The sequence below is a fragment of the Anaerorhabdus furcosa genome (genome assembly GCF_900167375.1).
Taxonomy (GTDB): Bacteria; Bacillota_I; Bacilli_A; order Erysipelotrichales; family Erysipelotrichaceae; genus Anaerorhabdus; species Anaerorhabdus furcosa.
This window is the reverse complement of the sequence record NZ_FUWY01000002.1, coordinates 1-57,671: the sequence shown is the minus strand read 5'-3', so window position 1 is coordinate 57,671 and position 57,671 is coordinate 1. Positions and strand designations below refer to the sequence as shown.

General features: G+C 33.0%; 46 protein-coding genes, 2 tRNA genes, 3 rRNA genes, 1 other RNA gene and 1 riboswitch (1 of these 53 running past the window's edge). Of the genes, 13 read left to right on the top strand and 39 right to left on the bottom strand.

What is annotated here, in order from left to right:
- Positions 1 to 513, top strand: partial view of a hypothetical protein gene (locus tag B5D14_RS03375; RefSeq protein WP_078711186.1) — the 3' portion only. 120 nt of this gene lie to the left of the window's left edge; the window shows 513 of its 633 coding nt (coding positions 121-633); its start codon lies beyond the left edge, outside the window; the stop codon is at positions 511 to 513.
- Positions 510 to 1,157 (top strand): transposase, encoded by a 648-nt coding sequence (locus B5D14_RS03370; protein WP_245289553.1) that lies wholly within the window; start codon positions 510 to 512, stop codon positions 1,155 to 1,157. The genes B5D14_RS03375 and B5D14_RS03370 overlap by 4 nt, the downstream gene beginning before the upstream one ends.
- A gap of 217 nt (positions 1,158 to 1,374) precedes the next feature.
- Here B5D14_RS03370 and B5D14_RS03365 read toward each other — a convergent pair whose 3' ends face one another.
- From B5D14_RS03365 to B5D14_RS03320, 10 genes are all read right to left on the bottom strand, one after another.
- Entirely contained in the window at positions 1,375 to 2,808 is a 1,434-nt protein-coding gene (locus B5D14_RS03365; protein ID WP_078711184.1) for a glycoside hydrolase family 1 protein, read from the bottom strand.
- Positions 2,808 to 4,175 carry a PTS transporter subunit EIIC gene (locus tag B5D14_RS03360; protein WP_078711183.1) on the bottom strand — a complete coding sequence of 456 codons (1,368 nt, stop codon included), beginning with the start codon at positions 4,173 to 4,175 and terminating at the stop codon, positions 2,808 to 2,810. The genes B5D14_RS03365 and B5D14_RS03360 overlap by 1 nt, the downstream gene beginning before the upstream one ends.
- A gap of 116 nt (positions 4,176 to 4,291) precedes the next feature.
- Positions 4,292 to 5,122: a PRD domain-containing protein gene (locus tag B5D14_RS03355; RefSeq protein WP_078711182.1), complete on the bottom strand. Its 831-nt coding sequence runs from the start codon at positions 5,120 to 5,122 to the stop codon at positions 4,292 to 4,294.
- 15 nt (positions 5,123 to 5,137) lie between these two features.
- Positions 5,138 to 5,620, bottom strand: coding sequence for a PTS sugar transporter subunit IIA (locus B5D14_RS03350; RefSeq protein ID WP_200804750.1), 483 nt, complete (start codon positions 5,618 to 5,620; stop codon positions 5,138 to 5,140).
- Positions 5,621 to 5,750: 130 nt separating this feature from the next.
- Entirely contained in the window at positions 5,751 to 6,980 is a 1,230-nt protein-coding gene (locus tag B5D14_RS03345) for an MFS transporter (RefSeq protein WP_078711180.1), read from the bottom strand.
- Between the two features lie 230 nt (positions 6,981 to 7,210).
- A complete protein-coding gene (locus B5D14_RS03340) occupies positions 7,211 to 8,563 on the bottom strand; it encodes an MATE family efflux transporter (RefSeq protein WP_245289552.1) in 1,353 nt (450 codons plus the stop codon).
- Entirely contained in the window at positions 8,556 to 9,416 is an 861-nt protein-coding gene (locus B5D14_RS03335; RefSeq protein WP_078711178.1) for a GNAT family N-acetyltransferase, read from the bottom strand. The genes B5D14_RS03340 and B5D14_RS03335 overlap by 8 nt, the downstream gene beginning before the upstream one ends.
- A gap of 221 nt (positions 9,417 to 9,637) precedes the next feature.
- Complete coding sequence (locus tag B5D14_RS03330) at positions 9,638 to 10,714, bottom strand: PDDEXK nuclease domain-containing protein (protein ID WP_078711177.1); 1,077 nt, start codon at positions 10,712 to 10,714, stop codon at positions 9,638 to 9,640.
- A gap of 187 nt (positions 10,715 to 10,901) precedes the next feature.
- Positions 10,902 to 12,203 (bottom strand): glutamine-hydrolyzing GMP synthase, encoded by a 1,302-nt coding sequence (gene guaA / locus B5D14_RS03325; protein ID WP_078711176.1) that lies wholly within the window; start codon positions 12,201 to 12,203, stop codon positions 10,902 to 10,904.
- A gap of 21 nt (positions 12,204 to 12,224) precedes the next feature.
- Complete coding sequence (locus B5D14_RS03320; protein WP_078711175.1) at positions 12,225 to 13,415, bottom strand: coenzyme F420-0:L-glutamate ligase; 1,191 nt, start codon at positions 13,413 to 13,415, stop codon at positions 12,225 to 12,227.
- A gap of 108 nt (positions 13,416 to 13,523) precedes the next feature.
- On the opposite strand from B5D14_RS03320, the gene B5D14_RS03315 reads away from it, so the two are divergent.
- Together B5D14_RS03315 and B5D14_RS03310 are read left to right on the top strand one after the other, a co-directional pair.
- Positions 13,524 to 14,390 (top strand): LysR family transcriptional regulator, encoded by an 867-nt coding sequence (locus tag B5D14_RS03315; protein WP_078711174.1) that lies wholly within the window; start codon positions 13,524 to 13,526, stop codon positions 14,388 to 14,390.
- Between the two features lie 61 nt (positions 14,391 to 14,451).
- Positions 14,452 to 14,934 (top strand): flavodoxin family protein, encoded by a 483-nt coding sequence (locus B5D14_RS03310; RefSeq protein WP_159443708.1) that lies wholly within the window; start codon positions 14,452 to 14,454, stop codon positions 14,932 to 14,934.
- A gap of 7 nt (positions 14,935 to 14,941) precedes the next feature.
- Here B5D14_RS03310 and B5D14_RS03305 read toward each other — a convergent pair whose 3' ends face one another.
- The 5 genes from B5D14_RS03305 to B5D14_RS03285 all read right to left on the bottom strand — a co-directional run bounded on the left by B5D14_RS03305 (position 14,942) and on the right by B5D14_RS03285 (position 22,683).
- On the bottom strand, positions 14,942 to 15,535 hold the full coding sequence (locus B5D14_RS03305) for a TetR/AcrR family transcriptional regulator (RefSeq protein ID WP_078711172.1): 594 nt from the start codon (positions 15,533 to 15,535) through the stop codon (positions 14,942 to 14,944).
- On the bottom strand, positions 15,532 to 19,467 hold the full coding sequence (locus tag B5D14_RS03300) for an efflux RND transporter permease subunit (protein ID WP_078711171.1): 3,936 nt from the start codon (positions 19,465 to 19,467) through the stop codon (positions 15,532 to 15,534). Before B5D14_RS03300 ends, B5D14_RS03305 begins: the two co-directional genes overlap by 4 nt.
- A gap of 97 nt (positions 19,468 to 19,564) precedes the next feature.
- Entirely contained in the window at positions 19,565 to 20,380 is an 816-nt protein-coding gene (locus tag B5D14_RS03295; RefSeq protein ID WP_078711170.1) for a Cof-type HAD-IIB family hydrolase, read from the bottom strand.
- 112 nt (positions 20,381 to 20,492) lie between these two features.
- Complete coding sequence (locus B5D14_RS03290) at positions 20,493 to 21,821, bottom strand: NCS2 family permease (protein WP_078711169.1); 1,329 nt, start codon at positions 21,819 to 21,821, stop codon at positions 20,493 to 20,495.
- A gap of 54 nt (positions 21,822 to 21,875) precedes the next feature.
- A riboswitch (purine riboswitch) is annotated at positions 21,876 to 21,977 on the bottom strand.
- Positions 21,978 to 22,011: 34 nt separating this feature from the next.
- Complete coding sequence (locus B5D14_RS03285; protein ID WP_078711168.1) at positions 22,012 to 22,683, bottom strand: VanZ family protein; 672 nt, start codon at positions 22,681 to 22,683, stop codon at positions 22,012 to 22,014.
- Between the two features lie 97 nt (positions 22,684 to 22,780).
- Between B5D14_RS03285 and B5D14_RS03280 the strand changes: the two genes are divergently transcribed.
- A complete protein-coding gene (locus tag B5D14_RS03280) occupies positions 22,781 to 23,620 on the top strand; it encodes a choline kinase family protein (protein ID WP_159443707.1) in 840 nt (279 codons plus the stop codon).
- On the opposite strand, the gene B5D14_RS03275 is transcribed toward B5D14_RS03280, so the two are convergent.
- From B5D14_RS03275 to hflX, 4 genes are all read right to left on the bottom strand, one after another.
- Positions 23,613 to 24,818 carry a cytochrome c biogenesis protein/redoxin gene (locus tag B5D14_RS03275; protein ID WP_078711166.1) on the bottom strand — a complete coding sequence of 402 codons (1,206 nt, stop codon included), beginning with the start codon at positions 24,816 to 24,818 and terminating at the stop codon, positions 23,613 to 23,615. The two genes, B5D14_RS03280 and B5D14_RS03275, sit on opposite strands and share 8 nt — an antisense overlap.
- A gap of 18 nt (positions 24,819 to 24,836) precedes the next feature.
- Positions 24,837 to 25,676 carry an undecaprenyl-diphosphate phosphatase gene (locus tag B5D14_RS03270; RefSeq protein WP_078711165.1) on the bottom strand — a complete coding sequence of 280 codons (840 nt, stop codon included), beginning with the start codon at positions 25,674 to 25,676 and terminating at the stop codon, positions 24,837 to 24,839.
- 70 nt (positions 25,677 to 25,746) lie between these two features.
- Positions 25,747 to 26,241: an ECF transporter S component gene (locus B5D14_RS03265; protein WP_078711164.1), complete on the bottom strand. Its 495-nt coding sequence runs from the start codon at positions 26,239 to 26,241 to the stop codon at positions 25,747 to 25,749.
- A 10-nt stretch (positions 26,242 to 26,251) separates the two neighbouring features.
- Entirely contained in the window at positions 26,252 to 27,493 is a 1,242-nt protein-coding gene (gene hflX / locus B5D14_RS03260; protein WP_078711163.1) for a GTPase HflX, read from the bottom strand.
- A 180-nt stretch (positions 27,494 to 27,673) separates the two neighbouring features.
- On the opposite strand from hflX, the gene B5D14_RS03255 reads away from it, so the two are divergent.
- A complete protein-coding gene (locus B5D14_RS03255) occupies positions 27,674 to 27,958 on the top strand; it encodes an HU family DNA-binding protein (protein WP_078711162.1) in 285 nt (94 codons plus the stop codon).
- Positions 27,959 to 27,977: 19 nt separating this feature from the next.
- On the opposite strand, the gene B5D14_RS03250 is transcribed toward B5D14_RS03255, so the two are convergent.
- Genes B5D14_RS03250 through B5D14_RS03240 form a run of 3 tightly spaced genes read right to left on the bottom strand, consistent with a single transcriptional unit; the run spans position 27,978 to position 32,799 of the window.
- Positions 27,978 to 30,257, bottom strand: coding sequence for a putative bifunctional diguanylate cyclase/phosphodiesterase (locus B5D14_RS03250; protein WP_078711161.1), 2,280 nt, complete (start codon positions 30,255 to 30,257; stop codon positions 27,978 to 27,980).
- A 39-nt stretch (positions 30,258 to 30,296) separates the two neighbouring features.
- Entirely contained in the window at positions 30,297 to 32,210 is a 1,914-nt protein-coding gene (locus tag B5D14_RS03245) for a DUF2207 domain-containing protein (protein WP_078711160.1), read from the bottom strand.
- A gap of 37 nt (positions 32,211 to 32,247) precedes the next feature.
- On the bottom strand, positions 32,248 to 32,799 hold the full coding sequence (locus B5D14_RS03240; RefSeq protein WP_078711159.1) for a LemA family protein: 552 nt from the start codon (positions 32,797 to 32,799) through the stop codon (positions 32,248 to 32,250).
- A 135-nt stretch (positions 32,800 to 32,934) separates the two neighbouring features.
- Between B5D14_RS03240 and ssrA the strand changes: the two genes are divergently transcribed.
- The 7 genes from ssrA to B5D14_RS03205 all read left to right on the top strand — a co-directional run bounded on the left by ssrA (position 32,935) and on the right by B5D14_RS03205 (position 39,146).
- Positions 32,935 to 33,282, top strand: a transfer-messenger RNA (tmRNA) gene (gene ssrA, locus B5D14_RS03235).
- A 218-nt stretch (positions 33,283 to 33,500) separates the two neighbouring features.
- Positions 33,501 to 34,424 (top strand): helix-turn-helix transcriptional regulator, encoded by a 924-nt coding sequence (locus B5D14_RS03230; RefSeq protein WP_078711158.1) that lies wholly within the window; start codon positions 33,501 to 33,503, stop codon positions 34,422 to 34,424.
- A gap of 49 nt (positions 34,425 to 34,473) precedes the next feature.
- Positions 34,474 to 34,980 carry a hypothetical protein gene (locus B5D14_RS03225; protein WP_078711157.1) on the top strand — a complete coding sequence of 169 codons (507 nt, stop codon included), beginning with the start codon at positions 34,474 to 34,476 and terminating at the stop codon, positions 34,978 to 34,980.
- A 376-nt stretch (positions 34,981 to 35,356) separates the two neighbouring features.
- Positions 35,357 to 36,661 carry an MATE family efflux transporter gene (locus B5D14_RS03220; RefSeq protein WP_078711156.1) on the top strand — a complete coding sequence of 435 codons (1,305 nt, stop codon included), beginning with the start codon at positions 35,357 to 35,359 and terminating at the stop codon, positions 36,659 to 36,661.
- 149 nt (positions 36,662 to 36,810) lie between these two features.
- Positions 36,811 to 37,611: a MerR family transcriptional regulator gene (locus B5D14_RS03215; protein ID WP_078711155.1), complete on the top strand. Its 801-nt coding sequence runs from the start codon at positions 36,811 to 36,813 to the stop codon at positions 37,609 to 37,611.
- A 10-nt stretch (positions 37,612 to 37,621) separates the two neighbouring features.
- Positions 37,622 to 38,665 carry a BtrH N-terminal domain-containing protein gene (locus tag B5D14_RS03210; protein WP_078711154.1) on the top strand — a complete coding sequence of 348 codons (1,044 nt, stop codon included), beginning with the start codon at positions 37,622 to 37,624 and terminating at the stop codon, positions 38,663 to 38,665.
- A 76-nt stretch (positions 38,666 to 38,741) separates the two neighbouring features.
- Entirely contained in the window at positions 38,742 to 39,146 is a 405-nt protein-coding gene (locus B5D14_RS03205; protein ID WP_078711153.1) for a DUF1801 domain-containing protein, read from the top strand.
- Positions 39,147 to 39,177: 31 nt separating this feature from the next.
- Here B5D14_RS03205 and B5D14_RS03200 read toward each other — a convergent pair whose 3' ends face one another.
- From B5D14_RS03200 to B5D14_RS03120, 17 genes are all read right to left on the bottom strand, one after another.
- On the bottom strand, positions 39,178 to 40,470 hold the full coding sequence (locus B5D14_RS03200; RefSeq protein ID WP_159443706.1) for an APC family permease: 1,293 nt from the start codon (positions 40,468 to 40,470) through the stop codon (positions 39,178 to 39,180).
- Between the two features lie 202 nt (positions 40,471 to 40,672).
- Positions 40,673 to 42,958, bottom strand: coding sequence for an InlB B-repeat-containing protein (locus B5D14_RS03195; RefSeq protein ID WP_159443705.1), 2,286 nt, complete (start codon positions 42,956 to 42,958; stop codon positions 40,673 to 40,675).
- A gap of 242 nt (positions 42,959 to 43,200) precedes the next feature.
- Positions 43,201 to 43,674, bottom strand: a complete 474-nt coding sequence (locus tag B5D14_RS03190) for a hypothetical protein (protein ID WP_078711150.1) — start codon at positions 43,672 to 43,674, stop codon at positions 43,201 to 43,203.
- 805 nt (positions 43,675 to 44,479) lie between these two features.
- Positions 44,480 to 45,319, bottom strand: a complete 840-nt coding sequence (locus B5D14_RS03185) for a YjjW family glycine radical enzyme activase (RefSeq protein ID WP_078711149.1) — start codon at positions 45,317 to 45,319, stop codon at positions 44,480 to 44,482.
- Positions 45,320 to 45,423: 104 nt separating this feature from the next.
- Positions 45,424 to 45,499, bottom strand: a tRNA-Ala gene (locus B5D14_RS03180).
- Positions 45,500 to 45,518: 19 nt separating this feature from the next.
- Positions 45,519 to 45,595 (bottom strand) — tRNA-Ile (locus B5D14_RS03175).
- A 175-nt stretch (positions 45,596 to 45,770) separates the two neighbouring features.
- Entirely contained in the window at positions 45,771 to 46,178 is a 408-nt protein-coding gene (gene rpsI / locus B5D14_RS03170; protein ID WP_078711148.1) for a 30S ribosomal protein S9, read from the bottom strand.
- A gap of 14 nt (positions 46,179 to 46,192) precedes the next feature.
- Positions 46,193 to 46,630 (bottom strand): 50S ribosomal protein L13, encoded by a 438-nt coding sequence (gene rplM, locus B5D14_RS03165; RefSeq protein ID WP_078711147.1) that lies wholly within the window; start codon positions 46,628 to 46,630, stop codon positions 46,193 to 46,195.
- A gap of 89 nt (positions 46,631 to 46,719) precedes the next feature.
- Positions 46,720 to 47,496: a tRNA pseudouridine(38-40) synthase TruA gene (gene truA / locus B5D14_RS03160; protein ID WP_078711146.1), complete on the bottom strand. Its 777-nt coding sequence runs from the start codon at positions 47,494 to 47,496 to the stop codon at positions 46,720 to 46,722.
- Positions 47,493 to 48,293, bottom strand: a complete 801-nt coding sequence (locus tag B5D14_RS03155) for an energy-coupling factor transporter transmembrane component T family protein (RefSeq protein WP_078711145.1) — start codon at positions 48,291 to 48,293, stop codon at positions 47,493 to 47,495. Before B5D14_RS03155 ends, truA begins: the two co-directional genes overlap by 4 nt.
- Complete coding sequence (locus tag B5D14_RS03150; protein ID WP_078711144.1) at positions 48,286 to 49,146, bottom strand: energy-coupling factor transporter ATPase; 861 nt, start codon at positions 49,144 to 49,146, stop codon at positions 48,286 to 48,288. The genes B5D14_RS03155 and B5D14_RS03150 overlap by 8 nt, the downstream gene beginning before the upstream one ends.
- Positions 49,122 to 49,952 (bottom strand): energy-coupling factor transporter ATPase, encoded by an 831-nt coding sequence (locus B5D14_RS03145; RefSeq protein WP_078711143.1) that lies wholly within the window; start codon positions 49,950 to 49,952, stop codon positions 49,122 to 49,124. The genes B5D14_RS03150 and B5D14_RS03145 overlap by 25 nt, the downstream gene beginning before the upstream one ends.
- An 86-nt stretch (positions 49,953 to 50,038) precedes the next feature.
- The gene (locus B5D14_RS03140) at positions 50,039 to 51,949 is read right to left on the bottom strand and encodes a hypothetical protein (protein WP_078711142.1); all 1,911 of its coding nucleotides are present in this window, start codon (positions 51,947 to 51,949) and stop codon (positions 50,039 to 50,041) included.
- A 62-nt stretch (positions 51,950 to 52,011) separates the two neighbouring features.
- On the bottom strand, positions 52,012 to 52,593 hold the full coding sequence (locus B5D14_RS03135) for an O-methyltransferase (protein WP_078711141.1): 582 nt from the start codon (positions 52,591 to 52,593) through the stop codon (positions 52,012 to 52,014).
- Positions 52,594 to 52,675: 82 nt separating this feature from the next.
- Positions 52,676 to 52,789 (bottom strand): 5S ribosomal RNA (rrf, locus tag B5D14_RS03130).
- 91 nt (positions 52,790 to 52,880) lie between these two features.
- Positions 52,881 to 55,783 (bottom strand): 23S ribosomal RNA (locus B5D14_RS03125).
- A gap of 254 nt (positions 55,784 to 56,037) precedes the next feature.
- Positions 56,038 to 57,562 (bottom strand): 16S ribosomal RNA (locus B5D14_RS03120).
- Together the 16S, 23S and 5S rRNA genes form the textbook arrangement of a ribosomal RNA operon.
- Between the last annotated feature and the right edge of the window lie 109 nt (positions 57,563 to 57,671).

Sequence of the window (57,671 nt, the reverse complement as noted above, 5' to 3'; positions counted from 1 at the left end):
CCAAGTCACTGTGAATGTCCCTATTGTAGTTCTACTAAACTATTATCGAAGGGATATATTGAAACAAAGATAAATCATTCAACGGATTATCTTCAACCCTCAGTTATTTACTGTAAAAAACCAAGATATCGTTGTACTCAATGCCATAAGACATTTACTTCAAATTTCTATTTAAATCCACAATACACTCAAATTACTTATGCTACAATTCAAAAAATCATGTATTGTCTTAAAAGTCATACCCTGACATTTACTCAAACTGTCAAAATAGTTGGATGCTCCATCCCTACTGTGATTCGAACATTTGATAAGTATTGCCATTTAGCTCCACTTTCATTTCCTGAAGTATTGTGCATTGATGAAGTCTATACCAAAAATTCAGATTACGATTCAAAATATAATTGCATCTTCTATGATTTTTTTCAGAAAACTGTTATCGATGTCACTCCCTGTAGGAAGAAACATTACTTAACTATCTTGATTTATTCTCTCAGCTGGAGCGCAACATTGTGAAGTTTGTATGCATTGATATGCATCGCCCCTTTAAAGACGTGATTCAAATCAAATTTAAAAAGGCAATCATTTGTGTCGACAGTTTTCATGTCATTAAAACACTCAATGATTGCGTTGCTAATATTAGGATGAGGATCCTACGTCAATATGATTCCTCTACCCAAGAATATTATCTTATAAAAAATTGGAAATGGCTATTACTTGGTTCTACTGTTAATCTTGATAATCGCGGTGAATACAATAAAAGATTTCGAAGACACATGACTTATCGCGATTTACTGAATGCCATGTTATCGATTCATCTAGACCTTCAGAATGCTTACGAGTTAAAAGAGGCCTATCTTCTTTTCAATGCTACAGGCTCCTTGGATACTGCTGCTCAATCTCTGGATGAGTTCTATGCTCGTTTTGTTGAGACCAATATCCCTGAATTTGCTGACTTTATTTCAGCTATTTATCACTGGAAAGAAGAAATTATTAATTCTTTTACGATCGTCCATGGTCGACGTATTTCAAATGGCATTGCTGAAAGTCTAAATGCTAAAATTCAACTTATTATCTACAACTCGAAAGGCATCCATAATTGTGAACGCCGTAAAAAAAGAATCATTTACGCTTTGAACAAAAATAGTTTTTCTCCTTAATTAATTTTCGCTATGACCACAAAAAAAGAGCGTTTAGTTTTTACAAATTTTACGCTCTTTCTCATCCCTATTTTGTTATAGACACTCCCCACCTTTGTTTGAGTTATCCCCACTTCTTGTTAGAGTGCCATAAAAATTCATAACAGTTGCACATTAAAAATAGGAATCTACTCATTTGTAGGTTCCTATTTAAATAAACAGTCAATTCATGATATTGCTATAAATTTTCTCCATTTGATTCAATAACTTTCTTATACCAATAGAATGAATCTTTTTTATATCGTTTAAAACTTCCATTTCCTAAATCATCTGTATCTACATAAATGAAACCATATCGCTTTTTCATTTCTCCTGTTGATACACTTACTAAATCAATGCACCCCCATGCCATATATCCAATCAAATCTACACCGTCATCAATTGCTTTTTGCATCTCAATAAGATGGTCTTTAATATATTCAACACGATATGGATCATTGATTGTTCCATCCTCATTGAGTACATCCCTACATCCAATACCGTTTTCAGTAATCATTACTGGCACTTTATATCGATCATATACCTTAAGTAATGTATATCTTAATCCCACAGGATCAATCGGCCAATCCCACTCTGTTTCTTTCAAGTATGGATTTTTAATACCACCCATAATATTACCACTAGTCTGCTCATCAAATTTCAAAGTACTTTCAGAAATGCTCTGGTAATAAGAGAATGTGTAGTAATCACAAATTCCTTCTTTTAGAGTTGTCTTATCTTCCTCAGTTAGATTGATATCTACTCCTCTTTTTTCAAGTTCTTTTAATGTGTAAAATGGATACTCTCCTTTTAACATGATATCAGCACATGTATTGTTATATAATAAATCATTCTTAAATACAGCTAAGACATCATCAGGATGACATGTTCTTGGATATCTTGTAATATGGCAAATCATAGTACCAAAATGAAATTTCGAATTAATTTTTCTTCCTTCTTTTACTGCTTTTGCTGAAGCAAGGAATATATTTTTTAATGCTTTCATTCTAGTTTCAAAATCATCTGCTTGTCCTTGAAATGTACATTCTTCTTTTGGAAAAATTGCTCCTTGCCCTAGTGCACTCAGTGGTAAAAATAAATTATTTATTTCATTAAACGGCAACCAATAGGTTACATATTGTTCATATCTTTCAAATAATGTTTTCGCATATTTTACGTATAGATCAATAACTTTTTCATTAGTCCATCCATTAAATTTCGTTGCAATTGCTAATGGGATATCACTATGAGAAATAGTAACGACAGGTTCAATATTGTATTTTTTTAATTCTTTGAATACATTCTCATAAAATTCAAGACCTTTTTCATTTGGTTGTTCATCATCACCATTAGGGAATATTCTAGCCCACGATATAGAGAATCGATATGCTTTAAATCCCATCTCTGCAAATAACGCTATGTCTTCTTTATAACGATGATAGTGATCAATAGAAATTCTTGAAGGATAGAAATGTTCTTCATCAATTTTTGGTGTTATCAATCGAGGATTAGTGTGTGATCCAACAGTAACAATATCATATACTGATAATCCTTTCCCATCTTCAAGGTAGGCACCTTCTATTTGGTTTGCTGCTGTTGCTCCTCCCCATAGAAAATTTTCTTTAAAACCCATTATTCATCCCTCCATTTAAGAACAATCATCATTCCAATCGCAACGATCATTGCTGCAAATACTCCTACTAGATAATAAACAAAGGTATCTGTCATTGCCAATACAATTGTTCCAAAAGGTACAAATCCAAAAGATAAATACTTAACTTTAAACATTGCCATAATTGCTCCTCCAACAGCTCCACCTACTACTGTCGCAATCAAAGCTTTACGATATTTTGTAATCAAACTAAACAATACAGGTTCTGTAACTCCTATTAATGCAGTAATCCCTGTAGAGAGTCCAACTGATTTGGTATTTTCTTTTTTTGCTTTAAAGAAAATATAGATTGCACATGCTGCCATTGCAGAATTCGATGCTGCTGAAGTAACTGGATAAAGAAAGTCATAACCTAGAGTTGCTAAGTTTTGTGCAATAATTGGTGACATTGCAACTTGCATTCCTGACATCAACATAAATGGATAGATAGCTCCGCAAACAGCTCCACCAAGAGGACCTAATGCTTCATACAACCAAAGGACTCCCTCCGCAATAAATGTACCAATCCATCCACCAATCGGTGCAAGTAACACCCATCCGACTACTGCAGCTAACATTACTGTTATTAATGGTGTAACAATAATATCAATCATCTTAGGTACAAATCGCTTACAGATTCTTTCAATGTGTGATTGAAAATAAACTGTTAGAATTGCCGGTACTACTGTCGATGAATATGCTGCATAAGTTAATGGAATTATTCCAAATAATTTAATGCTAGTTCCTGCCATTCCAGAAAATGCCGGAAGCATTAATATAGCACTCGTAGTTGCTGCAAGAACAGGATTGCATTTGAATCTCTTTCCTGCTGAATATCCAATTAATACAGGTAAGAAATAAAACGCTGCTTGTGCACAGTTAAAGAAGAAAACATATGTATCTCCTGTTGCATCAATCCATCCAAATGATTGTACTGAATAAAGTACACCTTGTAATAAACCACAAGCTACAATCGCTGGTATGATTGGTGCAAGTATTGATGTCAAGACATCCAATAAAGTTGGAAAAAATGTTTTAATCGTTAATTTTTTCTTTTCACCATCTAAATTTTCATCAATTGCTGTTTCCTCTTTCATATCCGCAATCTTACATACTGCTTTATAGACATCTTCTACTTCATTTCCAATAATGATTTGGAATTGTTCTCCAGACCATTGATTACCTACTACACCGGATAATTTATTTATTTCATCTGCTTTAATTAGACTTTTATCCTTTGTTGTAATTCTTAATCTTGTAACACAGTGAGTACAATAACTTATATTTTCTTTACCCCCAATTAAACTTAAAATCCTACTAGCGATTTCTTCATAATTCTTTTTTGTCATGTCTTCTCCCTCCAATTTTGAATTATTTATCTTAACAGTTTGGACGTCTCAAACTGATTTGACCAAAAATAAAACCCCACACAATAAACTCCTGTTTATTTGTATGAGGTCAAGCCCTACTGGTAACAATCCTCTCGTATACATAATCTATTTACATGTAACATTAAATACAATTTTTCTTCATCATTCAATTCTATTTTCATTTTATCCTTCAAATATATACTTATTTTTTCAGTACATTCATATGTTTCTTTGTAACTTGTGATGAGTGTTTCATAAATCTTTTTATTCTTCGTATTAATAAGTCTCTTCTCTTTTAATCGTTTTAATAAATAATGCATATGAGAAACAAACCTAGAGTAATTAAAATCTTCTCTACTGATTGAAGTATGAAAACTATCTTCGATAATTTTTGTTATTTCATTGATTAATTCATCACTCTCTACATTAACACTATTTTTTTCTTTTTCTTGTGCATTAATGATATGAATTGCGATTGATGCAACTTCTTCTTTTGGAAGTAAAATATTATACTTCTCTTTAATCAACTCCACACCATATCGCCCTATTTTCATTTCTTCTTCAAAAAGTTGTTCAATATCATTCGCTATTGGAAGATTTAATACTAAATTTTTCTTATAGCGTTGTATACAGAAATGAATATGATCCGCTAGAGTAAATACTAAGTTTGAACTAATGTTGCTATCTAGAAGTTGTCTTGCATATAAAACTATTTTATCAGAGATTTTAATAATATCCTCTGGAATTTCATTGATCATTGCAATATAAGAAACATCTACATCATAATAGGTTCTTTCTATTTTAGAAAGTTCTACTTCATCTGAAGTCTTGTGAAATCCAACGCCCTTGCCAAAAACAACTAACTGATTTCCAGCAGAGTCCATACATAAAGCTACATTGTTATTAATGCTTTTAAGAATTTTCACAGTTCTCCTTCCCTATCATTTCAATGATATGACAACACTATCTAAGTCAACCTTACTTGGTTTGCATATGTCTAATTCTATATCTTTTGATGTAATTATCATAGGAGTTAATAAATTCATATTTTGTGACTCCATATAACTGCGATCAATCTTTAACAGGACATCACCTTGCTTAACCTTATCTCCTACTTTAACCTCAACCTCGAATCCTTGTCCATTCAAATTAACAGTATCTAATCCTACATGAATTAGAATTTCTATTCCATTTGCATTCAAACCAATCGCATGTTTTGTTTTAGCAATAAGGATAACTTCGGCATCACAAGGCGAACAAATTGTATCACCCTTGAATTTAAATGCCATACCTTCTCCCATCATCCTCGATGCAAAAACTTGATCAGGTACATTATCCAAATTAACGCTTTCACCAATTACAGGTGCATGTAACTCTTTTATCTTTTTCTTTCCAAATATAGTAAACATGTTCGTCCTTTCCATATAAAAATCCTCGGAGATAACCCACATAAGTGTCAGGTCAAGCCTCCGAGGAGTAACAATCCTATTTACATTTCGATATTAGCACATATGTAAAATAAATGTCAATACAAAATAATTTAAATAGATTTAATCAATTATTTTTTGTTTCTTTTGAATTTTTAAATGCCGGTAAGAATAGCGAAGTAAACGCAATGATTAAGATGATGATCCCCGATAAACCAAACCACCTTTGTATTCCTATTCGGTCTGCAAATAAGCTCGAGAAAATAAGCCCAATTGGCATCGCTAAACTCATCATACTACCTAACAAACCAAAAACTCTTCCCAAATATTCTGGTTCAATTTTTTCTTGGAATATTGCTACTTGAACACCATTATAAAATGGAACAGACAATCCCATAAATGCACAAAGTATAACAAAAGGAATAAATCCTGATGGTGGTAACATACCCGTCAGTAATAATGAGACTCCCATTAATGCAATAGATCCTACTATGTTGAGTATCCTTCTTTTGAAGCCTCCCCAAAATCCAAGAAGTAATCCACCAAGTAGCATACCTACAGCAAATGTAATTTCTACAATCGATGCATGGAATGTAGTTCCATTGAAATAATCCAAACTCATGAGTGGATATAATGCACTAATAGGCATAAATACGATTGCATAAACAGTTCCTACACAAAGCAAGGTAAATAAAAGTTTATTTCGTTTTACGGCGTAATAACCTTCCTTAAATTCTGCAAAGAACTTATTTTGGACATTCTCTCGTTTCATTTGTTTTGGTATTGCAACAATTGCAACCATAAGACTTGCGAATAATGCTCCACCCACATCCATTGCCACAGCTACATTAAGACCCCATTGATCATACACAATAGCCGCAAGAACTGGACTTAAAATAAAACTAACCGATTGAATTGACTGTGTATAACCAGCACATTTTGCTAACTGATCTTCTGGTACCAGTAAAGGTGTAGTCGCATCCAAAGCAGGTGAGTGAAAAGCTGATCCTACGCTACGAATAAAAAGTATAACCATAATTACCCAAATAGGTAATTCAATGGATAATGAAATAATTACTAAAGCTAATCCTGATGCTGCAACGATTAAATCAGCACCAATCATTACAACTTTCCGATTCCACCTATCTACAAAAACACCAATCATTGAACCAAGGATTGCTTGTGGAAGAAAACCCACCAAACTCGCTATTGAAAGTATCATCGCAGAACCCGTAGTACTAGTTAAATGCCATATGATTACCATTTGAAGAACTGCACTCGTAATCAATGATATGGCTTGTCCAAACCATATTGTATAAAATTTTGTTTTCCAATTTTTATTCATATATCTCTTCATATCCTTACTAAAATGAAAATATAATTTCGAGCACTAAAGAAATCAATAAAAATCAGTTATGATTCACAATCCATGTACTGCAATTATATTTTTATTTCATTAACGAATACAGAAGAATCTCTGCCTGTAATTTAAAGTTATCATGTTGCATTTTAACTGTCAATGAATGTAACCTTTTAGTAAATGCAACATGACATAATAAATAAAGCTAAGTTTTATTGCATGAAAACTTAAAGGTATTGATATTCATTTTTATTCTTTAATATAAAGTAAATTGAGATAAATATCGAAAAAAGTTCCGCTAGTGGGACTGCTAACCACACTCCTAAAACACCATAAATCGTTGGTAATACTAATAAAGCTATCGAAATAAAAATAAAGGTTCTAAGTGATGATAGTATTGCCGATACTCTACCATTTGATAATGCAGTAAATGTTGCAGATGTAAAAATATTTAGTCCACAAAACAAGAAACTAAGTGGAAAAATTAAGAAACCTTGTCTGGCTATTTGATATACCTCTGTTCCTACTGGAGTGAATATGCTAACTAAAGATTCACCTAAAATTATCGATATAATAAAAACAAGAAATGAAACGATAGAAACAAAGATTAAACACATCTTGAAAATCTTTTTCAGTTTTGTATAGTCTTTACTCCCAAAATTATAACTAATAATAGGAGCTACCCCCATAGAGAATCCAATATATAATGATGTCAGCAAGAATTGTGCATAAATAATAATAGTAATTGCAGCAACTCCATTTTCGCCTAATAACTTCATCATGATGATATTGAACAGAAAAGTTGTAATTGCAGCAGCAATTTGACTTACAAATTCTGAAAATCCATTTGAATTGCATTTCCATAATATACTCAAACTGAATATAGGTTTTTTGAAATAAAGTGTACCTTTATTTTTTAGAAAAAAGATGATGCCAATAATTGTAGGAATTAAGTAACCTATTCCTGTTCCAAGGGCAGACCCCGCTATTCCCATACCCATAGGGACAATGAATATGTAATCCAATAGTACGTTAATTGCTCCAGCTCCTATTGATAAAAACATTCCAAATCCTGGTTTACCCGCAGTAACAATTAAGTTTTGAAAAAGTACTTGCATGATACTAGCAGGAGTAAATAGAAGTAGTATAAATAGATATTTTCTACAATACGGAAACAAAAGATCACTCGCTCCCAATCCATAAATAATTTGATTTATAAATAGAGAACCGACCAGTGTAACTAAACACCCTAAAACAACTCCTGAAATAACGATAAACGTAAAAATTCTTGATGCTCTCTCACTATTCCCTTCTCCCATCTCCTTTGCTACGATTGCACTACAACCTGTTGCTAGCATTGCACCAAGTCCCACTACAACATTAATTACCGGAGTAACAATATTTAATGCTGATAGTGCATCCGTATTTACAAATCGAGAAATTACCACTGTATCGCCAATTGTATACAGTCCCATAAAAATCATCATTACCATAGAAGGCAAAGCAAATTTCAATAACGATATAATTGTAAAATTTTGTGATAGAGGATTATTCGCACTAAGATTTAATGATTCATTCACACTCATCTTCCTCCATATTAAACTTCTCTAAAATAAATTTTTGACTAGGATATCCATACTCTGTAAGTAACTCAGCTTCTGCAAAACCAAGTTTTTTATACGTATCTCGATAGCCTGTATCCGCTTTATCTCCTTCTCTAAACGTTGTGATATAAATAGGTCTTTCAGATAAAATCTCATGGTATAAACGCTTTAAAAATGATTTTGCTATATCATGTTTTCTATATTGTGGATGGATACCAAGAAAATCAATGCTTCCTAGTTCTTTGTTGAAAGCTAGAGCACCAATGATCGTATCTTCATCATATATTACGAATGCTTGCTTACAATCAATATACCGTTTTAATACTTCTCTATACTCACTTTCTTTTAAATTTGGAAAACCATCAATGACCTGATGAACTAAATCCATCCACCTACTTATATCATCATCTGACGCATAGCAAATATCTCTTCTCCAATCGATTTCTGTTGTAATTCTAGTTGGTTGCTTATTCAAATTATATCGTAGTTGCAATGGATAAAACTCTTCTGCTTTTCTATATTGCATAGGTGATTTCTTATACATAAATTTGAAAACTGTCGTAAATGCTTGTTGACTCTCATATCCAGCAATCAATGCTATTTCGATGATTGACTTATTAGAAAATACAAGCAATTTTGCTGATTCTGTTAGTTTGCGTCGTAATACATAATCATGAATTGTCATATCAGCTATATCTATAAATACCCGATGTAAATGATATTTAGAGTAATGAACTGCATTTGCTATCGTTTCTAAATCTAGTTTTTCAGTCAAATTACTTTCAATATAATCTAAAACAGTAACTACATTAATTATGTTTTTTTTCATTGCAACTTCCTCCTTTCAACAAGTTATTATACGGATTATTATGATTAAAGTTTCATTATTATTGCTATCTTTATCATTATAGATGAGATGTCTTTAGTACTATAACTCTAGCCAATGATCTTCTTATTTTCAAATCTTCATTTGTACTATGAAAATTTCACAAAGATAAAAAGATGTGATAAATATTTATTTAACATGATATTCACTGTTTGCACAACCATTTATTTTTTACTAACTTCACTTTTTTGAAGATAAAACATTGCTTTTTGCGTTTCAATTTCAGCACGCAATTCCTTTTCAGTAGGTAAATAAAGCTTGTATTTGGTCGCAAATAACTGTTCATTGCCATGTAGTATAGAGTATTTCGCTATATCCTCATCTGTATCTGAACATAACACTATACCAATTGTTGGATTATCATCTTCATTTCGTTTCAAATCATCAACCATACGAATATACATGTCCATTTGCCCAATATCTTGGTGTGATATTTTATTCGTTTTTAAATCAATCAACACAAAGCATTTCAAAATATAGTTATAAAACACCAAGTCAATGTAGTAATCTTGCTTTTCAGTATGAAGATGTTGTTGCCTTGCAACAAAAGCATAGCCTTTTCCTAGTTCCATCAGGAATTTTTGAATATTTGATAAAATACTCGATTCTAAATCCGTCTCAGTAAAAGTACTATTTGGAGTAAACCCTAAGAATTCCGCAATCATGGGATTCTTTATAAACTCGAACTTATCATTTTGACATGATTTTGTTAATTTTCTCATTTCATTTATAACTAATTCTTTTTGTTGAGTCTTCAACAAGCGATAATAATATTGGGAAGAAATATTTCTTTGAAGTGTTCTAACACTCCACGTTTCATTTATTGCTTCATTTTCATACCAATTTCGTGCTTCTAGATCATTAACTTGAATAAGAACAGAATAATGTGTCCACGAAAGTGCAATGTTTCTGAATTTTCCAATCACTGATTGGAAAATGTTTGGATACATTTTATAAAAATTGTAAAAGCTATATAAGTTTGATTTTGTGAAGCCTTTGCCATATTCTTCCGTTAACTTCTTCGATAACTTTTTTATTACATTTGCACCATATTCCGCTCTATCTTCACCAAGTAAACATTCTTCAAAAATTCGTTTTCCTATTAACCAATTTCTTTTTATTAAAGAAACATTAACCGTAGTATATGCATAACTTTTTGCGGATTCAATTATAGATTTTGTATCTATAAAAATATCATCTGTCTTCTTATAACTTATACTATCTAATAATCCATATTCCATTTTCTATTATCCTCTTCTATATAGTCCATCAATTATTTATTTGATTTCACATCATGAATTCCTAAATAAAACTAGTAATTTTAGAAGAATAATTTAATTAGCATACGTTCAGTGATTAAACTTATATAACACAAATAAAAAGTGCTAGTTTTCACTAACACTTACAAATTAAGTCTTTAAAGCTTTTTTATTCCCACTCAATGGTTCCACATGGTTTTGGTGTCATATCATAACATACACGGTTTACATTAGGAACTTCATTTAAGATACGATCTGTAATCTTAAGCAGAATAGGCCATTCGATTTGTTCAATACTGGCAGTCATTGCGTCAATTGTATTAACTGCACGTAAGATAATTGGGTATTCATAACATCTTGCATTGTTCTTTACACCTACTGATTTAAAATCAGGAATAACTGTAAAGTATTGCCATACTTTTTTATCTAGACCATTCTTAGCGAATTCTTCACGTAGAATTGCATCAGCTTCTCTAAGTGCTGTTAAACGTTCTCTAGTGATTGCACCTAAACAACGAACACCAAGTCCTGGTCCTGGGAAAGGTTGACGATAAACCATGTCATGAGGCAATCCTAATTCTTCTCCACATGCACGTACTTCATCCTTGAATAATTGATATAGAGGTTCTACTAATTGGAATTGTAGATCTTCTGGAAGTCCTCCAACATTGTGATGAGATTTAACTACTTTTGCAGTTTTTGTACCACTTTCAATAATATCTGGATAGATTGTTCCTTGTGCCAAGAATTCAATGCCATCTAATTTACGAGCTTCCTCTTCAAATACACGAATGAATTCAGCTCCAATAATTTTTCTCTTTTCTTCTGGTTCACTAACACCTTCAAGTTTACCTAAGAAACGATCAACTGCATCAACGTAGACAAGATTTGCATCAAGTTGATTTCTAAATACTTCAATTACGTCTTCAGATTCACCTTTTCTCATTAGTCCATGATTTACATGCACACAAACAAGTTGCTTACCAATTGCTTTAATTAATAGTGCAGCAACTACTGATGAATCCACACCACCTGAAAGTGCAAGTAATACTTTTTTATCTCCTACTTGATTACGGATAAGTTCAACTTGATCATTAATAAAATTCTTCATATTCCAGTTTGCTTCTGCACCACAATCATTGAAGATAAATGTTTTTAAACCTTCTTTGATTTCTTCATCTGTATTTGCCCATGCATCTGAATTATTTACTTTTGCAAGTTCATGTCCTACAGCCAACACTGGGATTCCTAGTTCATAAATGGCAGGATTTACATCAATTGTTTCACCATCAACAACATTATTTTCTCCACCATTAATAATGATTCCTTTTACATTTAATGCTTCAATTTCTTCTGGTGTAATATCATGAGGTTTGATTTCACTATATACACCACAATCTCTTATTAGACGTGCTATCTTGGTATTATCATGACTTCCTAAGTCAAGTACTAAAATGTTATCTTGTTTCATACCTTCTCCCATCCTACAAACTTAGTTTGTATAGTTATCGAAATACCCTTGAACTAAAACGACTGGTGTTCCTTTATCTCCAGAACCACTTGTTAAGTCACATAATGAACCAATAAGGTCAGTTAATTGACGAGGTGTAGTTCCTTGTGATGCCATGTTTCCTACAAGGTTATTGTCTTTCTCACGAATACTTTTTGATATTGCTTCTTTTAATGCTTCGCCACTTAAATCTTTGTAGTCATTGTCTGCAAGATACTTTAACTTCAACTCATTTGGAGTACCAATTAAACCATCTGTGAATGCAGGTGATACACAAGGATCTGCAAGTTCCCAAATCTTACCTTGAGGATCTTTAAATGCACCATCTCCATAAACCATAACTTCAACATGTTTTCCAGTTTTATCTAAAATACTCTTTTGAATATCCAAGACTAAATCTTTACATTCTCTTGGGAATAATTTAACTTTATCTTCAGTTGATTTATTAGAACCTAATAAACCATATTTTTCATTATAACCTTCACCATTAACACTTGATGTGATGATATCATCTAAACCACAAACAACTTTAGCACCAGCCGCTTTAAGAATACGTTTTGTACGAGCACGTGTATGAATATCACATGTTAAGACACAGTCAGTGTAATTTAGAATTGTTTTTGCTTGATTAGCAAATACAACTTCTACCTCTGCTCCTGCTTCTTTGATAATGTTGCTATAATAATCAACATAATCAATACCAGTGAATTCATGTTTATTTTCACCAAATAATTCTCTATATTTTTCTAAAGAAAGTACATCTGAATAAGGATTAACTCCTGCTTCATCAAGTTTGTCTAAAGAAACTAATTCATTTCCTACTTCATCACTTGGGTAGCTAAGCATCAATACAACTTTTTTAGCTCCTTTAGCAATTCCTTTTAAACAAATTGCAAAACGGTTACGAGATAAGATTGGAAATATTACCCCGATTGTTTCTCCCCCTAATTTAGCTTTAACATCTGCAGCAATTGCATCAATGCTTGCATAATTACCTTGTGAACGAGCAACAATTGATTCAGTGATTGAAATAACATCACGGTCTCTTAACTCAAATCCTTCACATTGTGCAGCATCTAAAACACTGTCAACAACAATCTTAGCTAAATCATCATTTTCACGAATAATTGGGCATCTAACACCCCTAGAAACAGTACCTACTTTTCTTTCCATTTAATAAACCTTTCTAATGAGTTGAACTCATTGCTACTTTATTATAAACTAAAGTTAATCATTAGTATAATTAAACTATAGTAGTTTTAATATAAGGAGAGCTAATATATGAACATTAAGTTAGAACAATACAAGATTTTTAATGAAGCAGCCACTACATTATCCTTTTCAGAAGCCGCCAGAAACCTTTTTATTACACAATCTGCGGTATCACAAGCAATTAGTCTTCTCGAAAAAGAACTCCAAACACAACTCTTTGTTCGAATGAGAAAAGGGGTAACTTTAACCAAAGAAGGCGAATTACTTTATCAAAATATTAATCAAGCATTAAATCTCATTACAAATGCTGAAAACCAATTATCAAACTTGAGTGAACTCCAAGAAGGTGAGTTAGTTTTGGCAGCAGGTGATAGTGTTAGTGAATTCTTCTTAACTCCTTATTTATCTAAATTCCATGATTTATACCCAAATGTAACGATTAAAGTAGTAAACCGTACAAGTATAGAAATTTACGAATTATTAAAAAATGGACAGGTCGACTTAGGTTTTGTCAATTTACCCATCCATGATGATTCTTTATCATTTAATGAATGTTTCTTAATTCATGATATCTTTGTCGGTAAAAATCCCACTGATAAAATTTACACATATAAAGAACTATCAAAATTACCTCTTATCCTTTTGGAAGAGTCTTCTAATAGTCGTAATTTTTTGAATAAACAATTTGCCAAGAACGGAATCAAATTAAATCCTCAAATGGAATTAGGAGCCCATAGCTTACTTTTAGAATGTGTTAAAGAAAGACTAGGGGTTGCATGTGTAATCAAAGAATTTTCTTCTCGTTATTTAAATACAGAAGTCTTCGAACTCAATGTTCAGCCACCCCTTCCTACACGTAGCATTGGATATGCTTACTTAACTCGTAAATCTTTATCCGCACCATCAATAAAATTCATTGAACTCATTAAGCAATAGTCAGATGATATTCACATACTTTTTTATCAATAATGCTATGATAAATATAGAGGTGATAAAAATGAAAACTCTAATTGTATATTACTCACTCGATGGAAATACTGAACTCATTGCACAGCTTATAGCAAATGATATTGAAGCTGTAAAATTAAAGATACAACCCATAAAGGAAATCCCTACAAAAGGTTTTATGAAATACTTTTGGGGAGGTAAAAGTGTTGTATTCAATGAATTACCAAAAATTGTGTACCCTATTATTGATGTAAATGATTTTGATTGCATTTATATTGGAACTCCAATTTGGAACAATAGTTATGCACCCCCATTATCTACATTCTTTCAGGAGAATAAGATAGAAGGAAAAGAAATAGTTCTTTTTGCTTGTCATGGTGGCGGAGGTGCTAAAAAAGCCTTTGAAAGATTAACAAAGATATTGAAGAATAACCACATTATAAAAACAATGGAATTCAAAGATCCACTAACTCAAAATAGAGATGAAGTAATCAAACAATTGAATGTACAGTTACAAAAGGAACGATATTAATCGTTCCTTATTTTGTGGTAATTATACGAATTGCACTTTCCATTGCACTTAATACTTTTGTATCATGTAGTGGATCATTCGACACTTTAATACACATTACAAAACCCGAAAGAGAACTTAGTAGCAAAAATCTAAGATACTCTTTACTTTCATTTTTATCTAAAACATCTTGTGCAATTCCAACCTTAATTAAATCATCCAGTAAGTTAACGACTAGTGGTACATACGCAACTATTTTCTCTCGATTGTTTTCAAAAGCACATGGGATTTTTAAATTTTCAGAATGCGCTACTAATACTTCCAATGATGAATACTTTTGAGTACGATGAACAAACGCAAGCATAAATTTTCTAAGTTTTTGTTCAAATGGTTCTTCAACCAAAATCATTGCATTAATTGCTTCTACCTCGACAGAGAAGAAATATTCTACTGTTTTTTCTATGATTTCATCTTTGCTACTGAAATACTCATAAAGTGTTCCTTTACCCATGTCGCAAGCATCCGCAATATCTTGTACACGTAATGACTTCAAATCTTTTCCATCTTTAGCGAGTTGAAAGACTGCTGTATAAACTTGTATTTCCTTTTCACTTACCGTCATACTAAATCCTCCTCGTTTTCATCGATTACTTTGTATTTTCTATTTTTATTAAATAACTCATACATGATTGGAACAACAAATAATGTTAAAAGTGTGGCATAGGTTAATCCACCAATTGTAACAATCGCCATCCCTTGCATCATCTCTGAGCCCGTACCTATTCCTAAAGCCATGGTCGTCATTGCAAGGATTGTGGTTAAGGCTGTCATTAATATAGGACGTAAACGAGCTCGACCTGTTTCAATAAGTGCTTCTCTAACTTTGTATCCCTGTGCTCTTAATTGGTTAGCATAATCGATAAATACAATCCCATTATTAACGACTACACCACATAGTACCAAGAAACCTAACATTGCAACAATTGATAATTCAAAGCCAGTTATAAGCAATGCCAACAAACCTCCAGTAAAGGCAAGTGGTATGGTAAACATAACGATAAATGGGGATAATAAACTTTGGAATTGAGCCACCATGATCATATAAATGAATGCTATTGCAAGTAAAATCATTTGAACTAGCACAATCATCGTTTCATTAATTGATTCATTTTCACCATTGAATTCAAGCTCGACACCATTTGGAAGAGATGATAGATTTAAACCTTTCTCTACTTCTCGTGATACTAGTGCAACATTATAACCATCTTTAATTGTTGCAGAAACTGTTATGTATCTACGACTATTATCCCGATAAATACTGCTCATACCTGTGCCGTTTTCAATCGATGCTATTTCACTTAACATCACATCTTTTGATTCTGTGCCTTCTTTACCTTCAAGAACTGTTGAAGATAATGTATCAGTTGTAATTAATGCTTCTTTATCTTTTACAATAACCACAGGATAATCTTTATTTTCAATCGTAAGTGTTGTACTTGTTGTCTCTTCTTTTACTCCTGATGCAATAGTTTGATAAACTTGTGCAACCGTTAATCCTAATTCCATTGCTTTGTTTTTATTGACAGTAACTCTTAATTCCTCAGTTGGCTTTTCATTACCATCACTTACTTCATCAATACCTTCTATTTCTTTTAATTGTGAAGAAATATTGCTTGCAACGTCTTTCAACTCATCTAAATCATCTCCATAAAGTGTAATTCCAATACCACTTGCACCCAAAGCACCTAATTCCATATTGCTTGTTGAAATTGAACTAGTGATTGGTAAATCTTGAATTGACTCTAGTATTTGATCTGACAATTTACTTATTTTAGCATCTTCAGTTGTAATGATATAGAAGGTTGTAGTTTGTCCACCAGATGAACCTCCCATCATGGATGCCATCATATCACCACCACCTGCAGTTACCCCAAGTGTTTCTATTCCATCCAAATCTTTTACTCGTGACATAACTTCATCATAAATTACATATGCATCCTCATCTGTTGCATCATCATCGAGTAAAGTAACATTTAACGAAACTTGTCCTGATTCCATTTCCGGTATGAGTGTCATACCCATTTTTGTTACTGAATAACCACTAAAAAGCAATAACGCAATTACACCTACCATGACAATTAATTTATGTTTTAATGACCATTTCAATGATTTATCATAAATGAATACTAAACCTTCATACCATTTTTGTTTCTTTGTATTTTCTTTTTTAAGTAATTTACTTGATAACATTGGCACTAAAGTTAATGCAACAATCAATGAAGAAATTAAACTATATGCGATTGTTAATCCCATATCCACAAACAATTGTTTTGCTATACCAGTCGCAAAAACGATTGGTAAGAAAACACAGACTGTGGTTAATGTAGAAGCAATAATTGCACCAGCAACTTGCTTAGCACCCTCAATTGACGCTTTAATTAATCCTACTCCTTCACCTCTTAGTCGATATATATTTTCAACAACTACAACCGAATTATCAACTAACATCCCTACTCCAAGAGCTAATCCAGACAAAGAAATAATATTCAATGTAACACCGCTAAAATACATAAGAACTAAAGAAAACATCAAACTAATAGGAATACTTAGCGCAATAACTAATGTCGGTTTTAAATCTTTTAAGAAAATAATCAAGATAATAATCGCAAGAATAGCTCCATATAAGAAGTTTTCTAATACTGAATCTACTATTGTGTTAATGTATACACCTTGGTCAAATAATGTTGCAAAGTGCAATCCAGCATTTTCATTCTCTAACTTATCAAATCTTTTCTCTATATTCTTACATACATCAGTGGTTGAGGCTGTGGAGGTTTTTTGAAATGAAATGATTACTCCATCATTACCATTTACTTTTGTATAAATTTCACTTGAATTATCTACTACATTTATTTCAGCTAAATCACTTAACCTAATTTTTTCTAATCCATCAATATCCATTGATAATAAAACTAAATCTTCTAATTCAGCAATCGACTTAAACTCATCTCCAACTTTGATTAAGATGGAAGAATCATCAGAAATAATATATCCAGCTGGCATTGAAAAATTCTCAGCCATCAAGATATTTGAAATCATATCCGAAGTAATAATACCTGAAATATCTGCCTGTTCTAACGCTTCATCTCTTGATTCTTCTATTTTCTTTAAACCATCTTCAATTTGAGTCTTCGCTGATTCCAAGGACGCTTTTGTATTTGCAATTGTAATTTCTCCTTTTGCAAATTCACCACCAGCTGTTATTTTGCCGGCTTCTAATTGTGTTTGAAGTTTACTAAGATCACTGACATCAATTCCTGCTTTTGTAAGCATCGCAGAAGCTGCTTGCTTCACTCCTTCTGCTGTGGCAATTTCGATATCCACATTGTTCAATTTAACTTTAGCGTCATCATACTTTGAAGCAACCTCCAGTAATCCTTGTAAACTAGGAAGTGATGCATTTCCTGCTTCAACCATCGGTGCTAGTATTGTTTTTAGTTCTCCAATAGTTGATGCTGTTATACCTAAAGTTGTTAATTGTGTTTGTATTTCTGCAGGAATCGCATCTCCATCATTCATTGTTTGTATCGAATTATTGATTCCATTGATAGCGTTTATTCCACTAATCTTTTTATTTAATTCTTGAACTATTTGTTCCCCAGTAGCATCTGCAGGTAACCCCAACATTGGTTTTGCTTGATCAACAGAACTCACAATCATTTCAAAAGCAGCTTTCTCTGCCTTTAATTGAGTAACTTGAGAATCCATTGCAATCAAATTCGTTGCAGCCTGTTGAAGTTGAACTGTTGCTTTTGCTAATTCTTCAGTAGTTTCCTTTTTTGCTGTTCCTAATTCAGATTCTCCCTCTTTTATTTTATCTAATCCTTCATTAACTTGCTTCAAGCTGTCTCTTAATTCTCTTTCAGCTTTTGCAAGTTCACTATTAACACTTGCTAAGACTTTATTATTGATTTCATCAATCTTATTTTGATCTAAAACAATTTGCACTGTTTCTTCCAATAAACCTGTTGGCTCAACAGATGCAACTCCTTTTGTTTTTTCTAACTCGGGAATTACTTTATTTTCAACAAACTCACTTAATGATTTTAAATCTTTTTCTTCATAGTCAACTGTTGCCATCATGATAGGTAACATGTTTGGATTAATTGCTAAAAGTGTAGGTGTTGATACTGTTGAATCCAGGTATCCTTTTACAAGATCAATCTTAGCATTCAAATCAATCATTGCTGTATCCATATTTGTATCATCAGCAAATTGTAAAATTATCAAGGATAAATTATCACTTGATACAGAACTCATATTGGATAGATTCTCAGTTGTACCAATTGAAGATTCTAATACCTTAGTCAAACTATTTTCAACTTTCTCAGCACTAGCACCTGGATAACTTGTATAAACAACAACATATGGCAATTCCATTTCTGGCAATAAATCTGTTGTTGAATTCATAAACGAGATAACACCTAATAATAAAACCATCACAACGCCAACAATTACTGTATATGGCTTCTTTACGCTATATTTTGAAAACATATTCTATTCCACCTTCACCCGACCGACCAGTCGGTCATATGATAATTATACAATTACCCTTATGTAAGTCAACATAATAAAAGCTGATTTTCATCAGCTAAATTAGATCAAAATATTCAAACGCAAAGTAAATTCCATCTTGATCAACATCCTTCGTTATGAAGTCTGCAATATCTTTGATTTCTTGGCAAGCATTTCCCATTGCAATTCCTGGATTGCATTCTTGAATCATCTCGAAATCATTCATGCTATCACCTATACCAATTGCGTCATCTAAAGTTTGCCCATAATATTCAACAACTCGCTTTATTCCATCTGCCTTATTGCAACCAGCACTAAATATTTCAGTTTCAATTATCTTGCCTGGTTCTTTACTTGTATAAGCAATACTAAACTCTGAACCCAAGTCTTTACGAACTTGTTCAATTATATTCTTATCTTTAGTATAAAAAGAAATTTTAAAAATTTGATCATCCATTAAATCTTCTAAATTCAATATACCCAATTCCTCAGCAACTTCTTCCCACGTCGATCCAAACGAACTATCTTTAATTGTTTCCATAAATTGCTCTGCACCTAGTTTTGAAGCATAGTTGAAATTCTTTCCTTCCAACAAATAACCACAATGATTATTTGTACAAATTTTTTCAACAAATTTAATTTGTGTTGGTGTTAATGTTTTCTCAAAGATTACCTTATTATTGATACATATATGCGATCCTCCAGCACAAATAATTCCTGACATTGGATAATCCATAAAACGCTTCAACGAACTCGTAGGTCTTCCTGTACACAAATAAACACGATGACCTTTTTTAGTTGCTGCTTCAATCGCAGTTAATGTTGACTGAGGTACCTCATTATTTTTGGGATTTAAGAAAGTTCCATCTATATCTAAAAATATATGTTTCATACTTACCTACCTTTATGTCTAACATTATACGAAATTCAACTTCTTAACACAACTTTTTGAATATAAAAAAATGTTACTTGAAATTATCAAATAACATTTTATGTCTTGATTTTTATTTAGAGATGAAATAAATAATAAAGATGATATCCAATATCCACACAATAGTTTTGATATCTTTCGTTTTTCCAGCCCCAATATTAGCAAGGGTGTAAACAATGAATCCAAATGCTATACCATCAGAGATTGAATAACACAATAACATCATAATAATCGTAACAAACGCTGAAGCAGCTACACTTACATCGCTCCATTCAATGTCACGTACTTGTTGAACCATGAGTATCCCTACTGTAATTAATGCTGGAGCAGTAACCGCACTTGTGACAACCGATAGTAATGGCGAGAAGAACACTGATAAAAAGAAAAGCAATCCTGTAACACATGCAGTTAAACCTGTTCTTCCACCTGCAGCAACACCCGACCCTGATTCAACAAATGATGTAACAGTAGATGTTCCCATCATAGAACCTACAATTGTTCCAACAGAATCAGATAATAATGCTTTTTCGATATTTTCCATTTCTCCTTCTTCATTAACTAAGCCAATATCATTCCCTACTGCAACTAGAGTCCCAGCAGTATCAAAGAAGTCAACAAATAAAAATGAGAAGATGATTACGATTGCAGCAGGACTTGAGAATAATTCCTTAAATCCTGATGTAAAAGCCATGAAGGTTGGCATTTCAAAATCAAATGAGATAACTGATGTTGGAAGTGTTGGTAATCCTACACCTAATCCACATAGACTCATTACTACTCCTACAATTGCAGTTCCTAATAATCCCCAGAAAACAGCAGCATTCACTTTCTTAGTTAACAATAAAATAGTAAGTAATAATCCGAATACAGCTAACAATACTGTTGGTTCTTTTAAATTACCCAAAGCTACAAATGTTGCTTCACTTGCCACAATAATTCCTGCATTTTTAAATCCAATAAACGCAATGAAAAATCCAATACCTGCACCAATTGCAAGTTTCATATTTTTAGGAATAGAATTGATAATTACTTTTCGAATCCCTGTTACTGATATAAGTAAGAAGATAATTCCTGATACAAATACAGCAGCCAATCCAGCTTGCCATGATAATCCCATTACACCAATCGGTCCACAAACTGTAAATGCAAACAATGCATTAACCCCCATACCTGGAGCAAGTGCTACTGGATAGTTTGCAACAATGCCCATGATAATTGATGCAATCCCTGCAGAAATTGCAGTTGCTAAGAATACCGATTGAAATGACATTCCAGTTGCAGATAATATATCTGGATTAACAAACAAAATATAAGCCATAGCTAAAAATGTTGTTGTCCCCGCAATAATTTCTGTTTTAACATTTGTTTTCTTTTCTTGAAGCTTAAATAATTTTTCTAACATGTTATCCCCTTTTCTAAATCCCCACCAAAATAAAAAAGTCTTCCGACAAGAACACTTAAAAAAGTATTCCATCGTAGCTAGAAGATTTAAGGTCTTCTTGTAGATACGCTTCTCCCCTATCGAAAAGCTTATACGTGGTAGACATTACTTATTTATAATATAGTAAAAAAGAGAAAAGAGAAAGATTTTTTTACAATTTTATTTGATAATTTGAATCATCATCTTTGAAGTACATTTCAATTTTATCTTTTACCATAAAAAAAATAAATTTGAATACAAAGAATACCATAAGTGCACCAGCAACATTAAGGATAATATCATCTACATCCGCAGTTCCCATATTACTATAGTGTTGAAAAATCTCAACACCACTTACCATTACAAAGATAGTAAATGTAAATAAGAAAATATTATGGAATTTTTTACTCCACAATGGAAGTAATAATCCCATAGGAGCAAACAGAATTGCATTTCCCACTAAATTACCAAAAGCTCTTAAATTATTTTCATCTCTCATCGTTGCAAAAAATTCTTTTATTGTTTTAAATGGTACAAGATTGACATAGTGGGTTGCTGATCTTGTAAAAAAGAATCCATCTAAAAATAAGACAGCACATAAAAACCCTAAATAATATAGCAATAAGAGTGTTACAAATATTTTAAACAATCTTATACGTATACGATTGTTTTTTGCATAGAATACTTCTATTAATGCAGCTGCCATAAATATTGCCACACTTGCACAAACAATTAACATTTGTTTATACATGCTTAAATCATCATGTCTTTTAAACCAGTAAAAGTTTGTAGCAATGAAAATTAGAAATAAAGGAAGTGTGATTAATCGCTTATATTTATTCATAAATGCACCTCGTTTGTGTATTTTATCACTTTCTGGTTATTTATACAAACAACTGACAAATCCTAACAAGTAGGATAAAATAATGGTGGTGATAAAAATGACAAAAGAAAATATACAATTGATAATCAGTGATGAAATTATTGAAGGAACCCCTACAAATCTAGGTCTTACCAATGATATTTACAAAGCAATGTATCATGGCGTACATGTCGCAATAAGAGTGCCAAAAGATGAAACTAAAGACTTAAGCACTTTTGATAATGAGCATCTTGTTCTCCCATTAATAAAAGATTTAAATCTTGATGCTAAAGAATTATATTATGACCCCTCTACTCGAATTCGCATAACTCAATGGATTGATAATAGTGTTGAATTTAAAGATTGTTCCTTTGATGATAAAATTATTAGAAGTGCAAAATTAATTAGAAAATTACATGATTCAAATATAGTTACTCGCAACGAATTCAATCCTGTTTCTTTGTTGCATGAATATAGAGATAAGATTACTCACCTATTGCATCCAATTGATGATTATTTTTACTTAACAACAAAACTACAAGCGATTGATAATCCTCATCATCTTTGCCATAATGATTTAGTCAGTGGAAATCTTCTATTCACTAATGACAAAGATTATCTTATTGATTATGAATACGCAAAAGACAATGATCCCTTATTTGATATCATGAGTTTTATTACTGAAAATAATATCACTGACAAAACTCAACGCGAACAATTCTACACAGCATACTTTAGTGAGCCATTGACGGATAAAATAAGAAATGAATTAATGATATATGAAGCATTTCACAATTTATTATGGTGTACATGGGCAAATATGATGTATAACTTATTACAGGAAGATATATACAAAACAATCGCTACTGATAAATACAATTCATTATTAAATAACATAAAAACAGGAGATCTTACTTAGATTCTCCTGTTTCTTTCGATTGATTTAGAATATCGATTAAGATATCTTCTCCTGCAGCACCTGGTAAATAACCAAGTAGCGTTCCATCAGTTCGATATACAAATGATGTTGGATAAGAATTAACACCATACAGTGTTGATATTTCTCCTGTTTCATCAAACAAGAATGTCATATCTTCGAATCCATTATCAGCAATGAATTTCTTAATACTAGCTTCATTTTGTTCTTGTCCATAACCTGGACGAGTAATAACTAATACTTTCATCCCTTCATTTTCATTTTGAAGTTTTTGTAGTATCGGTAATTCTTGTTTGCAATAGGTACACCATGTTGCAAAGAATGTTACAAAAATTGAATCGCCTTCATAATCTTTTAGAGAATGCTCTACACCATTTTGATCTTTAAGTGTAAAGCCATAAGCATCAATTTCTTTTCCTGTACCTGTTTCATTTTGATCATTAACTTCAGGTGCATTAGGCTTAGCACCCACTTTTTGTAAATCAACAATTTCTTTCGATGATGTTGTAACCATCCATAATCCCATGATTAGAATAATTGCACCACCTACTTTTACAGTATACTTGATTACATTTTGATGTTTCTTTAATAAATTTAAGACTTCCTCAGTAAACATTCCTAATATTAAGAATGTTACAATAAATCCAAATGCATAGGCAAGAATATATAAATTCCCAACAAATGTGCTTGACGCGCTAGCTGCCAAAATAAGTGCCGATGACAACATTGGTCCAATACATGGTGTCCATGCAAAACTAAAGAAGAATCCTAAAAGAAATGCTTTTACATAAGTCATCGATTTCAAATCCAACTTAATTGGTAAGCGATACTCACCTTTTAATAAAGGAAATGACAAGATGTTCAAATGAATACAGCCAAACACAATTAGAATCATGCCGCCAATCATTGATAATACAAGTTGATATTCAAGGAAAAAATCTTTGAATGCAGAAATTGATATTCCTGCGATAAAAAATACTGTCGAGACACCTAGAACAAAGAAAAGTGTAGTAAAGAATACCTTTGATTTTTTATAAACTACATTTCCGTTCTCATCAACGCTCTTTGCTTCTGATGTTAAATACCCAATATAAAGTGGGATTAACGGTAATACACAAGGTGAGAAGAATGATAAGACACCTTCAACAAACATTGCGGAAATCGTTACTGACGAACCCATTTTTCACGCTCCTAACTACTATCTTAAAAAGGCAAAATACAATAATACAATAACACCTAAAATGATTCTATAGTAGCCAAACACTTTAAAGTCATGTTTGCGAATATAAGACATAAATGTTTTAATCGCTATAATTGATACAACAAATGCAGTAACCATACCCACTAACAGGATAATAATGCCTGAAAAATCCAATGCCATTTTAAGTTTAATTAATTTCAATATACTTGCACCAAACATCATTGGTATGGCTAAGAAAAATGAAAATTCTGCTGCAACTGGACGAGCACAACCTAATAATACTGCTCCTAGTATTGTAGCCCCACTACGAGATGTACCTGGAATAAGTGCTAGAACTTGAAAAACACCAATGATTGCTGCAGTTTTATAATCAAGTTGACCAAGTGTAGTAATCTTACCTTGTTTTTTTCTTGACTCAATCCATAAGAATGCAAAACCATAAACAATTAATGTAATTGCAACTGTAATTGAATTATAAAGATAAGAATCAATCAAATCATCAAATAAAAGTCCAATAATTGCAGCGGGTACTGCTGCAATCGCTACTTTAATCCAAAGATTCATTGTGTCATTGAAATGATTTGGATTTTTTTTATTTTTACTAAATGGATTTAATTTAGAGAAGTATAAAAGTAAAACAGCTAATATACTCCCAAATTGAATTACAACCATAAACATATCAACAAATTCTTTGTTGATAACTTTATCTACATAAACTGTTAATGGTAAAAAATCATTAACTAATATCATATGCCCTGTACTACTAATTGGTAACCATTCAGTAATCCCTTGCACAATTCCTAAAATAATTGCTTTAATAATCTCAAATAAGAACATACATCCACCTCTTCATACTTGAATATTATAACATAATCACTCTAGTACTATCTTACAAATTTGAAATGACTTACTTTCTGTAATTTTCTGTAAGTTGAGTAACTTTATTCAACAATACGAATGCAATCACAGCTCCAGCAACTCCTTGAACAATATTTGCAGGCACTGCAGTCAATGATACCAACGCATCCCCATACATACCCCACTCAATAAGGAAATAGCCTGACACCATGATAACTATCGCTCCTGCATAGGCAACCCATTTAGCTTTATTACCAAACTTCATAAATAAGTAGGAAACAAAAACTGCCTCAGTTCCTTTAATAATAAGTGTTGGAATTGCATATTGTGCATAGCCACCAATGACATCTGCAAGTGCACTTCCAATTCCCCCTACTACAAAAGCGTAGAATGGATTTAATATTGCACTAAAGAGCATTAACATGGAATCTCCTAAGTTGAAGTATCCACCTAAACTATTTGGAACTTTAATATACATTGTTGTTACAAAAACAAGTGCTGTTGCTAATCCTGTTAACGTTATTTCCTTTATATTTTTATTCATTTTTTCTCCCCTATAAACAATATTTTTTAATTTCTTGTGCCACTTCATTTGAACAAGTCACACGAATCATTTTACCATTTTCTTCATCACTAAGAAATTCAATTTTTGCTTTTTGTTTTAAACTTTGAATCATTGAAAGTTGATCATATGGAATTAAACAATCACATGTCACTTCATTTGGATACAAGGTATTTTCAATCAGTTTCATTAACTCTTCAATACCTTCTCCTGTTTTACACGATATATAAATACCATCTGTTTTATCCTGTGCAATTGCATTATCTACTTTGTTGTAGACTTTAATGATCGGGATTTGATTTGCTTCGATTCTTTTCAATGTTTCTTCAGTTGCCTTTTCAAATGACTCATAGCGTTCATTTGAACAATCAATTACATGTAATAACAAAGATGCTTCTTTTGCAGCAGATAATGTGCTTTTAAATGCTTCAATTAATTCTGTAGGTAAATGTGACACAAAACCAACAGTATCAAATAATAAGAACGATCGATCACTATCAAAATTCACCTTGCGCACACTAGTATCTAATGTTGCAAATAACATATCCTTCTCTAACACTTGTTTTTGGTCATCAATATCATTCAGTTTGAGAATACGATTCATTAATGAAGATTTTCCTGCATTTGTATAACCAACTAACGCTACCATATTCAAATGAGATTTCAGACGTTGTTGCTTTTGAATTTGCACTTGGACTTCCAATGATTTTAATTCCTTCTTCAATTGACTAATTCGTCGTTCAATATCTCTTTTATTTAATTCTAACTTGGTTTCACCCTTACCTTTATTCTTAACACCTGATCCTCCACGTTGTTGATCAGAGGAGGTATCATTCACGATAAGGTGTGGTAGTTCATATTGAAGTGTAGCCATTTCTACTTGAATTTGTGCTTCTTTAGTTCTTGCACGTTTGGCAAATATCTCAAGAATTATTCCTGTACGATCAATTACATCAACTTCACAAGCTTCTGCAATATGCATAATTTGAGATGCAGATAACCTATTTAAAAATACGAGTTTTTCTATTTCTTCTTGATGGCATAATTCACTTATTTCAATTAATTTTCCACTTCCAACACAAGTATGTCGATCGGTAAAATCCATATTTTGGGTTATGGTTTGAATTACTTCGTAATTACAAGCTTCACATAATCCAACACATTCATCGAGTTCTTCTTGAAATGTTTCTTGGTATTTTAAGGTATTTACTCCTACCAATATTACTCTATTCATAATGCTTCTCCTATTCAATTTTTTAGTATACTACGAAGTAGTTTTAAAAACTACTTTAACTATATTCTAGTAAACTAAAGATTTATATGAATTTGCACTAAAATTCGTGATTTTACGCATTTTATTGCTTTACATTCTCAGTTTTGTGATAAAATTATTATATGGAGGATATATTAAATTATGGCAGATGTAAAAACAAAAAAAGTATTAGCTGAAGAACTTGCAGGGGAAATGAATCTCACTAAGAAAGACGCTACTGAAGCAGTAAACTTCCTTTTCGCACAAATGACTAAAACATTGAAAAAAGGTGGAACTGTGGATATTAACGGTTTTGGTAAATTCACTGTTAAGAAAAGAGCAGCTCGTACAGGAATCAATCCTTTAACTAAAGAAAAAATCAAAATTAAAGCGACTAAAGTTCCTGCATTTAAAGCATCTAAAACACTTAAAGATATCGTCAAATAGTTTATGAAAAAGTTGTAACTTATTGGTTACAACTTTTTTTATTTACCGCTTCTTCAAATTGTTCTTGCGCTAATGGTTTATAGAAATAATATCCTTGAATAAAATCACAATTTAACTCTTTTAACATATTTAATTGTTCTTCATTTTCAACACCTTCTACAACTGTTGTCATCTCTAAATTTCTTGCTAACTCAATAATACTCTTAATAACAGATTGTCCCCGTTGTTTGTTCTCCTCATTCATTAGCAAGAATACTCTATCTATTTTTAATGTATCTACTTGAATATCTTTTATCCTATTTAGTGAAGAATAACCACTTCCAAAATCATCCACTGAACATGTCATACCAATGTCATGAATTTGTTTTACGATACCACTTATTAATTCAACATGTTCATTAATTGCACTTTCAGTAAATTCAAATTCCAAATATTTACTTGGGACATTATATTTTTGAATTATGTTTTCATAATCTTTTATAAAGTTTGTATTTTCAAAATGATGTGCAGATAAATTGATTGATATCTTCACAATTTTTTTATCTTCATCAATCCATTTTCTAATCATTTTACAAACTTCTTCAAAAACAAATAAATCTAGTTCTATTATGAAACCATTCTTTTCGAATAATGGAATGAATTCCACTGGTGATATAATTTCATTTTTCATAGTGATCCATCTCACCAATGCTTCAGCACCTACAATTTGATTTGTATGTACATCAACTTTAGGTTGTAAGTATACTTTAAACTCTGATCCTTTTATCGCATCTTCCATTACATCTTCTAAGTATTTCTCTCTAACCATACTTTGATCTCTTCGTAAATTATAAATACTATACATCGCTCTTGGTCCACATTTTTTCATCTTTGTGTTCATTACAAATTTTGAACGATCAATTAAAACTTGGTAGTCAATTAAATTCTTATCTTCCTCATTAATAATATAAACACCAAAATCAAGTGTTGGTGGTGAGAAATGTATCGCTTCTTCTCTCATTCGTTCACTAATTTCACTTGCCCAAATCTTAAATCGCTCAGCCAATTCAATTTCATCAATATAATGAACTAAGATAATGAAATGATCACTATCAATACGCCCCAACATCTCACCATTTGATAAATTATCTGTAACTACATTTTTGATTAGACGGAGAATATAATCCCCATATTCTCTTCCTTGTTCTTCATTAATTAATCTAAACTGATGAACATTTGTATAAACAATTGCATATTGATATGAATCATTTTCTTCAAAATAGTTTTGTAAATTTAATTTAAAGTATTGCAATGAATTCGTTCCTGTTAAAGAATCAATGAACGCAATTCTCTCAAGTTCTTTTTTAGTTATATGATGGCGATAGCCAATGTAAATTGAAAGTGCTACTCCACCTAATGTTACAAACATCAAGAAGGCAATTGTACTGTCCATAAATAAATTGAATTGTGCATTTGCAACATGATAAGGCACTGAGATAGAAAAATATAAATTTTCAAATTTTAAAGGATCAAATGATATATAATTTTTCTCACCATTTTCGATTATTTGTATTTCACCTGGTTGATAATTTTGTGCAAGAGTTTTTAATTTCTCTACTTCTATTTCATTTTTTTGTGAATTAGAGATTAAGTAATTAAAATAATTTATGTCCAAGTTACTTATATTGGGATTCGTTGTAAAAATTATTTCTCCCTCTGCATTAAATACTGTTGAAGTACTTTTCGCATTAAAAACATCAACGCTTAAAATTGATTTAAAAACATCTAAGTCATAAACTGCACATATTCCTAAATAATTAGTTCCGTCAATTGTTACATTTCTTATAGGCATTGTAAACATGATTCCTTCTCCTACTGAAGAATTTGTACTAATGCTTATGCTACTGTAGCGATGTTTCATATTGTTATAAAGTTTTAGATTTTGAACATTATCTACTACCTCATTGTTTTCATTAATTAAATTACCTTTACTATCAATTAAAAAAAGTGACTTGAAATTCCAATTTTGTCTTTGGTCTTCTATGATATCCTTTAACCTATCATATGATTTTAAATAATCATTCTTCAGTAAGATTTCAACCGTCTCCAAAAATGTGAATTTATTAGTCACTGTATCTTTTACATTGTTACTCATTTGTGATACCAATTCATTCATATAATATTGATTATCTTTTTCAACTGTTTTTCTTAAGTATGCAAAATACATTGATGAAATCGCAACTAAAAACATAGATAAAAATATTACAATAATTATTGTCAACAAATATGGCTTCTTTGATTTTAGTTTGTAACTGGTCATATATTTCTCTTTATTTCTTTCTGTATTTAATCGGGTATACTACCAACCACCGCCTGATGATCCGCCAAAGCCTCCTCCAGTGAAGCCACCTCCACCGAATCCGCCACCTGAACCGCCACCGAATCCGCCGCCAAAACCGCCGCCTCGACCTGTTCCAGCAGTAACTGGAGGAATTGGATTCTGTATGCTACTCATATGTGAAGACATTGCATGAATCATCCTGTACTGCATATATGGATAATATGTAGTTCCAACATACCATGTTGGCGCTGGTATTTCTAAATCTTTGAAATGTTCACTCCATACATCACTTAATCCCAATGCATAAGCGTAAGGTAAAATGTTATAAAAATATTGTGGATCTTGTCTTACAAGCATATCAAGTCGATCTTTTTCAGCAACTTGGATAAACTCCTTAAGTCCTAATACTTGACCATAAAGTTTTAAACCTAATGGTGTTCTTTTTAGCATGAAATTTGAAATAATACAAATGATAACTGTGATTAATATGCTAATTAAGAATAGCATTGTATGTCCTAATCCTAGCATTGCGTAAATACCGAAGGATACAAGTGCTGTCATACAAATTAATACAAATCCTCCTGCAACTAATCCATATTTACTTACTCCAGGAGCAGCCCACTTTTGTACACCTATATTTTGCATCAAGCAACCTACTGTTGTAAACAAAAGTACTATAACAATTGCGATTAAAGCTACCACCACATTATACATTGATGCATAGATTGCTAAAGCAATATATAAAGCAATTGGTAGTCCTGCAACTAGCCCCACAAAAGACCTTAAGGCAAATGAATTCGAAGTATAAATTCTATTCTTTTTTGTCGTAAAGTAATCTTTCACAGAACTTTTAGCATTTACAAAATCTTGATAAATATCAGTGGATAACTGATTTGTAGTAACGACATCTCTTCCTTTAAATATTCCTGAGAAGAATGATTTTTCATAAAAATGGCTTTCATCATCTAAATCTTTTAGTTTCGTGAATTCTAAATCATCTCCAACTTCTTTCATCGTTATGTAACCTTTGTTAGCCCAATCAAATATCAATGAAACAATATCTTGATTGTCTACTGAACCATCAATTATATATCCTACCCCTGCACTTGATACTCCTTTAGGAGCAGTGAATTCAACTGTCTTTACAACTTGACTATCTTTACCATATTTCAAGAATAAGAAAATCACAAGTAAAAGCAAAACTACACTAAATCCAAAAATGAGATAGATTGGCATTGTAAATGTTGGATAAATAAAATAATTTTCAGGTAAATCCAATTTGATTGTAATTCCTCTTCCATTGGAAATTACATCGTTAAACGTCCCTTCAATTACATTTCCATTAACTTGATAACTCAGTGCATCACTTACCCCTGCTTCATCTGTGTAAAAATAGAGTTTACTTTCATCAAATTCTTTTGGCATTGTAATCTTAAAACTTGCATGATTAATATTTGTGTCCCAATCATTCGCAATGATGTTGTAATAGAATGTTTGAATTCCATCTAACTTCAAATCTTTCGAATGAACACGGTGTGAAACTACATATGTTTCGAATTCATTTGCATAAGAATCAGCATCTCCAATTCTCAATTGAACACCATAATTATTTGAATCTATTTCATAATCTTGACCCGATAATACTTTCACTTGATCAATTGGAAAGTTATAGTCTCTAACTACTGTTTCGCCATTAATATTCCAAGTCACATCATCATAAAAAGTATGCATTGTAAGATAAATCCCATGAAGGCGTCTATCAAATTGAACATTCAGTGTTTCTGTAATATTATATGTCCCATCTTCCTCAATTTCTATATCAACATGATAGTCATTGATTTCAAATCCCTCTTTTGCTGATACAGGTAATACAAGTATACCTATGAAGAAAAGTGAGCATATGCAGATAAGAATTTTTTTAATCTTTCTCATAGAACCTCCTAAAATAAAATATCGCTTTCGCGATATTTTAGAATTGAACTTTTACATTTTCGCGTTGTGTTTCATCACTCACTACAAACATAGGTTGTTTCTTAAAATTGAAAATTGAAGCAATAATACTGCTTGGAAACATTTCACAACGTGTATTGTATTCTTTAACAACACCATTGTAATATTTTCTAGAGTTCGCAATTTCCTCTTCCATTTGTTTAATTTGAGTTTGTAATTCAATAAAATTTTGATTTGCTTTTAAATCCGGATAACTTTCAGTAAGTGCAAATAAACGACCCAATACTCCTGATAATCCTTTTTCAGCTTCAATTTTGCCTTCCATTGTAGTAGCAGATGCTGCTGCATTTCTTGCATTAATTACCGCTTCTAAAGTTTCACTTTCGTGTTTAGCATAACCTTTAACAGTTTCAACTAAATTTGGAATCATATCATATCTCTTCTTAAGATATACATCCATTGTAGAGAAAGCTTCTTCGACTTTATTTTTCCATGTAATGAAAGAGTTATATGAAGATATAGCCCAAATCACTAAGACCGCAAGTATAACAATAACAATAATCCACACCATAAATTTTTCTCCTTTTATTGATTCATTATACCACATCGCAATCGTAATAATACTAAATCTTACTTTACCTATCTCTAGTTATCTTCATTGACTATGCAGATGATATGAGATATAGTATATTTGCTTCAAAACAACGGGGTTGTCATGGTTTCGACAGGTTTAAGTTTGATTTGAACTGCAGTGGAGTGGTGACCTAATCACCAAACAAAAATAACTGGAAATAACAGATTATCATTTGCTGCTTAATCGCCTAAATACTGGTCGCAGCATCCTATCTTAAAATTGTCATTAGTTTTAATTTAGTGTATTCATAATGAATAAGGTGAAGTCTAGCTTGGTGATGGATCCTGACAATTCTTACAAGCAAATTCAATCTTTGTTGGCTCGCTCCATTTGATTGTCTTACCAATAGCGAGATAAACTGTAGACGTTCAAATGTGGGACTATTCTTGGACAGGGGTTCGACTCCCCTCAGCTCCACCAATTTAACTACTGACAGTATTTTGAATCCTAAATTATAGGCAATTCAAAATACTGTTTTTTTTTTTAGAAAAGTTGAATTTCAAATCATCACCTCTATAAAAAAGGAATATCTCATTTTTGATTAATTATTCATTAAAGGTATTCAAAATTCTAGAACCTTTTTTTGTTTATTCTCAAACTTACTATTTATTTGCTATACTATCCTTGGTGATAATCAAATGAAAATTTATAGACTTTTAGAAATTATTATATACTTATTGAATAATAAGTTTGTAACCGCAAAACAATTAGCGATGAAATTTGAATGTTCTGTTCGTACTATCCAAAGAGATATGGAAACTTTATTAATTATAGGAGTTCCTGTTGAATCTACAGTAGGTATAAATGGAGGCTACTCTATCTCAGATTCTTTTAAATTGCAAAATCAATTTGTTAAAAAAGAAGATTTAACATTAATTATTACTGCACTTAAAAGTTTAATAACAGGTTACAATAATACACAATTAGAAAAAATATTAGATACCTACGAATCTATTGTTGATAAAGAATCTCATGCTAATATTTCTTTGGATTATAGCGTTGTAAAAGAGGATAAAAAAGTACAAGCACTTAATCAACAGATTGAGGTCGCTATTTTTAATCATCATCAAATCTCTTTTGATTATTACAATATCGAAAACTTCTATTCATCTAAAAATGTTATTCCTGTTATTCTTCGTTTTCAATGGTACGCATGGTATTTATTTGCCTATGATTTAGAAAAGGATCAGTATCGAACTTATAAGGTTTCTCGTATAGATAATGTAATAGAAACAGATGTTAATTATGTGCCCTATACTAGTGATAGAATTGAACAGTTATTAGAAAAAAATGATAGTCATTACCGTAGTACATATGAATGTATCATCGTAAAGTGCAAAAAAGAAGGTATTCATATTTTAAAAGAGTATTTTCCTGAAGAACACAAAGAAAAGTTGCCGGATGGAAATTATTTAATGTATTTGCGTGTACCTGAAAAAGAACGCTTATGGCAGGCATTATTATTAAGTATGGGTAATTACATTGAAATCATTAGTCCAGAATATTATAAGCAAAAATTAATTGAAACAGCTAAAAACTTTTTAAGTAACTATGACATATAGGTGTCGTAATTGTTCTGCTATGCTCTAAACAAAAAGGAGAATAGTGGAAATGAATAAATTTATAGAAGCAATAATTGCGAATGAAAAACATAATTCAATACCAGAATCGCAAAATTATTGGGGCTCAATTATTGGTGAATGGGAGTTAGAATGGGTTGTTCATCCAGGAACTTCAAACGAGCGTTGTGTAAAAGGTGAATGGATATTTTCATGGATACTTGAAGGAAAGGCAATTCAAGATGTATTTATATGTCCATCGCGTGAAGAGGTAAAAAATAAAGGCATTAGCAACGGTGAGTATGGTACGACTATTAGGGTATATTGTGAAAAAACAAATTGTTGGGAAATCTTTTATGCCTGTAGTAATGATGTAAATAGATTACAAGCAAAAAAAGTAGATAATGAGATTATACTGACAGAAATACCAGATGGCAAAATGAAGTGGATATTTTCTAATATTCAAAAGAATTCTTTTCAATGGCAGAATATTCAATTAGATAAAAACAATCAATGGGAAGTCATTGTATCAGCCAAAGCAATAAGAAAATCTATCTAAGCTATGAAGTAATTTTTCAATTATTTAGTATTTTTAAATAATGTTATTAAAGGAATATAAATACAATAATAAACAAATATCTAAAAAGACTGTAATGACAAGATAGTTTTAACTATTCAAGATATTCAGTCTTTTTTTCTGAATCAATTCTAAACGGAGATCATCTTTGTATTTAAGTAGTAATTGATTATTGTAGTTTTATTTTATTATTTTTTGAAATGTTTTGTTTTTCAATTTATCTGTGTTATCATTTATTGAAACGTAAATATATTTTGGTTTTTGCTGCCGAGTAAAAATCAAATGGCAGCATTCTGTTCACTTACCGATAGGCCAATGAAGGTATTGTGATGTGGGTGCTTTTTATTTGGAGGAATTTATGGCTACAAAAAACATTAAGAAAATTTATATTCGTTATGTATCACTTAATATTATTGGAATGATTGGACTTTCATGTAATATACTCGCAGATACATTCTTTATCGCTCAAGGTGTTGGATCAATTGGTTTAGCCGCTTTAAATATTGCTATTCCCATATATAGCTTTATTCATGGTGCAGGTTTAATGATTGGAATGGGTGGAGCGATACGATTTACACTTACTAAAGCAAATACTATTTTTACTCAATCCATTTACTATGCCTCTATAATGTCCGTTATTTTTTTACTGTTAGGACTATCATTTTCTGTACCCTTGTCAACGATGTTAGGTGCTGATGCTGTAACTTTGGCAAATACATCCACCTACTTAAAAATCATTTTATGTTTTGCTCCTTTTTTCATTTTAAATAATATTTTAATTTGTTTTGTAAGAAACGACAACAATCCCCAGCTTTCTATGATTGCTATGCTCGCTGGTAGTTTATCGAATATTATTTTAGATTTTATTTTCATCTTCCCATTAGGATTAGGAATGTTTGGTGCAGCATTTGCTACTGGACTTTCTCCTTGTATTAGTCTTCTTATTCTATCGAATCATTTTTTCAAAAAGAAAAATACATTCAAACTACAAAAATGTATGCTTCACCTTAAATCAATCGTCGATATTAGCTGTCTTGGTTTTTCTGCCTTAATCACCGAGTTATCATCCGGTATCGTTATTATTGTTTTCAATATATTAATTCTTAATATAGCAGGAAATATTGGAGTAGCTGCCTATGGTATAATTGCCAATATCACACTTGTTGTTCTTGCAATTTTCACAGGAATATCTCAGGGGATGCAACCATTAATCAGCAATTCATTCAAAGAAAACAATCGACACCATTTAAAAAAATTACTAAAATATGGCACGATAACAACACTAATCATCAGTATAATAACTTACCTAATCTCCATTTTATACGCAGAAATTATCGTATCCTTCTTCAATAGTGAAGCAAATTTAGAATTAGCTAAGATTGCGGTCAATGGACTTCAAATTTATTTTACTGCTTTTTCTTTCGTAGGTATTAATATCTTGATTTGTGCATTTTTCAGTTCAGTTGACAAACCAAAATATGCTTCTATCATATCTATGCTACGAGGGTTCATCATTATTATCCCAGTAGCATTCATCTTGTCTTCACAATTTGGATTGAATGGAGTTTGGATGACCTTAACAGTCACAGAAATAATTGTTCTTATTATATCGTTTACACTGCTCTATCGTAATAAGGGTCTTATTACTTGCGACCAGAAATAATGATAGAATCAGACAATAAAGATTTAAAAACATGATGGTTATCCATTACCTTTTACATCAAACGTAGATGTTATAATATTGATGAGCATAATTTTCCTCTTTACTTTCCCCTGCAGAGGATAGTTTAAACTAAGTACAAGGAGGTACAAATGTATAAAATTAGCCAATTTTCAAAGATATCAGGGCTTACCATAAAAGCATTACGCTATTATGACAATGAAGATATTTTAAAACCAACTTCTAGAGATTTCGAAAATCAATATCGATATTATAGTGATAATGATTTAAAAACTGCACAACTTATCAAACTATTAAGATCTTTTGATTTTTCCATTAAGGAAATTAAAGAAACAATTGAACTCGTTAATTTGGAAGAAGATTTATCACATATTCTTCATGAAAAAATTAAAATAATCGAAAGAAATATCTCAAAAGAAAAAGAATTATCTAAAAAAATAAGAACATACATAAAAGAGACAAATCAAAGAGAACTGTATAATGAATACTCTATACAAATTATCGAAGTCAGTGAACAACTTGTGGCATCTATTCATTTCACAGGAAAATATACTGATCTTGATCAATATATCCCCATACTTTATGGAGCAGCTAAAAACCAAAAAGCAGGTCCACACTTTAACTGTTATTATGATGAAGATTATTCCGATAATGCTGATATAGAAATTTGCTTACCTGTAAAAACAACAATCAATCATAAAAATATCAAGATGAAAACATTACCCAAGATAAAAGCACTTAAAACTATTCACTATGGAAGCTATGATACTTTGAAGTATGCTTACAAAGTACTAATTGATTATGCAAATAAGAATCAAATAAAAACTATAACTCCATCTAGAGAAATTTATATTAAGAGTCCTGGGTTGATTTTTAGAGGAAATCCCAATCACTATATCACAGAAATTCTTTTACCTTTTGAAGTTTATTGAAAGGACAATTATGAAAAAAATAATTAATGATTTTCTCCCTCTGGGAGGTCAACATTGTATTACAAACTCATTAAAACAAGTTTTCTCTTATAATAACTATCATTTGTCAGAAGAAATGATGTTTGGTTTAGCATCTGGTTTATCATTTCTCTATATCAACCAAGAAAAATCTCCAATGATTAATGGCAGGATAAAAATTTTTGAATTTGAAGAAAAACTTGCACAACGATTAAATATTAAAATTTGCTGCAAATCAGGAAATGATTATGATAAGGTATTTAATCAAATTAAATCAATTATTGATCAAGACCAACCAATTTTAGTTTATGTGGATATGGCTTACTTAAGATATCTAGACATGGATGAAAACAATCACTTTGGAGGACATGCCGTTGTGATTTATGGATATGATGATGAAAATAAAACTGTATGGATTAGCGATCGGGATAACCACGACTATCCAATACGTTCACCAAAAGGGAATATAGCAATGGATTATCATCTTGTTAGTTATCACGAATTCATGAAAGCTAGAAACTCATCATTTAGACCCTTTCCTGCAAAAAATAAATATTTAACATTTGATTTCAATACGTATCAATCTCCTACTCCAGACATACTAAAAGAAGCTATTCAAGAAACCTGTGAATCTATGCTAAATCCACCTGCTCATCTACTAGGTATAGAAGGTATCCATAAATTCTCTAAAGAAGTTTTGAAGTGGGATAAATTTAGTGATTCCAAATTACGCAATGCTGGAATTACAAACTACTTTCAAATTAGCAAAGATGGTGGAACAGGCGGTGGAATCTTTAGAAAAATGTATGGAAATTTTCTTATTGAAGCTTCTGCTATACTTGTAAATAAAAAAGTATATGAAATTGGAAAGCAATTTACTGTTGTTGCAGATTCGTGGAATGATATAGCTAACGACTTATGGCAATTATCTGAAACTTTAGATATTAATATATTAGACAAGATTTCAAAAAAAGTTCAACTATTGTATTGTGAAGAACGCGAGTTATATTTCTCTTTATATAACGCATTATTATAATTCTCTACTTAGAATCATTATACTCGCAATTATAGCAAATTTAGTTATGATAGAGTTATAACAAGTAGGTGACTTTATGAAAATAGAAGCAAGTTCAATTAATGAATTAATTAAGAATTCTGCAGATAAGAAAAATGATTTAATTCAGCTCGATAAAATCATGATGAAAGTAAACTCTTCATTCGAACGCTGGTTATACACTAATCATAATTATACAATGATTGCATATGGTAAATTAACAATTGATCCAAATTATCCGCTTTTCTGTTTAGCACCTCAAAAAAATTATATTAGCCTTTACATATTTAATTGTGGCGATGAAGATATCCTCATTCATTCTTACAGGAATAAGTTAGGAAAAGTATCAACTGGAAAGTATTGTATTAAAATATCCAATTTTGATGTTGTTAATTTAGATAAACTAATCGAATTATTAAGTGAATGCAATTTGCGTAATCAAGAAAAAAAGCTAGAAAACTAGCTTTTTTTGTTAATCAACAGTGAATAGTAATTTATAAAGTTGTTTCTTTTTTAGTCATCCTTTTTTGTATCCAATACAATAAGACACCTATTAATACTAGAATCACCCCAGTAATAACTATTTGCAAAGTAAATCCTGTAATTAGGTATGCACTTGATGCCAATGCAAGAATTGGAATCGTATATCCACCAGGAACCTTGAATCCAATATTTTCATCTTTTTTGCGTAGTTTCATCATCGCTAAAATACTAGGAACATTGTGTAAAAATGAAATAAAAACTGATAATGAAATTAAATACATAAAGTCACCACTTACTACTAAAATCATGGCCAATCCAAATGTAACCAAACTACTTATATATGGTGACTCAAACTTATTCTTTTTTGAAAAACAGCTAGGGAGCAATTTCTTTTCTGACATTGATGAAGCGATGACAGGAGCATTAAACGAAAATGAAACTGCCAAACCACCAATCGAAACCAACATTCCAATTATTATTAAATTATAGCCAAGGCTTCCCCATATTTGTTTAAATGCCATTGCAGCAGGTAATATTTCTCCAGATAAACTTGTACCCAATATTCCAATACAAACAAAAGTAATTAATCCATATAAAACTGTACTAGCTAAAATAACACTAATTAGAGCTAATGGTATGTTGCGTTTTGGATTGTTCATCTTTGCAGCTGCAACAGGTAGGAAAGAGAATCCAATAAACGCATAAAAGATAACACTTAAAGCTTTAGCAAAGTCCTTCGATATTGAAGTGAAGGTATGTGCCCCTGCTGGTAAGAAGACACTGAAATTATCGAATTTGATAAAAAACAATCCAACTACTATAAACAAAATGATAATCGCTAGTTTAGATGTTGAAGAAATGTTATTCAGTAATTTCATAATCAAAGTTCCAAACAAATTTGCTACAAACAATAAAAGTAAAACACCAACGCCAACTAAGTTATATACCATTGTATCTTTTAAAGCGGGTATTACACCTTGCAGTGTTGTTAGGAAAGCTGATGTTTCTGCGGCTAGAATTGTTACCGACAAAAACCAAATACTAAGTCCAACCTCAAAACCAGAAAACTTCCCAAATGCTTTATAGACATACAACCACGCAGCACCATCTTCGCTATATCTTGATGCTAACTCAGCATAGCAAAGAGCAATCATTAATACCATAAAACTCGCAAATAATATAACCAATAAACTTGAAACAGCCATATCTTGATACATTTTTCCTGGTAATAAAAATATGCCTGATCCAATTATTCCATTTATTCCTAATAAAAATATACTTGTAAATCCTATCTTCTTTGTCATCTCATTATCCTTGTTATATAGGTCCCCCATTCAATTACCTTTCTACTAAAATGATAATTTCTTTAATCTCACTTTACAAGTTTAGTGATTTTTCATCCCCTGTCTAGGTTTGATAGAATTCCTAATAAATATAAAAACAGAGTAGCAAGTTTTACTTTGCTACCCTGTTTTCTATTTTATTCATCTTGTTTGAACAAGTTAATTATTCCTTTGTTTGATCTGTTGCTTCTTCTAACTCAACTTCATGCCATTTTCTACCAAAATAGAAGCATACAAGATTAAGTGCAGCTAAGACAACCATCAACAACGTATATTTATCTACAAGTATCATTGGTAATCGCATATTTTCTGTTAAAACAAAGACAATAATTGATAAGATTGTAATAATGACACCTACTACTTTATAAATACGTTTACGTTTGAATTCATCTACAAGTTCTTCATTTTCTTCGTTCTCTTCTTCTCTTTCATGCTTTGCAAACAATAAAATTATTGTTACCAACATGCCAATAAGTGAAGCAATCAAATTAATAAGAGCCCAAGATCCCTTATGAACAACTTCTGGTGTAATATCATCCTCAATTTTTTCAACATCTGGTGTTGCTGTTGGGGTAACTGTTGGTCCTTGTTCAGGAGTAATTTCATCAACAATTATTCTTTCTTCAGGTTGATTTGGTTGGGGATTTTGTGGATTTTGCGGTTGTGGAACAATTGGTGCAAGGCAATCTTGTCTTTCTTCATTCCATTCAGTTCCGGCAGGGCAACCAACATTTGGGGTTTCAGTTGGTTCTGGTGTTGGTATTGGAGTTACTGTATTATCCCTTTCCCATTGAGCATATAATGTAATCTCTTTAACAGCTGGCATAACAAATTTAGATTTTTCTGTATAATTTACACCATTTCCATCAGGCTCAGTATTCCAGCCCTTAAAAGTATACCCCTCTCTTACAAACGTATTCTCAATTGTTGTTATCTCACCATTAAGAATTGTTTTGCCACCATTAACAGTTTTATTCGTTCCATCATTTGAATTATAATTTAATGTTCTATATAAACGATAATAATGATAAAAGAAATAATTTCTATTTTCAAGGCGAAGAGTCATCACTCCGCTTGTGTTACCATTGTTTAAGAAATCCAACCCTGTCATTGCTTTCATGAAATTTGCGCCTATTGCTTGATCAGAATCTGACCAACCAGAGTAATAAATATATCCTTTAGATTTTCCATCATCAGAAACCCAGTATTTATCATATAAATAATCATCTATAGTCGTACCCACTGGATAAATTGGAGCTTCTCCAAATATAGAGCTACTTGGATTTATACTTTCTATTTCTTTTCCATTCACAATAATTTCTTTATGATGAAGTGTTCTTAGATGTGAAACATCTCCGCCTGTGTATTCTTCAGGAATAAATTTACCTTCTGCATTTTCATAGTAAACCCCTACAAAAACAGCTTTTTGTCCGTAATTATACGCATAATCAATTGTTGCATCACTTGCAGGCATTGATGTAAGAGCAACGTATCTAGTATTTGGTGATAAATTACTCATTTGACTTTGCTTATACCATTCATCCGTTGAATCAGATGCCATTGTTCCAAATGGCACATGACGAGCTTCATAACTATTCCATACATTCTTGCTTGCCACTACACCATTAAATTCCATTAAGTGTAGTGGATATCCTTCTGTTGGTTGTGGATAAACTTCAAGATTTTCTCCAGGTAGCAGAACTTTTGTATACGATGTTGGACTAGTAATTTGATATTCATTCATCTTTTCAACTGTTACAGAATATCCCCATTTAATTTGACCATTTCCATCCACATGCTCACCCTCGTTTGGCATGTAGTGAGTTGTTACTGTTAATTTATATCCAAAATTGACTATTGCATTTTGTCTATTTGAATTATCAACATCAATAATTTGAACACTTTTATAATCATTATTTACATCAACATTATAAATTTCATTATCATTTAAACTTGCACTTTTCACAGTAGCATCAGTGCCATCTACAGTAATTTGGCAAGTTGTCTTGCATAATGCAGTTATTCTATTATCCTTTACTTCCAAATCTTTAGTATCGTTGTTTTCAGTAATAGATGCTTTTACATTGTCTATGTTCACTTTAATAAGAACATTGTTGTTCTCACTAACAATTGAGTTCGATTGTAGATTCATAGCCATTGGTTGTTCATCTAAAGGTATATCAGTTGGTTCTGGCAGTTGCTCTTTAGGAGTCTCTGTAGATACTGGTTGCTCTGTCACAAGTGGTTCTTCAGAATTTTCAGGAAGAATTGACTCACTTGGTTGTACAGATTCTTCATTCTCATCAAAAACTACCGTATTTTCAATTTTACTCTTATTTACAGTTGTGCCGATTTGATCTTCTGCCCTTACAAATGATGGTTTTATGATACTTACACTCAACATCATTGCAATAACGATTTTTAATAAACTTTTAACATTATACTTCATACCCAACCCCCCAAGTAATTCCTTATATTTATGCATTTACTATATTATTCATAAGTTATAACTTGGTTATATATTTATAATTAGTTCATATTATATCGTTTTAAATAAGCGAATCTGTCTTTCCAATATGAAAAAAATACTATCCGTATTTATGATGTAAATTATAAATTTTATTAATTATTAAAAATCCCCTTATTTTTTGATAAAGTCCAAATGCTTATCCAAATAGCATTCGATTTCATTTAGGTTTTATTTTGTATCAACTTCTTTATCTTACTTTTTATTTCATTACCATACAAATAGTAAAGAATACATGAATCTGTCTTACAAATCCCAAAATACTTCAAATCATCATTTAACTCATTTTTTATTACTTTTATGTTCATATTTTCGGGTAAATCTTTTGAGGTAAACATAACTTCTTCAAGAGTTCCTAATTCTATCTTTTTATCTTTGTAAGTAATTAAGGATTGCAGTGGTAGTTCCAACATTTTTAATTGGTTAATAAAACTCTCAATATAATTATCTTGTGTATAACTCAAATATATATCTACAAAATAGCCTATCACATTGTCATTCACATCTACTTCGGTTTTAAATGACTGGACACGTCCCAGTTTATTTAATCTTATTAGTTTAAGTATCCTATACTTGAAATATTTTATATTATCATAGGATCTCATTCGCGAATTAATTTTTATCTTCATTGTTTCCATTTGTTTTTCTCACAACCTTCAATCATTTACAACATGATCTACATAATGTTGTATTTTCACTTATACATTCTCATTTTTCTTTATTCTATCATCTAATATTGACTAATACAAACAAAACAGAGATGTACAAATTTTAAGTTTTGACTATCAAAACTTAATTGTTTTACTATAAATATTTTTTTCATTTCCCCATATTTTCAAACTTCTGGTTTTATCTTTTTCTATGCTACAAATATACAAATAACATAATCTTGTTTATTACATCTTAACTACTTCCAAATGCATCTGCTATTATGCTAAGTAACTCACTTACTCATATTTCAATCGCTATAAAGCATGAACTAATTATATAGCGTGATTATTTTTCTACAATACAAATGCTTTACCAACTATTTATAATCAGATAGTTTAATACTCAACTCTTTTTTAATGTATGTTTACTTTTGTAATTTATATATTTTACACAACACTTTCTCTTCTTTGTGTATAAACTTCAATAAAATATTTTTAAATTGAATAACATTCGATTTAGTGAATTCTCAATTTTCTTTAGGCAAGAATTTGATATTTCTTTATTGTGTTTTATCTTCTTTCTTTTTTAACTAATCGCTCGCAATAATGTTGTAGTAATATTTACATAATACCCTCAGTCTATGATTTAGACATGATATGCAATTAGATAATAGTTTTACTGTGCTCATTAGATGAAAAGAAAAAATTGGAATAGAATGATTCCAATTTTTACTTATTATTTCCTCCATTGATAAATTATTGATATATCGAATTTATATATCAATTTTACAGTTTATACAACAACAGTGTTTTTTGCCCCTAGTTGGATTGCCTTCTTTGCTAATTTATTTGCTTCTTTCTCTGTTGTAATTGTGTTACCTATTTCTTTTATGCCTTCTTCTCTTACACCAAATGGGCGATATCGCAATAGTTTGTAAAGCGTTTTATCTTGAATGATTTTACTCACTTCTGTTACTGTAATTTCGTTTTGTTTTGGACTATTTGGTAATAACACAGTTCTAACTTCTACTAGTTTATTTTTCTTTAGTAAATAGTTTAGATTTTTTTGTACCTGTTTATTTGAAGCTCCTGTTAAATATTCATGAAATTGATCATCATACGCTTTAACATCTAGCATAACACCATCACTCAAATCTAGTAATTCTTCATACTTTGAAAAATCATGAATACCATTTGAATCAATTAAACAACTGTACCCTTCTTTTTTAGCCTTTTTAAATAGTTCTAAGAGGAATTCTGCATGATTCATACATTCTCCTCCACTTACAGTAATTCCACGTATAAAGCCCTTCTGCTTGCTTATTTCAACCAATAATTCTTTGACTGTCATTTCTTTTATTTTAGGCGATGACATATACTTGCATGTTTTAATACAAGTATCACAATCAACACAAATTGTTGAATCCCAAACAACCTTTCCTTTTTTAATTGATAATGCATGAACTGGACACAAATCAACACAATCACCACAATGATTGCACATATTAATTGTTTCAGGATTATGGCAATAATAACAACGAAATGGACATGATTGTAAGAAAATAGAAGTTCTATTCCCTGGACCATCAACATTTGAAAATGGAATAATTTTATTAACAGGTGCTTTTAACATATCAATACCTCACAATCAAAAGTATATCATATAAAATCAAATCACAAATTACCAAAATAAATAAAAAAATACGATATCTAATGATATCGTATTCATTTGAAATATGGTGGAGCTTAGGAGGATCGAACTCCTGACCTCCTGCGTGCAAGGCAGGCGCTCTCCCAGCTGAGCTAAAACCCCAGGGTATATTTCAATTCGATGGTGGGCCTGAATGGACTTGAACCAACGACCTCACCCTTATCAGGGGTGCGCTCTAACCACCTGAGCTACAGGCCCGATCGCTTCATCGAATGCTTTATAATATTACCATCTCTAGTATGCTAAGTCAACCTCTTTTTTAAATTAATTTAAAAATATTTTATTCAATTTATTGTTTCTATTTTACTATAAAAAAAATCCCAACCACAAGGATTGAGATTTGATTTTCTCTTTGATAAACGAAGTAATTCGATTAACGTTTTGAGAATTGAGGTGCACGACGAGCGCCTTTAAGACCATATTTCTTACGTTCTTTAGCACGTGAGTCACGTGTTAAGAATCCTGCAGCCTTAAGTGCTGGACGATAGTCTACTGATGCTTCAAGTAAAGCACGAGCGATACCATGTCTCATAGCTCCTGATTGTCCAGAATATCCACCACCGCAAACATTAATCTTTACATCAAATTGATTTAATGTTTCAGTCAAATCAAGTGGTAAACGAACATTCATTCTTAATGTTTCTAATGGTAAGTACTCTTCAAGAGTTTTTCCATTAACTGTGATAACACCTGTTCCTGGAGTCATAAAGACACGAGCAACTGATGATTTACGACGGCCTGTGCCGATGTAAGTTACATTTGTTTTTTTCTTTGCTGGCATTGTCTTTCTCCTCCTTACCCTTTAATCTTTAACTCAACTGGTTGTTGAGCTGTGTGTGGATGTTCAGATCCTTTGTACACAAATAAGTGTCCACGCATAACGTTTCCTAATTTTGTATGAGGAAGCATACCGTGTACTGCTCTTTCTACCCATTCAACTGTATATTGATTTCTCATAATACCTGTTGAACGTGTACGTAATCCACCCTTATATTGAGAGTGATTGTAGTAGTTCTTTTTATTCACTTGATCACCAGTGATTTCAATTTTATCAGCATTGATAATAATTACATAATCTCCGCAATCAACATTAGGTGTATAAGTAGGTTTATGTTTACCTCTTAATACTGTTGCTACCTCAGTAGCAAGACGTCCTAAAGTACATCCTGTTCCATCAACGACGAACCATTGACGAACAACTGTGCTTGGTTTTGCCATAGTTGTTTGGCGCATATTCATTTCCTCCTAAACCAATGTAGTTTCCGGGGCTACATTTGGCATAAGTTGCCGATTATCATTATATCTTCATTTATCCCTATTAGTCAATCATTTTCTTCGATTTCTAAAGGATTTTCATTGTTTTGATAATACTCAATTTTCATTAAATACAAACCTTGTGGCTCAGCATTGTGTTTGCAACTGTCTTTATCTCTTGCATCAAGCATTTTCGATACATCCTCGAGGGTTAATCTTCCTCTGCCTACCTCGATTAGTGTAGCTGTCAACATCCTCACCATATACCTTAAAAAGCCCTTACCTCGATAACTAATGGTCAGTATATCTTTATCTCTTGAAAAAACAATATCTTCAATTTCTCTTACTTGATTAGGAAATTGTTCTAATGAATTTGCACAAAAAGATGAGAAATCATGTTTACCTATAAATATTTTAGAAGCCTTTTCCATTTCTTCAACATTAAGAACGTGGCGACATTGATAGGCATAATGAATCATGCAAACATCGTATTCGCCTAAATTAATTCGATAATCATATTGTTTACGTTTAACACTAAACCTCGCATGAAATTCTTCACCCACTTCTTCAAGTGATTGAATACGAATATCTTTTGGTAAGTATCCATTAATAGCCCACTGCCATCGTGGTGCATCTAAATAAAAATCAGTATCAAAGTGAAACACCTGACCATATGCATGAACTTTCGCATCAGTTCTCCCTGCAGCTACTGCTTTTATTTCTTCATTGGATATTCGGTGTAATACAGCTTCTATTTTTTCTTGAATTGAATTATTTTTACATTGTGATTGCCATCCAATATAGGCAGTACCATCATAACTTACAACACACTTAAATCTTCTCATACAGCAAACGCAATAACGATCATTCCAATTGAAAGACAACTAGCTCCAATTAGTAGTATGATGTCTCTTCCTTTTATCTTTAATATTTTATAGCGAGTTCTTTCTTGTCCTGGTGCATACCCTCTAGATTCCATAGCATTTGCTAAATCTTCAGCACGTTGGAATGCAGAAACAAATAACGGAACGATCAAAGAAAGAATAGCGACTATTTTTTCTTTCATAGTACCTTCTTTTAAATCAACACCACGTGAAGCTTGAGCACGCATAATTTTTTGTGTTTCTTCAATTAAATCTGGTATGAACCGTAATGCAATTGAAATCAACATTGCTATTTCATGAGAAGGTACACCTATTTTTTGAAAAGGTTGTAATAAGTCTTCAATACCTAAAGTCAAATCCAATGGCTTTGTCGTTGCAGTTAAAACCGTCGTAATCATAATCATCAATATTAAACGAACAGCAATAAACAAGGTTTGAAAAATAGCATCTGAATAAACCGATAAACCAAAAATTGTAAATAGCAACGTTCCTGTTTTTAAAACAAATACATTGAGCACAAGCAAAAATACCAACATAAACAACATCGGTTTTAATGCCTTCCATATAAAATCAAATCTTAATTTTGATAATAAAACGACACCGATAATACAAACCGCTAATACACCATATCCAATCCAACCAACTGGAAAGAATATACTAATTAAAACGATTAACATAGCCATGATTTTTGCACGTGGATCCATACGGTGAATACAAGAATCAAGCGGTATATATTTCCCCAACACAAAACTATTCATGTCTTTTCACCTGCTTACTAATTGCACTAGCTAACTCATCAACAGTGAAGCAATCATCAGGTAAATGCATTCCACATTGGTTACATGCATTCTTTAATTGAATAATGGCAGGAGGTAAAATATTTAATTCCTCGCATAAAGTATTGCGCTTAAAAAATGATTTCACATCTTCCTTACAGTATATTTCTCCATCTTTAACCACTACAACATCATCACAATAATTTAAAACATGTTCCATATCATGAGTAACAATTAAAACTGTTTTTCCTAACTCTTTGTTTAATCTTCTAAATAAACTCATCATTTGTAGTGAACCTTGTGGATCTAATCCAGCCGTTGGTTCATCTAAGACAAGTACTTTTGGATCCATTGCTAAAATACCCGCAATTGCTACTCTTCTTTTTTGCCCACCTGATAAATCAAGTGGTGATTTGTCCATATAACTTTCATCCAAATCAACTAACTTCAAAACTTCCTTTGCTTTCTTAATTGCATCTTCTTCACTTACACCAAAATTCTTTGGTCCAAAGATAATATCTTTTAAAATCGTTTCTTCAAATAATTGGTATTCTGGAAATTGGAAAACTAAACCTACATCTTTACGAAGTGATTTCAATTTCTTTGGATGCTCGTCCGCTTGGATTACACGATCAAGAATTGTAAGCTTACCAGCAGTAGGTAATAAGAGTGCATTTAAATGTTGCACTAATGTTGTTTTACCAGAACCTGTAGCTCCAATAATTGCGGTCATTTTTCCTTCTGTGATTTCTAAATCTACATTTTTTAATGCTGCATATGAAAATGGGGTATCTGGTGAATACGTATGACTTACTTTTTCAAATTGTATTGACATAATTCTTCCACCAATCCTTCCATTGTTACTGTTTCTTTAATATTGACTCCTTGTTTCTTCAAAGCTTTTTGCATTTTCAAACTAAAAGGAATATCTAGTTTAATAGATACTAATTCTTTTTCTCTAACTAATATTTCTTGAGGTTTCCCTGACATAACAATATGTCCTTGATCCATTACAATAACATCATCACTTTTTGATACTTCTTCAATGTCATGTGTAATTGAAATGATTGTGATTGTTTCATCCTGATGCAATTCTCTAATCAATTTTTTTATTTCATCTTTACCTTGTGGATCCAACATACTTGTTGCTTCATCAAAGATGAGTATGGATGGTTTCATTGCTAAAACTCCTGCAATCGCAACTCGTTGTTTTTGACCACCTGATAATTTTGTCGGTTCACTATTTAAGTAATCTGTCATCTTTACTTTACTTGCAAATTCATTGATAATGTTATCCATTTTATCTTGTTCAACACAGTGATTTTCTAACCCAAACGCAATGTCATCGCGTACTGTTGAACCAATAAATTGGTTATCTGGATTTTGGAACACAATACCTATTTGACTTCTAATTTTTTGCAAATTTTCTTGAGTTAATTCTAAACCAGCAATGACAATGTCACCACTCTTCTTTTCTAACAAACCCATAAGTAATTTAGCGATGGTACTCTTACCACTTCCATTATGTCCAACGATTGTTGTGTAGGATCCTTTTTCAATGGAAAAAGACACACCATCAACTGCCATGTTTTCATTATCATATGAAAAGCTTAGATTTTTTACTTCAATAACATGATTCATTTCATCACCTCAAAGCCTTTTTATTATATACCATTTAGTACTAGAACACAAAGAAAAGCGACCTAGGTCGCTTTCATTAATTTATCTTAAATATGTTCTAATTCATATCCTTTATAAAGCCCATCTAAACAATTAACTTGGTTAGAAATATTATAGATTTCACTTAAAATTTTACTCTCTTGATTATCGAAATCTAAATAAACTAAAATGTTATGGTTTTCATCTGTTCCATTGATTTCATAGCCATACTCTTTCATTATTTCAATGAAAGAAATTAGGTTTTGAGAATCTGGGAATTGTACTTTATGTGTTATTCTACAACGACTTCCAACTTCAAACTCTTCATTAAATGCTTCAAAATTATTGAAAATTGCATTGATAAATTTAAGATTTAAGAAAGGATAAAGTGTACTGATATCATATACTGCATCTGGATACTCTCTTGGTGAATCACTGAATGAAGGAATTGATATTTCTTCTAGTTCATCTTCTTCATCAAAAGGATTCAAAGTAGGGATATCAAATTGTGCTGTATCTTCCATCATTGCAAATGGAGCTATATCAACTTCTTCTTCATCTTGAATTTCATCTAATGAAGATAAGTTTATTTCTTCTTCCTCTTCAATTTCACCTAATGAAGGTAAGTCTATTTCTTCTTCTACTTCTTTTATTGTTTCTATTGGTCTTGCTAAAACCAAATCTTCAAGCGCTACTGTTGGTTCCTCCACAATGTTACCAAAATTGATTATATCAACCTCTTCACTATGTTGCGGCTCAACTGTTTCAAATGGATTTGCATCATTTAAATTAATTAAATCAATATCATCCTCCCCAACATGAATTAATCGCTTTTTGAATTCTTCAAATTCATCTTCAGTTAATTCTTTCTTGAGTTGTGGAGCTTCGCTAAGAGATGCTTCTATTGATATTTCTTCTAAATCTTGTTCATCTGTCGCAAATAATTTTTGTATTTCCTCTTCATCCAAATCAACAAGTTTTAATTCACTTGTTTCTTCCATTGGCATATTGAATCTTGGTGAGGATACTTGTTGTTCAATTGGGTTTAAATCTTCAAATAAACTCGCTAAATCTAACTCCTCTAAATCATCATCTCCAAATGGATTTCTTAACGTCATTTCTTGTGATTGTTTGATTGTTGGCTCTTCAGTTTGTGCAAATTTAGGCAAGTCAAAAATTGCTGTTCTACTTAAATCCTCTTCTGCATAGTCAGGTTTAATAGATTGAACCATCGCAGGTATTTCAAATGTATCAAATTCATCCAGTTCAGGCTCTTCTTCAATTGAAACACTTGTATCAACTGAAGGGATTATTTCTTCAGGTTCAATCACAGGTGATCCAAAAGGATGCATCAACGTTTCTAGTTTAATATCACCTGTAGGTTTTACTCTTTCGACAAATGTTGGTACGACCAAGTCTTCTAATAAATCTTCTAATTCTTCATCTTCATTAAAATTATTAGAAAGCTGTTCCAAGTTATCTGTTGATGCTTCAATATCTTGAATAAGTTTTTGTAAGTCTTCATTCTCATTAGCGATTTTGATATCTTCAAAATTACTAATTACTTGAGGTTCTTCTTCAATTTCTTCATGAAATAAAGGTGTTCTTAAATCTTCTAAAATCTCCTCTGTTGCTTTTACTGCTGGTTTTATTATCTCAGCTGCAATTGGCGCCATTTCACGAAAAGATGGAATATCCATATCAGACAGGTCATCTAACTCAATGAAACTTGACTCTTCTTGTTCTTCTTCATGTTGATGAGCTCCCTGTTGCTCAACATCTTGAATATTTTTAAGTGGTAAGTTTTCAATTTCTTGTATTGTCTTTACAAGTTCCTTATCTTCTTCATCTGAACGAAGTTTAATCATTCTTACTTCATCTTCTGTTTCAACTCTTTTGTTTTGCTCTTCACTTAAAAGATAAACAGCTAAAGCTGCCCCTGATGCTAATAATAAAGTTGTTAGTAAACCTTTTTTCATAGTATATACCCCGCTTCTATATTTTATCATAAAATATCTTTTAATACGAAATGCTTTCGTATTTACTTCACTTTTACAATCGCAACGCCATCACCAATCATAGGATAAAATTGTGTATCGAGTCCTGGATCATTACAAATCCAATCTCTAAATAGTTTAATCTTTCTAACTAACTGTTTTGTATTTCTACTTTTTGCCTCACTTGGATTATCAACCAATCCATGAAAACATAAGTTATCAAATACAAAGACTCCATTCTTATTTACATTTCCGAGGAAATGATCCATATATTTCTTATACTGTGCTTTAGCAGCATCTATAAATATTAAATCATATTTCTTGTCGGTTTGGAATGTTGAAGCATCACATTCATGAACTTTAATGCGATTTGTTAACGAGGCTACTTCAATATTTTTTCGTGCTATTTCTACTAACTCTTTTTTTATTTCGCATGTATCAATTAGGATATCTGGATTGCAGTTTGCCATTTGGATGGAAGAATATCCAATTGCAGTTCCACACTCCAAAATTGTTTTAATCTTCTCTTTTTTTATATATTCGCAAAGAAATTCAATTCCTCCATCTAACATGATAGGAACATGATTTTCATGTGCATAATTTTTTATATCATCTATTTTATTCATAGAATTATTCTAACATAAATTTTACTTTATTTATGCATAAAAACGCAAGAAAAAAGGATATCCGCAAGGGATATCCAAGGTTACCTGGCAACGAGCTAGTTTCACTATGGCGTGCATAGCTATAATCGCCGCTGAAATGCTTAACTTCTGTGTTCGGTATGGGAACAGGTGTGACCATTTCGCCATCATTACCAGATTTGTGAGAGAAATTCTCTCAAAACTAAATAACAGTTTAAGACATTTTTTGTATCTTTCCGAATTGTTGTTGTGTTTGTTTTACTCTTGACGTGATTAAATCCTCGACCTATTAGTATCAGTCAACTCCATACATCACTGTACTTCCATCTCTGACCTATCAACCTCGTCGTCTTCAAGGGGTCTTACTTTCTCAAGGAAATGGGAAATCTCATCTTGGAATTGGTTTCACGCTTAGATGCCTTCAGCGTTTATCCAGTCCGTACTTAGCTACCCAGCCATGCCACTGGCGTGACAACTGGTACACCATCGGTACGTCCATCCCGGTCCTCTCGTACTAGGGACAGCGTTCCTCAAATTTCCTACGCCCACAACAGATAGGGACCGAACTGTCTCACGACGTTCTGAACCCAGCTCGCGTACCGCTTTAATGGGCGGACAGCCCAACCCTTGGAACCGAATTCAGCTCCAGGATGCGATGAGCCGACATCGAGGTGCCAAACCTCGCCGTCGATGTGAACTCTTGGGCGAGATCAGCCTGTTATCCCCAGGGTAGCTTTTATCCGTTAAGCGACGGCCATTCCATACTGCACCGCCGGATCACTAATCCCGACTTTCGTCCCTGCTCGACTTGTAAGTCTCGCAGTCAAGCACCCTTCTGCATTTGCACTCAACGATTGATTTCCAACCAATCTGAGGGTACCTTTGGGCGCCTCCGTTACTCTTTAGGAGGCGACCGCCCCAGTCAAACTGCCCACCTGACACTGTCCTTTGACCCGATCAGGGCCATAAGTTAGAATTTCAAGTAACTAAGAGTGGTATCCCAACGATGGCTCCATTGAAACTAGCGTCCCAACTTCTTAGCCTCCCACCTATTCTGTACATAGTTAATCAAAACTCAATATCAAGCTACAGTAAAGCTCCATGGGGTCTTTCCGTCTAGTTGCGGGTAACCTGCATTTTCACAGGTACTAAGATTTCACCGAGTCTGCTGCCGAGACAGCGCCCAAATCATTACGCCTTTCGTGCGGGTCAGAACTTACCTGACAAGGAATTTCGCTACCTTAGGACCGTTATAGTTACGGCCGCCGTTCACTGGGGCTTCAATTCAAAGCTTCGCCTTGCGACTAACTCATCCTCTTAACCTTCCAGCACCGGGCAGGCGTCACCCCCTATACTTCGTCTTGCGACTTTGCAGAGAGCTGTGTTTTAGTTAAACAGTTGCTTGGGCCTCTTCACTGCGGCTCTCTTTTACAAGAGCGCCCCTTCTTGCGAACGTACGGGGCAATTTTGCCGAGTTCCTTGGCAACAGTTCTCTCGCTCACCTTAGGCTTCTCGCCTTGACCACCTGTGTCGGTTTTGGTACGGGCCGCATCTTGATTAACGCTAGAAACTTTTCTTGAAAGCTGGTATCACAAACTTCGCTACTTGGTCGCCCGTTCACTCGTCGTCACGCTTTTGGATTGACATGCGGATTTGCCTACATGTCTCCTACTTCGCTTAATCCCCAATCCATTAAGGGGTATTGCTAACCTTCTTTGTCATTCCTTCACTCAAGTGCGGGTACGGGAATATCAACCCGTTGTCCATCGACTACGCTTGTCAGCCTCGCCTTAGGTCCCGACTTACCCAGGGAGGACGAACCTTCCCCTGGAAACCTTAGTCAATCGGTGTGTAGGATTCTCACCTACATCTCGCTACTCACACCGGCATTCTCACTTCCAAACGCTCCACCACTCCTTACGGTATGGCTTCAACGCTGATTGGAACGCTCCCCTACCCAATATCTTACGACATTGCCATAGTTTCGGTATTCTGCTTAGCCCCGGTACATTTTCGGCGCAGGGTCACTCGACTAGTGAGCTGTTACGCACTCTTTAAAGGATGGCTGCTTCTGAGCCAACCTCCTAGTTGTCTGTGCATCCCCACATCCTTTTCCACTTAGCAGAAATTTTGGGACCTTAACTGATGATCTGGGCTGTTTCCCTTTTGACCATGGACCTTATCACCCACAGTCTGACTGCCGAGTATACAATTCTGGCATTCGGAGTTTGATACCATTCAGTACCCCTAGATGGGGCCATCATGATTTCAGTGCTCTACCTCCAGGTTGCTTACCTCGACGCTAGCCCTAAAGCTATTTCGGGGAGAACCAGCTATCGCCGTGTTCGATTGGAATTTCTCCGCTAGCCACAATTCATCCGCCAACTTTTCAACGGTGGTCGGTTCGGTCCTCCAGTTGGTATCACCCAACCTTCAACCTGATCATGGCTAGATCACACGGCTTCGGGTCTACCATCACGTACTATGTCGCCCTATTCAGACTCGCTTTCGCTTCGGCTCCGTTTCTTCAACTTAACCTCGCACGTATTGGTAACTCGCCGGTTCATTCTACAAAAGGCACGCCATCACCCATTAACGGGCTCTGACTTCTTGTAAGCATACGGTTTCAGGTTCTATTTCACTCCGCTCCCGCGGTTCTTTTCACCTTTCCCTCACGGTACTGGTTCACTATCGGTCATAATGGAGTATTTAGCCTTACCGGATGGTCCCGGCTAATTCCGACAAGGTTTCACGTGCCTCGCCGTACTCAGGATTCCACTAGGTCTCATTCGATTTTCGTCTACAGGGTTTGCACCTTCTTTGACCGACCTTTCAATGCCGTTCGACTAACCGTTTGAGTACCACGTTGTGGTCCTACAACCCCAGTCCTTAGACTGGTTTGGGCTCTTCCCCTTTCGCTCGCCACTACTTAGGGAATCATTTTTATTTTCTTCTCCTACAGGTACTAAGATGTTTCAATTCCCTGCGTTCTCTTCTCACAAGCTATGTATTCACTTGTGGATAACACTGCATTACCAGTGCTGGGTTCCCCCATTCGGATACCCCCGGATCTCTGTGTGCTTACCACTCCCCGAGGCGTTTCGCCGTTCGCTGCGTCCTTCTTCTGCTCATTATGCCAAGGCATTCACCGTACGCCCTTTTTCATTTAATCACTTCGCCACAAGACTGAGATTTCTTCTCGTGGACTTCTTTTTTTAGATTGAACTGTTTTTACTATGTTTTTCCTAAAATCATTTCATTGCTGTTCTGATTTTTGAAATCTAGTTTTTCAACTTTTCGGAAAGACCTTAATATCTGTCTTTCTCTGTTATTCAGTTTTCAAAGAACTTCTGAGAAATCACCGATCTCTCAAAACTAAATAGGAAATAAACGCTTAACTCAATTACTGTACTTCTTTCTCCTTAGAAAGGAGGTGATCCATCCCCACGTTCCCGTAGGGATACCTTGTTACGACTTAACCCCAATCATCAGTCCTACCTTCGACGGCTCCCTCCTTTACAGGTTAGGCCACCGGCTTCGGGTATTACCAACTCTCATGGTTTGACGGGCGGTGTGTACAAGGCCCGAGAACGTATTCACCGCGGCATGCTGATCCGCGATTACTAGCGATTCCGACTTCATGAAGTCGAATTGCAGACTTCAATCCGAACTGAGACAACCTTTGTGTGTTTTGCTCGCTATCACTAGCTGGCTTCACGCTGTAGTTGCCATTGTAGTACGTGTGTAGCCCAGGTCATAAAGGGCATGATGATTTGACGTCATCCCCACCTTCCTCCGGTTTATCACCGGCAGTCTCTCCAGAGTCCCCAACTTAATGATGGTAACTGAAGACAAGGGTTGCGCTCGTTGCGGGACTTAACCCAACATCTCACGACACGAGCTGACGACAACCATGCACCACCTGTATCCTTCATCCTCCCCTATATCTCTATAGGCTTGTCCGGTATGTCAAGACCTGGTAAGGTTCTTCGCGTTGCGTCGAATTAAACCACATACTCCACCGCTTGTGCGGGCCCCCGTCAATTCCTTTGAGTTTCACACTTGCGTGCATACTCCCCAGGCGGAATACTTATTGCGTTAACTGCAGCACTGAGTTTCCCCAACACTTAGTATTCATCGTTTACGGCGTGGACTACTAGGGTATCTAATCCTATTTGCTCCCCACGCTTTCGTGCTTCAGCGTCAGTTACAGGCCAGGCAACCGCCTTCGCCACTGGTGTTCCTCCATATATCTACGCATTTTACCGCTACACATGGAATTCCATTGCCCTCTCCTGTACTCTAGTCGACCAGTTTCTTAGGCTATATGGGGTTGAGCCCCACGCTTTCACCTAAAACTTAATCAACCGCCTACGCACCCTTTACGCCCAATAATTCCGGATAACGCTTGCCACCTACGTATTACCGCGGCTGCTGGCACGTAGTTAGCCGTGGCTTTCTGGTAAAGTACCGTCACTCCTAGATCCTATCCAGGCCGTTCTTCCTTTACAACAGAGCTTTACAACCCGAAGGCCGTCTTCACTCACGCGGCGTTGCTCGGTCAGGCTTTCGCCCATTGCCGAAAATTCCCTACTGCTGCCTCCCGTAGGAGTTTGGGCCGTGTCTCAGTCCCAATGTGGCCGTTCACCCTCTCAGGCCGGCTACGCATCATCGTCTTGGTGAGCCATTACCTCACCAACTAACTAATGCGACATAACCCCATCTATTTGTGTTTCTCACCTTTAATCATCAGAAGATGCCTTCCAATGACCTATCCGGTTTTAGCGTCCGTTTCCAAACGTTATCCCAGTCCTTATAGGTAGGTTGGTTATGTATTACTCACCCGTTCGCCACTAACTTCCAAGAGCAAGCTCTCTTCCGTTCGTTCGACTTGCATGTATTAGGCACGCCGCCAGCGTTCATCCTGAGCCAGGATCAAACTCTCCGTTTGAATTGCTCATTTATGACACTGACTTCTTTGTCAGTTTTATCCTTTTTGTTTCCTTTTTAATTGACGTTCGTTGTTTAATTTCCTATTCAGTTTTCAAAGATCGTTCGCT

Bases quoted from the DNA above. Each gene is read 5' to 3' on its own strand.
- B5D14_RS03365 (WP_078711184.1), bottom strand. From the start codon at position 2,808: ATGGGTTTTAAAGAAAATTTTCTATGGGGAGGAGCAACAGCAGCAAAC.
- B5D14_RS03360 (WP_078711183.1), bottom strand. From the start codon at position 4,175: ATGACAAAAAAGAATTATGAAGAAATCGCTAGTAGGATTTTAAGTTTA.
- B5D14_RS03350 (WP_200804750.1), bottom strand. From the start codon at position 5,620: ATGGAAAGGACGAACATGTTTACTATATTTGGAAAGAAAAAGATAAAA.
- B5D14_RS03345 (WP_078711180.1), bottom strand. From the start codon at position 6,980: ATGAAGAGATATATGAATAAAAATTGGAAAACAAAATTTTATACAATA.
- B5D14_RS03335 (WP_078711178.1), bottom strand. From the start codon at position 9,416: ATGAAAAAAAACATAATTAATGTAGTTACTGTTTTAGATTATATTGAA.
- B5D14_RS03330 (WP_078711177.1), bottom strand. From the start codon at position 10,714: ATGGAATATGGATTATTAGATAGTATAAGTTATAAGAAGACAGATGAT.
- guaA (WP_078711176.1), bottom strand. From the start codon at position 12,203: ATGAAACAAGATAACATTTTAGTACTTGACTTAGGAAGTCATGATAAT.
- B5D14_RS03320 (WP_078711175.1), bottom strand. From the start codon at position 13,415: ATGGAAAGAAAAGTAGGTACTGTTTCTAGGGGTGTTAGATGCCCAATT.
- B5D14_RS03315 (WP_078711174.1), top strand. From the start codon at position 13,524: ATGAACATTAAGTTAGAACAATACAAGATTTTTAATGAAGCAGCCACT.
- B5D14_RS03310 (WP_159443708.1), top strand. From the start codon at position 14,452: ATGAAAACTCTAATTGTATATTACTCACTCGATGGAAATACTGAACTC.
- B5D14_RS03305 (WP_078711172.1), bottom strand. From the start codon at position 15,535: ATGACGGTAAGTGAAAAGGAAATACAAGTTTATACAGCAGTCTTTCAA.
- B5D14_RS03300 (WP_078711171.1), bottom strand. From the start codon at position 19,467: ATGTTTTCAAAATATAGCGTAAAGAAGCCATATACAGTAATTGTTGGC.
- B5D14_RS03295 (WP_078711170.1), bottom strand. From the start codon at position 20,380: ATGAAACATATATTTTTAGATATAGATGGAACTTTCTTAAATCCCAAA.
- B5D14_RS03290 (WP_078711169.1), bottom strand. From the start codon at position 21,821: ATGTTAGAAAAATTATTTAAGCTTCAAGAAAAGAAAACAAATGTTAAA.
- B5D14_RS03285 (WP_078711168.1), bottom strand. From the start codon at position 22,683: ATGAATAAATATAAGCGATTAATCACACTTCCTTTATTTCTAATTTTC.
- B5D14_RS03280 (WP_159443707.1), top strand. From the start codon at position 22,781: ATGACAAAAGAAAATATACAATTGATAATCAGTGATGAAATTATTGAA.
- B5D14_RS03275 (WP_078711166.1), bottom strand. From the start codon at position 24,818: ATGGGTTCGTCAGTAACGATTTCCGCAATGTTTGTTGAAGGTGTCTTA.
- B5D14_RS03270 (WP_078711165.1), bottom strand. From the start codon at position 25,676: ATGTTCTTATTTGAGATTATTAAAGCAATTATTTTAGGAATTGTGCAA.
- B5D14_RS03265 (WP_078711164.1), bottom strand. From the start codon at position 26,241: ATGAATAAAAATATAAAGGAAATAACGTTAACAGGATTAGCAACAGCA.
- hflX (WP_078711163.1), bottom strand. From the start codon at position 27,493: ATGAATAGAGTAATATTGGTAGGAGTAAATACCTTAAAATACCAAGAA.
- B5D14_RS03255 (WP_078711162.1), top strand. From the start codon at position 27,674: ATGGCAGATGTAAAAACAAAAAAAGTATTAGCTGAAGAACTTGCAGGG.
- B5D14_RS03250 (WP_078711161.1), bottom strand. From the start codon at position 30,257: ATGACCAGTTACAAACTAAAATCAAAGAAGCCATATTTGTTGACAATA.
- B5D14_RS03245 (WP_078711160.1), bottom strand. From the start codon at position 32,210: ATGAGAAAGATTAAAAAAATTCTTATCTGCATATGCTCACTTTTCTTC.
- B5D14_RS03240 (WP_078711159.1), bottom strand. From the start codon at position 32,799: ATGGTGTGGATTATTGTTATTGTTATACTTGCGGTCTTAGTGATTTGG.
- B5D14_RS03230 (WP_078711158.1), top strand. From the start codon at position 33,501: ATGAAAATTTATAGACTTTTAGAAATTATTATATACTTATTGAATAAT.
- B5D14_RS03225 (WP_078711157.1), top strand. From the start codon at position 34,474: ATGAATAAATTTATAGAAGCAATAATTGCGAATGAAAAACATAATTCA.
- B5D14_RS03220 (WP_078711156.1), top strand. From the start codon at position 35,357: ATGGCTACAAAAAACATTAAGAAAATTTATATTCGTTATGTATCACTT.
- B5D14_RS03215 (WP_078711155.1), top strand. From the start codon at position 36,811: ATGTATAAAATTAGCCAATTTTCAAAGATATCAGGGCTTACCATAAAA.
- B5D14_RS03210 (WP_078711154.1), top strand. From the start codon at position 37,622: ATGAAAAAAATAATTAATGATTTTCTCCCTCTGGGAGGTCAACATTGT.
- B5D14_RS03205 (WP_078711153.1), top strand. From the start codon at position 38,742: ATGAAAATAGAAGCAAGTTCAATTAATGAATTAATTAAGAATTCTGCA.
- B5D14_RS03200 (WP_159443706.1), bottom strand. From the start codon at position 40,470: ATGACAAAGAAGATAGGATTTACAAGTATATTTTTATTAGGAATAAAT.
- B5D14_RS03195 (WP_159443705.1), bottom strand. From the start codon at position 42,958: ATGAAGTATAATGTTAAAAGTTTATTAAAAATCGTTATTGCAATGATG.
- B5D14_RS03190 (WP_078711150.1), bottom strand. From the start codon at position 43,674: ATGGAAACAATGAAGATAAAAATTAATTCGCGAATGAGATCCTATGAT.
- B5D14_RS03185 (WP_078711149.1), bottom strand. From the start codon at position 45,319: ATGTTAAAAGCACCTGTTAATAAAATTATTCCATTTTCAAATGTTGAT.
- rpsI (WP_078711148.1), bottom strand. From the start codon at position 46,178: ATGCCAGCAAAGAAAAAAACAAATGTAACTTACATCGGCACAGGCCGT.
- rplM (WP_078711147.1), bottom strand. From the start codon at position 46,630: ATGCGCCAAACAACTATGGCAAAACCAAGCACAGTTGTTCGTCAATGG.
- truA (WP_078711146.1), bottom strand. From the start codon at position 47,496: ATGAGAAGATTTAAGTGTGTTGTAAGTTATGATGGTACTGCCTATATT.
- B5D14_RS03155 (WP_078711145.1), bottom strand. From the start codon at position 48,293: ATGAATAGTTTTGTGTTGGGGAAATATATACCGCTTGATTCTTGTATT.
- B5D14_RS03150 (WP_078711144.1), bottom strand. From the start codon at position 49,146: ATGTCAATACAATTTGAAAAAGTAAGTCATACGTATTCACCAGATACC.
- B5D14_RS03145 (WP_078711143.1), bottom strand. From the start codon at position 49,952: ATGAATCATGTTATTGAAGTAAAAAATCTAAGCTTTTCATATGATAAT.
- B5D14_RS03140 (WP_078711142.1), bottom strand. From the start codon at position 51,949: ATGAAAAAAGGTTTACTAACAACTTTATTATTAGCATCAGGGGCAGCT.
- B5D14_RS03135 (WP_078711141.1), bottom strand. From the start codon at position 52,593: ATGAATAAAATAGATGATATAAAAAATTATGCACATGAAAATCATGTT.